The following is a 57,671-nucleotide window of genomic DNA, read 5'->3' as shown; positions in this document are numbered from 1 at the left end:
GCAAAATATCGGCCACATGCTGCAGCAGCAAATCTCCGACATGATGGCCTTGCGAATCATTCACTTTCTTGAATCCGTCCAAACCGATAAGAATGACGGCAATTGATCCTTGATGATGCTTGACGGCGGATAATGACTCTTGGAGCCGCTGCTGGAACATAAACCGGTTCGGCAGGTCCGTCAATGTATCGTGGTACGCCAAATGCCGATTTTTCGCTTCTGCCAGCTTCGTTTCCGTAATATCCAATAAAGCGACGCATTGAAACCGCTCCCCGGCGGTATAGATGAATTCGCTGTCGGCGCGAACGAACCTGATGTCGCCTTGCCTGTTGTGAACCGCATATTCTCCTCTATACAGTGCTTCGCGCCGCGAATCCTCTGCCGGCTTCGCAGCGTCCTCCTCGCACGGGGTCAACCATTCATCCAGCCGGCGCATTGCCGGCTCCTGGTGCAAGGGTCCCAGCATCGCCTCCGTCTGGGCATTGGTTTCCCGGATGATACCGTTCCGGTCCACGATCAGAATCGACACCGGCGACATTTCGCACAATATCTTACGTTCGATAGAAAGCAGGAAATCATACTTCATCATCGCATACCGCATGAAAAACGCATAAATCAAAACGCCGAACATGCTAAGATCGGGCATCCACAGATCGTCCGGCACGATAGAAAATCGCTTATGAGAGGCAAGCAGCACCGCCCATGCTCCTCCGAGACCAACCCCCCACATCACCATCTGCAGTTGCTTGCGCTTGAGCTTCAATTGAAGAGCAGCCGCTTCGCGCAGACCGGCGCCGACCAAATAGAGCGACAGCCCCATCGTGTACACGGCCGTCACGACCGTCACCCCCATTAACAGCGGACTGACCTCATGATAACGCCATCCCCCGATCTCAGCGATCTCGATGTAGGACCACTGCGGAAAGAGCAAGGTCGATAGGCCCGAGAGGAGCGGCGCATAGCAAAGAATGAGCAACAAGGGGCGGCTCATCGCCCGGTCCCGCTCGCTCAGCAGCGCACAAAACCGGATGAGCAAACACATCGCCGCAAACGCGGGGAGATAAATAAACAAGTAGCTTATCTTGCCCGAAAAAGGAACCGTGAATAAGCTGGTCATAAAATTGCCGAACAACATAAGCATGGCGGAGAAGAAAAACAGTGAGGCGCATTGGTTCAACCGGTCACGCTTGTTGCGCTGCAGCGTTTCAACAGCCATATAGAATAGGATGAAAACAGGAGTTAAAAACAAACTGAGGGAAAGAAGAAAATAAAACATGTCTCTTACCTCCGAATCGAGTGCTGTGATGCCTCATTCAGTTACGGAGGGCTGATCGGTTCATTCCCCATAAACGGAAAACGGCAACTGGCTGGCATGCGGCGAATGGCGCGTAGCCCCTGTAGTTTTGCGTCCCATATTTTCATATGGTTTGCCTAAATTTTAGGTGATGTCTAGTTCTTTTATAGCATGCTTTGTCGAAAATTGAAAGCGTTTTTTGCAGGATGTATGATGCCCGGCGTTTCCTCCCGAATTTTGACGAATCGTAAAGCCGCCCCTGTTTGCGATTGCGGCGATCGTGTCCATCTTCTGGCGAACAGCACGAGGAGCCCTGCGAGTGTCCAGCCAGACAGTCGCAGGGCCGATCGTGATCCGGTCACCATTTTTGAGACGTATACCTGCATTCAGATGAATTACCCTTGGAAGGTAACTCGAATGTCCAGCAGCTCGGATCGGCTTCCGATACGCAGCGGCGGTCCCCATGAACCGAAGCCCGAGGAGACGATCGCATGCATGACGCCTTTGCGCAAATAACCCCAATCTAGTTCGAAAAGGCGCCGTGTAATCAAATGGTTCGGCATCATTTGGCCGCGGTGCGTGTGCCCGGACAGCATCAAGTCGACGCCCGCTTCGGCGGCTGCGCCGAGTTGATGCGGCTGATGATCCATCAGTATAATCGGCTTGGACCGATCCACGTTCGAGCTTTCCAGCAGCGCATCGACGGTAAGCCGTCCTTCGTTCGTGAAGCTCTCTACGGCGTGGTCTTTGCGCCCGGCGACATACAGACCGTCCTCGAGCTCCACGACGCGATCGAGCAGTACGTCGATGCCGATCGCCCGCATCCGCTCCACATACTCGGCGATATGGCCGCCGATATATTCGTGGTTGCCGAGCACGGCGTACACGCCGAGGGGAGCGCGCAGCCCGCTCATCACCTCAGCCATATTTTCGCGTACGAAAGGCTCTATGCTGTCGTCGAGCACATCCCCCGGCAGCAGAATGAGATCCGGCGCAAGCGATGCCACCCGCTCCGTCAGCCGGGAGAGATGCCGTTTGCCGACCATCGTGCCGAGGTGCAGATCCGAGGCGGCGGCAATGCGCAGCTCCTTGCGCCCTCCGCCCGGCTTCACGATCTCGATGTCGTAACGGCGGACGATAGGATTCCACGCGTTCCAGGAGCCGACCAGCAGCAGCACCGCCATGACGGCCAGTACGGCGGAGCCGACGACGGTGACGGCAACCGAGGCATCGGTTCCCGTTAAGATGAGCAGCCAGGCCGTCAGATCGGCGAGCGGCACGAGCAGAACCGCGTAGAACAACAGCCCAATTCCATAGGAACCGATAACCTTGAGCGCTTTGTACAACGCGTACGGCATCGCGCGGCGGGCCAGCATCGCGATCAAATACGAGAAAGCCAGCAGCACGTACACGAATATAAACAACGCGTCGGGGGCTGCGGGCATGACAACGTTCCAATACTGCAGGCCGCTCCATCCGATGAAAGCGCTCAGTCCCAAATAAGCGAGCAAGATCAGAACAAAAACGGGGATTCGACTTCTCATTTCATCTGGCTCCCTTGCTGTGAAAATGTTCATTTGCAAGTATTGTCTCATATTTCATGCCCACAGGTAAAATGCAGCCGGCTCGGGGAAAGCGGCAGCCGCTCCTGCTGCGCCTCCCCTTCGTTCAGCTTACAGTCCGATGGCAGCAGCTGCGCTAGAGGCACCGTACCGAAGAATCGAAAGGAACAGCACGTTTTTCCGTCCGAACCGGTCGGATAACGGTCCGCCAAAGAACGCCTTTTATCAGCCGGCCGCGTATTCGTGCATGTGACGGATATACTGGCCGACCATCGCATTCAGCGCTTCGCTCACGTCTTCAAGGTCCGCTTTCCCGGCCAGCTGCGTAAGAATACGCCCGACGGCCTCGTCGCATGCCGGTTTCAGCGACGGCTGCACCCGGCTGAAATCCTCCAGGTACGCCGGAACGAAGAAGCAATCGAGGGAATTCATCGCGTAGACGTACGGCTCGGCCCGCTCGTCGCCGCCATTCCACGCTTTCAGCTTGTCATAAAGCTCGCTTAACGTAATCAGTCCGAGTCTGTAGGTGCGCCGCGCATATTCGTAAGACGTCGGATCTATCAGGCCGTTCTCGTGCCGCTTCTTGTTCGTTTCATCGAGCAAGTACAACGCTCCGCCCCATTCCGAAGCGAATTTCAACCAGAAATCCGCATCCTTCGTCCCGATATCGATCCGGATCCGCTCGTCAAACACGAGATCCGGATTCGCCGCCAGCAGACGTCTTGCTTCCTCGGCACTCCCGTTTCGTTGGTTTCCCTGTTCGCTTCCGCTGTTCATCTGTTATTCCTGCCCCTTTGATCAGAATCTGTTGTTCTCCTATCATACTACACGAAACCTATTTTATATAATGGCTCCTTAGGCAAGAGACGTCTGAAGAAGCCGGCGTTATCCGCGGGAGTTGAACAAAATTTGTGGGTCAACTCATTTCGCGCAATCTAAAATATATCCCTGTTGTTGTTTATACTGCAACAAGTCTATTTCGTTATTTTTCATTTCGTCATAATATGATAATGATTAATAATAAATAGAGGTGATCACATTGTCTACATACGTACTCGTACATGGAGCCTGGCATGGAGCATGGTGCTGGGAGAAGATTGTTCCTTTACTCGAGCAAAAGGGTCATACCGTTCACGCTATTGATTTACCGGGACATGGTTCTGATCAAACACCTGTTTCACAAATTTCACTTAAGAGCTATACGGATAAAATTTGTTCCGTTATTGATGAAGCAGACGAACCTGTTATCCTTGTTGGACACAGCATGGGTGGTATGGCCATCACGCAAAGCGCCGAATATCGTCCGGAGCAAATAAAAGCACTCGTTTATGTAACCGCATTCTTGATTAGAAATGGAGAATCCATGGTAGATGTGATTCAAACGGATGCCGGGGCTCTGGTAGCATCTAATATGATCGTATCCAGTGACGGCAGTTACGCAACCGTTAACGAGGCAAAAATAAAAGAGATTTTTTACGGCTGTTCTGAACATGCTGATGCAGAGCGTGCGAAATCTTTATTGAATGCTCAAGCTTTGGAAGTTTTAGCAACAAAGTTAAGTCTGACGGACGAGCGGTTTGGTCAAGTTCCGCGTTATTACATTGAGTGCCTGCGTGATCAAGCGATAACGAACTGGTGTCAAAAAAATATGTACGCTGCAACTCCCTGTGAAAGCGTCTACACTCTGGATACGGACCATTCGCCGTTTTACTCAACCCCTCAAGAACTGGCGACGATTTTACTTGAGATCGAACAAATTAATCAGGTAGCGGATGATCTGGTTTCATAAATGATCGTTCTTGAAAAGTTCCTTACACCAAGAGGCTGTTGACAAAGTATTACCTAAGAGTTTAAAAAGAACTGCGTAGAATTTATTTCTATGCAGTTTTTCTTTGGGGAAATTGCCATGCTTTCAGGAACAATCCCATGGGTTCGATCGTGCGTTCGGTTTCCCGCTTTTGTGAATCCGTCCAGCAACATTGCTGATGGGTAATGCGTTTGAGATAAGATAGCGTTGTAAAGATTAGGATCGGAGATTAGATCGATGAAAAATTCCTTTCATCCTGGGGGGGTAACTATGCGGGCATTTCTAATGGTTTGTTCTTTCCTTATTTCCATCTCTGTTTTGTCCTCCTGCACGAAATCACAAGAGGTACAACGCGACTTACTCCATGTGAAGCCTGTAAATGTATTTGAAGGTGACGCCAAAAAGTTCCAGCCCTTTATGGGACCCATGTCAGGAGCGGTGAAACTAAACTATAAAGGAGATCAGAAATCGATTAGGGCAACCGCTGAAATATGGGAGAACGGGGTGAAAAAACAGACCATTGGGGAATTCAGCACATTGTTGCGAAGTGAAGAACAAAGAACGTTTGACGGTGAATTCATAGTTTCGATGAAAGAGCTGGATACTGACAAAGAAGGAACCCATTACATGGCCACAGTAGCCATCATTCATGAGGATGGGTCCTCCAGCACTCAGTTTCGGATTGATTCCCCTGTGAAGCACACATCAAAGATGCCGGTCACTTTGGGCAAGCCTATAGATGTTCCCGACAACGAGGAGGCTGCCGTTTGGGGGATGCAGGCAACGAATGAAAACAGCATGAGAACGATCGATTTTACGCCTGAATCTCTGAAAAACGCAAAGTGGGTTATACTCTTTAAAATTAATATGTCAGATGACTCCTAAATCTAGCGATCAAGTTGCGGCAGATCGTTGCCGTTGAAACAACGAAAAAGGATAGAGGCACCGGATCCGTTCCGGTACTTCTATCCTTTTTTTCATGTCCTATGTATATTTTGCTAGCTACTGAACCCACACTATGTAACAAAGGAGGTGAAACCATGGCACAAGATGTATTATGCGAAGTGAACTCCTGTAAGTACTGGGCTGCAGGCAACAAGTGTAACGCTTCCTCGATCTATGTCGTCAGTCATCGCGGAAAGCAAGCCAACAACTCCGAAGAAACCGACTGCAAAACGTTTGAATCTAAGCTGTAACTTCTTTTGGGGCGACCTTGTATAAGGTTGCCTCTTTTTCGTCTACATCCGATAGTATACCCAACATTGATAATGATAATCATTGTTATGTTGAAATATTCGGTTTCCGTGACCGTTTGAATCGTTCGATTCAGGCCAGGACCGCCTTCCCGACTTGTGACGCCGATTTATGAAGTATAACCGTGTCGTAGATCGGGTTTGACTCGATGATTTGAACCGTTAACCAGTCTCTGGTTAACCCGGATTCAAACGGATAATTAAAGATGGACTTCACTCCGTTCCCGAATCTTACCATAATTTCGACATCGTCCCTGGTTGTTTCTTTTAATTGCTTCAGCACCTCGTGCTTGTTCTTGACCAGCGAAGCGATCATGATATGAGTCGCCTCCCGCCGAAAGGCGAGGCCGCTTAATTTCTCGTCTGAGAAACGAACGAGCGTCTCCAGTCCGTAAGCTTTAGCCGCACGATTGGCTAACCCTACGGTTGCGGGGTCAATATCAATTCCCAATGCTGTCGAACCGAACTCCTTGGCAAAGGTAAGAACCGAAATGGGCAGCGCCCCCGCTCCGATAAATAGTAATTTCGAGCGGCCGTCCATACCAAAGCTTTGCCATTCTCCCTTCACCGAGTGGAATAGGTGGTTTAAATACGGGCTTGCTCCCCATTCCTCAAGCGAGATGGATTGGGATACATATTTTTCTACATTGCAAAGGGCTTCTACGGAGGCTTCTCTTAATCGCTCCGCTTGATTTTGAATTTCTTTATCACGTCCCCAAACCTTCCATTGTCGTATGGTTTCGTCCCTAACCATAAACTCGCACAGCTCATCCAATTTAGTTCGGAGAAGGTTGTAACCGCCGCCGCACGCTTGGGAACCATGCGTTAAAGCCATTATTTCATCTTCAAGCAACTGCAAGAGCGACAACAATTCAAGCTTTCCCCTCATTTACGCCCCCCCATCAGCTATCATGAAGTATATTGCTGATGTATATTTATGAACGGGGAACAATTTTGAGAAGCATACGATTCGGGGCCGGTTGGTCCTCGGCTCGCAGCAAGGGGACGCGGCTCCATGTCATCGGATCGAATGACGCAACGTAGTAGAGCAGGTCCTGCAACAAAAGAAAAACCGTCCCGGAGGACGGCTTTCAATCGAAATCCTTATGTACCCACTCGTCCTCCGGCAGCGGCAGCGGCTCCCCGGAGAACCGTTCTTCCTTGAACGGATCGGCTTCGTTATGAAACCCGTTGTTTTCCCAGAAGCCGGTCCGGTCTTCCTTCATAAACTCGAAGCCGCGCACCCACTTGGCGCTCTTCCAGAAATACAGATGCGGCACGAGCAGGCGAAACGGCCAGCCGTGTTTCGGCGTCAGCGGCTTGCCGTCATAGCTGTGCGCCAGCATCGCCTGATCGCCGAGCAGATCCTTCAGCGGCACATTCGTTTCGTAGTCGTGGTCGGCGTACACCATCACGTAACCCGCTTCGGGGTTCACGTCCAGCAGGCCCGGCACGTCCCGGACCAAGACGCCTTCCCATACCGTATCCGCTTTGGACCAGCGGGTGACACAGTGGATGTCGCAGGTGATCCGCGTTTGCGGCAGCGCCATGAGGTCCCGGTGCGTAAGCGTCTTCTCTTCCTTCAACTCGCCGAACATGCGCAAGCTCCATGTCGCCAAGTCGTACGCCGGCACCGCGCCCTCATGTAAAATCGGAAACCGGTCCGTCCACACTTGGCCCGGCGGCAGCCGATGCTCAAAGCCCGGCTTGGACACCTCGCCGGGTAGTTTCATTCGTTTGATGCGTTCCGCTTTCTCGTGCATGGCCGGTTCCTCCGCTCGTTTCATAAACTCGCTCCTGGTAAAAAAAATTCGGCATTTCCACCCGATTCTCGTAATGGCTGTGAAACACATGCGTCGTCGCCGGGGACATCGGCGGGATCAGCCAGGTCCAGTCCCCGGTCGTCTGCCGTCCACGCTTCGCCTCCAGCTCTTCAAAGCGCCGGAACTGCGAAGCCGCCGTGTGATGGTCGACAATCGTGACGCCCTGCCGCTTGTACGAATCCAGCACCGCCACGTTGAGCTCGACGAGCGCCTTATCCCGCCACAGCGACGATTCTCGGGTCGTGTCGAGCCCCATGACGGCCGCGACCCGAGGCAGCATGTCGTAGCGCTGCGGATCGGCCAAATTGCGCGCCCCGATTTCCGTGCCCATATACCAGCCGTTGAACGGCGCTGCCGTGTACGATAGGCCGCCGATGTCGAGCCGCATATCCGATACCATCGGCACTCCGTACCACTTCAGCCCCAGCCCGGCCATCGCCGGATACTCCGGATGCGTAATCGGGACCTCCAGCACAAGCTCCTTCGGAATCGGGAATAAGCGCGGAGGACGCCCGTCCATGCTCAGCACCAGCGGCAGCACGTCGTAAGGGGTGCCTTCCCCCTTCCAGCCCAGCTCCAGGCAGCATCGGGTCAGCGACGCCGAAGCCGGGTCTCCGACCATGCCGCGCTCCGTCTCGTACCCCGCATACCGGATAAGCTGATGATTCCATATTCGCGCCCCCCGCCCCGGCTCGGTTTCCGGCTTGAAGATCGTGATCGCGGGACGAATTTTCCCGCTGTTGGCAGCGAACGCCATATAACGGAATAACGTCTCCGCCATGTCCGCCTCCGTATCGATATGTCTGGCGTCGAAAACTTCGAGCGACTCCCAGAACAGCCGCCCGATGCACCGGTTGCTGTTGCGCCAAGCCATCTTGGCGCCATGCCGCAGCTCCTCGGGCGTATGCTCGTAACCCCCCGTTGCGTCGACCGCTTGTCTGATCTCCTCGATGCGCTCAGCCGTCTCTCCCGGCGTCTTGTTCAGCTCCGCGTAACACGTTCGCACGAATTGTTCGGCTTCTTCCATCAGTTTCCGCGACTCGGCCATCTGTCGTCGTCCCTCCGTTCATTTCATTCATCTACAATAGTATAGCAAATGTCGAAACGACGCGAAAAATGTGCTTGTGAACGTATTGGGAACATTGATCCCCTTATAGACGCATAGCTCCAAGCCAATCGGCCATGGCGTGGGACGGCGAACCCGAGCGTGAAGAACAAGTAGCGTAAAAAACAAGAGCTGTTCGATAAATTCATGAATGGCTTCGGCGGAGCATACCAAAAAGGACTCGGCGGACTTCACTTCCGTCGGGTCCTTGGGATGGAAAGAAAAAAGCCTCCCCGGCTGCGGCTGCCGGAGGAGGCCGTGTCGAACAGCGTCAGGCCCGTTCACTTCCCGTACTGTACCTTCTCCACGTTCACCCGCCCTGAGAAAAAGACGGCCCCTCCCCCCATATCCGCCAGACGGTCAGGGGTCAGCGCGTTGACGAGCGTCTTGCTCCCCGGCGAGTCCGCCCATAGCCCTTGAGTGACGACGACGCCCGGCAGGACGTCCTCGCCCGCGATCGCCATGAGCTCGCATTCCCCCCGGTCATTCCAGAGACGGACGCAATCTCCGGTCGTGATACCGAGAGCCGCAGCATCCGCCTCATTCATATGCAATTTTGGAGCTTTCTCCAGGCGGACATGCTTCTCGTTATGCGCGAACGTGGAATTGAGAAAGTTATGGTTCGGCGCCGGAATGAACAAGAACGGCAGGTCGCCGTCTCCGGCAAGCGGTGTGTACGTAGGCAGAGGCGGAAACCCCCGGCGCTCCATCGTCCTGGAATACAGCTCGATCTTCCCGCTTGGCGTCGGCAGCTTGCCCGGCAATAGCGGCTTCACCCTTCCCTTCACGAACTGCTTCTCCGCCAACGTCTCGTAGGTAACGTCGGCCAGATGCGGATTGCCGGGATGGTCCAACGCCTGCCGGATCATCTCTTCTTCCGTATCCTGAAACGCCGGTTCCTCGAAGCCCATCGCCTGCGCCAACAGACGGAACACATCCACATTCGATTTGCTTTCGGCATAGGGTTTGATCACCGGCCGCTGCAGCTGCACATAGTGATGCCAGTACGAACGGTAGAAGTCCGTATTCTCCAGCGACGACGTGGCCGGCAGCACGATATCCGCATACGCCGCCGTTTCCGTCAGGAACAGATCATGGACCACCGTAAACAGATCTTCCCGCTGCAGCCCTTGTCTCACCTTGTTCGCATGCGGAGCGACCACGGCCGGATTGGAATTATATACATACAGCGAGCGAATCGGAGGCTCCAGCTCCAGCAAGGCGCTGCCGAGCTCATTCATGTTAATCCGCCGCGTCGGCTTCCTTAACAAATCCGGACGCTGCAGCGCCGACGCATGATGCGCCAGATAGCCGCTGTTTCCTTTGATCGCGCCTCCGCCCTTCTTGAGCCATTGTCCGGTCAGCGCCGGCAGACACGAGATCGTCCGGATGCACATCCCGCCGTTATCGTGATGCTGCGGCCCGTTGCCGATCCGGATGAAGGACGGCGAGGTTTGCCCGTACAACCGGGCAAGCCGGTAAAGATCTTCCTTCGGAACTCCCGTAATCGAGGAGACGACGGCCGGTTCATACTGCCGCACATGCTGCCGAAGCTCCTCGTGCCCCACGGTGTACTCACGGAGAAAGGCTTCGTCCACCAGCTGCTCGGCGAACAGAATGTGCATGATGCCCAGGGCCAGCGCCGCATCCGTCCCCGGCAATACCGGGATAAACCAGTCGGCCCACCGGCCGGTTTGGTTCTTGTGCACATCGATGACTACAACGGTCGCCCCGTTCTTGCGGGCCTTCTCCGCCAGCATCACCTGATGCATGTTCGTGCTGACCGCATTGATTCCCCACATGATGATCAGCTTCGAGTGGACGGTATCCTCCGGATCGATGCCGAAGCTGCCTCCCATCGTGTAGCCGTACCCTTCCGTACCCGCGGCTTGGCAGATCGTATACAGCAATCGGCTGGCGCCTAACCGGTGGAAAAACCGGCGGTCCATGCCTTCCGTCCCGAGCATTCCCATGTTGCCGTAAAAGCTGTACGGAAGAATCGCTTCCGCCCCTTCCGCGGCTATGAGGCGTTTCCACCGGGTAGTAATCGTATCGATGGCCTCTTCCCACGAGATGCGCTCGAAACGGCGCTCCCCCTTCTTCCCCGTACGTTTCAACGGATAGCGCAGACGGTTCGGATCGTAAATACGCTCGGCCATATGGCGCACTTTGTTGCAGATCGCCCCTTGCGTGACAGGATGTGCCGGATCGCCCTCGATTTTCACGATTTTACCCGCTTCTTTATGAATCAGCAGACCGCACTGGTCCGGACAATCCAACGAACATACGGACGGGAACACTCCCGTTTCCTGATCAACGTAGCTATTCATAGCAAGCTTCCTTTCCAGGTTACGGATACACCTGATTCCAATTATACATGCAAATTGGTTTTAAACTCGATAACGCCTTTTTCCACCAACCGGGAGTCAGCCGGACTGTAGATGTGGGCGGACTGTTCAAGCCACGTCAGATGCTTGCCTTGAGGAGCTTCCAATCGTTCGTAAAACTGCTGGAGCAGCTTGCCCGATATCGTTCTGTCATGCAGGCTATGGAAAAAGCAAACCGGCATGTCAAGCCTGCGGATGCCGGACAAGGCATCATAACTGCCGAAGTCGGCCAGCATTTGCGGGGAATAAGAAAGCTTCATCCCTTTAGTGAACGTTCGGATCACATCCCCGATCTTGTAATCCGGAGATGCGAGCAGCGTTTTAAATAGATAAGGCATGCCGGGATGGCGAATTTGTCCGTCCTCGTAGATTAAACCGCCCAGCATGAACAACCATTTGCGAAGCTGGTTCCACTTCGCGATGTCTTCGGTGTACGGCGGTAAGCCCATCGCCTTCAATTCGGCTAGCGCCTTGGCGTTATTCGTTTCCTGGGCCCGCCCCAGCAGCCACTCATAGGCGATTTGGTCGCTCTCCGCCCAATTCACAATCTGCGCAATGCCGATATAGGCATGGAATTTATCCGGGTAACGGTGTGCCAATTGAATCCCGATAATCGAACCCCAGGACACCCCGGAAAGAAAAATTTTGTCCGTCTGGAAGCGCGCCCGCAGCCAATCCGTCAGTTCACTCGCGTCAGTCAGAAACTGCTCCATGTTCATGGAGGATGCCGGCGTTTCGGCAGCGTACGTTTTGCCCGTACCCCGCTGATCCCGGAACACGACCGTAAAGTGCTTGATCAATTCCGCCGTCGATAGATTGAACACCCAGTCGACACCGCGGCAGCCTACGCCGGGAACCGGCATACCCGGTCCCCCGTGCAGCACCAGCAAGACAGGCTTGCTTGCATCTTCGGCCTGGATCAGGACGTACTGCTTTAAGCCGCCCAACCGGACCTCCTCGACCGAGCTTATTCCTCCAGCCGCTATCAACCGCTTGCTTTGATTCCTGATCCGCCGCTGCAGGTAAGCCCGATAAAGCAGCAGCCCCTCCACCGCGATGATGACCAGACCTAGCGCGATCCATACGAATACCATTCACTCATCTCCCCCATGGTTTCTAACGATACCCGTATAAGTAAGACGGGACGCTTCATTTATCAGTTCCTCCACCGTGATGCCGAAATACTGTAGATCACCCATTTCATTGGCATTAAAAATACCGTCGCCCAGCGCGTAGAGAACGAGCATGAACCGGATCGGGTCGATATTTTGCAGCTCTCCTTTCCCGATGCCGTCGCGAATGACCTCTTCCATGGAGCGCATGTACGCCAGCTTTTTGGCAAACAAGGCCTCCCGCTGCCGATCGGTGAAATCGATGCCCGACATCGGATTGAACGACATGCGGATGATCTGGCTATACAGCGGTTCACGCGTATAAAAATGTTGAAAAGCAAGGAAAATTTCCCGAAGCCTCAAAGCGTTAGGCAGTGGAGCCGCCGCCGCCCGGGCAACCTCCGCCTGCAATAAATCGAGGCCTTCCGAGCAGATGGCGTAAAAGACTTCCGATTTATTCTGAAAATGGAAGTAAAGCGGCCCCGTTGAGAGGCCGGCTTCCTTCGCCAGCGTCCGCATGGACACGTTGTGATAGCCCGCATGTAAAAATAATCGTTTCGCCGTTTCCAAAATCCTGGCTCTGGTGTCTTGGCCGGTCTTATCGCGCTGATTGGACGTAGGCATCCGGTCCTTCTTCCTTCCCGGCTGTGTCTGACTTCTGGGAATCACGACACGCTATAACATTGTTATAATTACATATAACACTGTTATACTGAGTTTGTAAAGTCATTTTTTGTGATGTTCATCGGTTATTCATGCTTTCGACATGGGATATTCACAACAATCGCTTACGCTGGTTCAAAGCGAGTTTACTTGAGAAAGGGAGAGGAACATCCATTGAACACAAAGACGTTAGCATTACCTGCACTGTCGCTTCTGTTGGCGTTCGGCGCGGCCGGCTGCAGCCCGGATATGGCGGCGAAGCAAACCGGCTCCGGGTTTACCCCGCTGGGCAAGGAGGAAACAGCCAAAATCAAGGTGCTGTTTTACAATGATCAGGCCTTCAACATGCTGTACGGCTCCGCCTTCAGCGTTAAGCATCCGAACATCGAGGTGGAAGTGATCTCCATGATGCCCTTGATGATGTCCGGCAATCCGTCGAAAGAAGCGTTCGATCAGTTGATTAAAGAGCAAAAGCCGGATGTGCTCTTCCTGAATGCGGAGCAATATCAGCGCCTTTCCGGAGACGGGCGGCTGCTGCAGCTCGACCCGATTGTGAAGCAGACTGGATTCGATATTGAAAACCTGCATCCGACGGTCGTAGAGCTGCTGAAATCCAAAGGAAACGGCAGCCTCTACGGTCTGGCGCCCAGCTTTGGCGGACGCGCGCTCTTTTACAACAAAGACCTGTTCGACCGTTACGGCGTTGCGTATCCAACCGATCAAATGACGTGGGACGAAGTGCTTCAGTTAGCGAAACGGTTCCCGACAGACCAGCAGGGCGATCAGCGGATTTACGGCTACGCCTCCAGCGGTTACGGGATGGGACCGGCAAGCGGCTACTTCGAGCTTGTCTACGATATCGGCTTGACGCAAGGGCTGCAAATGATTCATCCGGACGACAAAACCATCGTAAACATGAAATCGGAGGGCTGGAAAAAAACGCTCCAGAGCGCAGTGGACGCTTATAAATCCGGTTCCGTTCGTCCGCCGGCCAAACCGACTTTCGACGAGAATAAACCGGAAACCATCTATACGCAAAATCCGTTCATTGCCGGAAAAGCGGCGATGACCCTTGGGGGTTATTACATGATCACCTCCATGGAACAAGCCGCGCAAAATGTCAAAAGCTTGAAGCCGGTCCAATGGGAGGCCGTTACCGAACCCGTCGATCCGGCCAATCCCGATCAGTCCTCGAGCTTCTACATCAACCAGATCGTGAGCATTAGCGAAGACTCCGACGCCCAATCCGCCGCCTGGGAGCTGGTGGAATACATCAACAGCGACGAACTGGCCAAAACGCTATCCAAATCCGCATTCGAGCTGTTATCGCGACCTGCATATATGAAAGAAAAGAACGGCCGCAGTCTGGAATCCTTCTATAAACTCAAGCCCAGCGACAAAAATACCGGCGACTTTACGGGTGTGCCGATAAGTTTTTATGCAGCCTTCGACAAAGCGGCCAATCAGGAGATCGAAGCGCTTATGCAAAATAAAATTTCGGTGGATCAAGCGCTGCAAAACATCGAGCAGCTGGCCCAGCAGGAGCTGATCAAGGCAAAGGCGGCGCAGCCGGAGGACAACTCGGCTCAGCAGCCGTCCACATCGCCGTAATCGAAACAAATCCCCTGACAAACAGATAAGTGTTTGTCAGGGGATTTTCACTACCGCTATCCATCCGTATCTACTTCCGCGTTGACTTGTTGTTCTTAACCGCTGTGAAGATCGCCCCGAAAATAAAGATCAGGGCAAGAGCCCAGCCAACGAGGGGAGACCATGTCCACAGGTTCCTGGCGGCCATACCTGACAATAAACAAACGATGCCAAGTAAACAAAGCACGGCCGGTCTCATCATCTTTTTTCCTCCTCACACTAGGGCTTCACCGGTACGGTTACGATAAACACCGCGCCGGTTTCGTTATTTTGGGCATGAATCTCGCCCTTGTGAAGGTCGACGATACGCTTGGAGATGGCCAGGCCCAGCCCGTTCCCCTCCCGTTTGCGGTTCCGCGACTTGTCCGCTTTATAAAACCGGTCGAATATTTTATCGATTTCATCCGCCGGAATACCCGGCCCGCTATCCATGAAGCTGACACGGACTTGTTTCCCGGCCCTGGTCAAGGACACGACGACCGTTCCTCCTTGCGGAGTAAACTTGATGCTGTTATCGAGCAGGTTTTTCCATACCTGAAACAGTTGGTCCTGGTCGGCTGTGATGACCGCAGGCTCCAATTGTATCCGGATGTCGATCTCTTTACGCGCCCATAGCGGCTCACTGGCTATAATCACTTTGCGAAGCTGCTCGTCCAGGGGGTAGGTGAGGAGCACGAAGGGATGATGGTCCGATTCCAGCGAAGCCAGCTTTAACAAATTATCGCACAGCCGGGATAGCCGCTCGCTTTCGTCATGGATAATGGTATAGTAGCGCACCCGGTCCTCCTCCTGCACGAGACCGTTCTTCAGCGCATTGGAGAAGCCGCGAATCGAAGTAAGCGGCGATTGGATTTCATGAGATACGTTCGATACAAAATCCCTGCGCATCTGCTCGATCTGCTTCAGTTCCCCCGCCATGCGGTTAAAATGAAAAGCCAGCATCCCCACTTCATCCTTGCGTGTAGCGGCTACTTTAACCTCAAAGTCTCCCTTGGACACTTTCCGGGTCGCCCTCACCATTTCCCTAAGCGGTTTCATCAGATGTTTGGTCGATACAAAAAAGAGCAGAACGCTGCCGATAAGCAAGAAAATAAGCAGAACGATCGTCAAGTTAATTTGGAATTTCACGGAATTGGTGAAGTCCTGCTGGAGCAAAATCGCATAAGGCTGTCCGTTATGATCAAAGGGAACGCCTAGCACCGTAAGGGACATATCCTTCGGATCGTAATGCGGATACGCGGGTCCGTGGTATTCCTGCTTGTTCAGAAACATCGCCCTGACGATCGAAGGGTCTACATCGATTGTCGCGTTACTGCCCATCGGGACGAGAACAGGCTGCCCGCCGTCGAAGCGGTATATATTCAAAAAATAGCTTTTCGGCAGAAAAAAGCCCTTCAGCACCAGCGTGAACGACTCATCCGTCATTTCGTTATACAAATGGATGGAGGAAACCGCCACCCGGTGCATTTCCTCCTGTACGCGATCGCGCAAATAGTTGCCCAAGTAGGTGCTGATCACGTAATATCCAAGCCCTAATATGGATACGACGATGGCAAGGAAAAGTAAAATGACCTTGGCGTAAAGCGACTTAAACATGAGCGACCTCGATCCGGTAGCCGAGTCCGCGTACGGTCACGATTTTCACGGATGGCGCAAGATCGTCGAATTTGTCCCTCAACCGTTTGATATGAACATCAACCGTTCGTTCATCCCCGTCGAAATCGCTGCCCCAGATTTGTTCGATCAGGTCGCCTCTCGTAAAAATTTTGTTCGGATAGTTAGCCAATTTGAATAAAATATCGAACTCCTTGGGCGGCAGGTGCAGCTTTTCTTTATTAACCCGGACCTCGTGCAGCGGCCCGTCGATTTCCAATTCGCCGAAACGGATCACGCTGGCCGTAGAAACCTTGTATCTCTTCAACAAGGCTTTCACGCGCATGATCATCTCCACCGGGTCGAACGGCTTGGCCAAATAATCGTCTGTGCCGACCTGAAAGCCTTTGATTTTGTCTACCGTTTCCGATTTGGCCGAAATCATCAGAACGGGCAAATCGTAATGGCTGCGAATGGTCCGGCATAGCTCCCAGCCGTCCATCTTCGGCATCATAATATCGAGAATGACAAGGCCTACGGAAGCTTCGGAGAGCAGGCGCAGCGCCTCCTCCCCGTCCTCCGCTTCCATAATGCCGTAATCTTCATTCTTCAAGTAAAGCCGGATGAGCTCCCGGATATAAGGATCGTCATCGACTACCATGATTTTAATCATCGGATAAGCCTCCTAATTATTCCATCGGCTTATATCGTAGCATATCGCGCCTTGTTCGTGTTCGCCTATTTGGGAAAGCTACGCGGCCACGTCTCTCTTTGCAAATACCGTCCAGGACACCGCGTTAAAGAGCACAAAGTATGCGGCAAGCACGGCTAAGGAGAAGTTCATGCTCATCCCTTCCATCGGAACCCCGCCGTCCAAATACTTCGTTAAGTCGGTGTTGGCGAACAGCACATATTTCACCCATTCGAATTTGCTGAGTACGAACACGATTAGATTTCCCGTAAAGAGCAGCAGAATCGAGATCGCGACCGCCATGTTCACGCTGCGGAATACGGCGGAAATCATAAAGGCGAGCGTCACGAGCATCAACAAATTGACCGATTTCAGCCCATAGGTGCTCATCGAATGAAGAACCATGGAGCCTTCATGGACGGCGCCGTCTTTCACATACAAGTACGGGTCCGATACGCCTTCGAATCCGTGCGCGATCGAGCCGATGATGAAAGAGGCCGCAAACAACAGGCATAGCAGGATCAGGCCGAAACAAAAGGAGGCCAAATATTTGGAAAGCAGCACCTTGGATCGGCTGACCGGTCTCGTTAACAGCATCTTGATCGTTCCCGCGGAGAACTCGCCGGCCACGGCATCCGACGTGACGATAACGGTAAAAAACGTGACGACCGCGATGTATACCGACAATTCGTTGACCGTTCCCCATACCGAGTTGTAAGGCTTGATGCTATGGGCTATCCGGTATTCGTTCACCATGATCTTGTTTCGAAGCGATTGCACCTCCGACTGAGGCATTTCCGGGTCGCCGACCGTCTTCTGAAGCTGGATATTCTCCTGTTCCAGCTGCGTCTGCCAGTTGCCCTCCTGCGGCGCCTTGTTCTGAAGAAACAGCGGCAGCAGCGTCAACAGCACGAGCAGCACCATGAAGCTCCACGTGCGAAAACGGCTAAAGATTTTCATATGTTCATTACGAACGAGCGACAGCAGATGCATCACGGGCTCCCCTCCTTGTGATTTCCAAAAATTTGTCTTCGAGCGATTTTCCGCGCTTCGAAATGGCATATACCTTCACACCCGTGCCAACTAACCGGTCGGTAATGAGAGGGATGCTCTCCTTCAAGGCTTTCACCGAGAAGCCGTTCGGATGAACCTCCCTGACGAATTCGGACGACATTCCCATCACTTGCTCAGCTCCATACTTCGGCTTATCAACCTCGAAGAAGACGTCCAGCACTTCGTCCGCTTCCTTGACCTCCGCAAGCGATTGAATTTCCACCAACGCTCCGTTTTGAATGATGGCTGCGCGGTCACACATGAGCTCCATCTCGGACAACAGATGACTCGAAACGATAATAGCCGTCCCTTCCACATGAGCCAGCACTTTCAAATAATCGCGAAGCTCGCGGATTCCGGCAGGGTCCAGCCCGTTCGTCGGTTCGTCCAGAACGAGAAGGGACGGCTTGTGAAGCAGCGCTTGCGCTACGCCAAGCCGTTGGCGCATCCCGAGCGAATACGTTTTTACTTTGTCATGGATCCGGTCTTCCAATCCGACCAATTCGACCATTTCTTGGATCCTGTGCTTCGTAATGCCCGGAATCATGCGCGCGAAATGCAGCAGGTTTTTGTACCCGGACATATATTTGTACATTTCCGGGTTCTCCACGATCGAACCGACGAATTTCAACGCTTGCTTTTTCTGATGCCGGATACTGAACCCGTTTATTTTGATCTCTCCGGCCGATAAGGCAATTAATCCGACCAGCATTCGAATGGTCGTCGTCTTCCCGGCGCCGTTCGGACCCAAGAAACCGAATACCTCACCCGGGTAGACGTCCAGTGAAAGTCCGCGTACGACTTCCCGGCTTCCATAGGTTTTGGTTACATTCACAAGCTCCAAAATCGGTTTATCCGATTTTGTTGTTGCCGCAGCATATGGCCCTCCGCTCATCTCCATCTTCAACCTCTCGTTTTGGATTCTTCTGCCAGTATATAGACCGTGTATGAACAATTAATGAACGAATGATGGCGGTTAGATGAAGCCTTCACCTTGCAGCAACGCCAAACAACGGCGTCCCTCGGTAAAGAGGGACGCCGTTGTCTGTGAAGTTTGTATTAACCTGCTTCCTGCATGCCTGTATTGGCCTTCACCAAGATCTCATCGTACTTCGCATCGTTGCGCTTGGACGAGAGCATGGTGCCTGCATAGGCTCCAAGGAAACCGAGCGGTATCGAGATAATGCCGGGATTCGTGAGCGAAATGAGCGGATTGCCGACGAGAACCGCCTTGCCGGCCACCGGGTCCCATACGTTGGGGCTGATCGCCACCAACGCCAGCGCGCTGATCAAGCCTACGAGCATCCCCGTCACAGCGCCGGCCGTATTGAATCTCCGCCAGAACACGGTAAACACGAGCACGGGCAGATTGGCGCTTGCGGCGACGGCGAAAGCGAGTGCCACCAGGAACGCTACGTTGAGCTTTTGGGCGAATAACGCCAGCACGATGGAAATCAGCGCCACGCCGATGGAAGCCAGCTTCGCGGCCTTCACCTGCTCCTTCTCCGTCGCCTTCCCCTTACGTACGATATGCCCGTAGAAGTCATGAGCGAACGCGGATGCCGCCGAGAGGACGAGGCCGGCGACTACGGCCAGTATGGTCGCGAAGGCCACAGCCGATACGAAGGCGAACAGGAAGTCTCCACCAAGCGCCTTGGCCAGCAGCGGAGCCGCCATGTTGCCGGCGGCGTTCGCCTGCACAATCACATCGTTTCCTACAAAAGCAGCTGCGCCGAACCCGAGGAAAATCGTCATCACATAAAACACGCCGATAATCCAGGTGGCGACGACCACGGACTTCCTTGCGGTCGGGGCGTCTTTCACGGTAAAGAAGCGGATGAGAATATGCGGCAGTCCCGCCGTGCCGAGAACGAGCGCCAGATTGAGCGAGATCGTGTCCAGTCCGTTCGTAAACTTGTTGCCCGGATTTAAGAACGCCTCCTTCAGCGGCGTGACCGTAGCCATCTGCTCGAACATATACAGGACATTGAAATTGAATTTGGCGAACACGATCAGCGAAATAATGAGCGTGCCTGCCATGAGCAGCACACACTTAATGATCTGCACCCAGCTGGTGGCCGTCATGCCGCCGAATACGACATATACCGTCATCAGCGCACCGACGATCAAGACGGAGGTCGTATAGTCCAACCCAAGGAGGAGCTTGATCAAGGCGCCGGCTCCAACCAATTGGGCGATCATATAAAAGATGGAAATCGTAATCGAATTGAGCGCCGCGACGCCCCGAACTTTCTTATCGTCGAATCGGGCCGCGATCATATCCGCCATCGTATACTTGCCTAAATTGCGCAGCGGCTCGGCGATCAAATAAAGCACGACGAGATAGGCGACCAGAAAGCCGATGCTGTAGAAAAAACCGTCGAACCCGAAAAGCGCGACCATCCCGGCAATGCCCAGGAATGAAGCGGCGGACATGTAATCGCCCGCTATGGCAAGACCGTTCTGCCAACCCGTTAATCCGCCCCCCGCGGTATAAAACTCGCTGGCGGTCTTCGTCTTTTTGGCCGCGTAATACGTAATGACCAACGTTCCCGCTACGATGACCAAAAAGAGGAGAAATGCCGTATTCATGGATCATCCCGCCTTTCGTAGGCTTGTTTTCGAATCTTCTTTGATTTTCTCCGCCAATTCATCAAACTCGACGGCTTTGCGGGTATACAGAGAGCACAAGACCCAAGTCATAATAAATTGCGCGGAAGCAAATACCCAAGCCCAAGTGATCGAACCGAACGCCTTCTCATTCAGCACTTTCGAATACGAGGTCATGATCGGAAGAACGAAATAGAACACCAGGAAGAAGACCGACATCGGTAAAATAAATCGTTTTTTCTTGGCCATCAGCCTTTGAAAAGAATCGGATCTTACAATTTCACTGTAAGGATTGTGGGATTGTTCTTTCATGGTTGTATTCCCCTCCTATAGATTAGTCCTCGATTGTCGACAAATCGCCCGTAGGAAGCCCAAGCTCTTTCGCTTTCAGAACCCGGCGCATAATTTTTCCGGAACGGGTTTTGGGCAGCTTCTCCAGCACTTCGAACTCCCGCGGAGCCGCATGAGCGGAAAGCCCGGTTTTCACAAACAACCGAATGTGATCCAGCAGCTCGTCAGATGGCGCATAGCCCTCGCGCAGCGCAATGAACGCCTTGATGATTTCCCCCCGCAGCGGGTCCGGCTTGCCGATCACTCCCGCTTCCGCCACCGCCGGATGCTCGACGAGCTTGCTCTCCACCTCGAAAGGACCGACACGCTCGCCCGATGTATTGATCACATCGTCCACCCGCCCTTGAAACCAGAAGTAACCGTCCTCATCCATGTAAGCGGAATCCCCCGATATATACCAGCCGGGGACGGAGAAATATTCGTCATACTTGGCGGGGTTGTTCCAAATTTGCCGCATCATGGACGGCCAGCCGGTTTTGACGGCCAAATTCCCCAGCGAATTAGGAGGAAGCACATTCCCCTGATTGTCTACAATCGCGGCCTCGATCCCCGGGAACGGCTTGCCCATCGAGCCCGGCCTGATGTCCATACATGGCAGATTGACGATCATGTGAGCTCCGGTTTCCGTCATCCACCAAGTATCATGAATGCGCTTGCCGTAAACTTTAAGCCCCCATCGGATGACCTCCGGATTCAGCGGCTCTCCGACCGAGAGCACGTGCCGCAGTTTGCCGAAGCTGTACTTGGCCGTCAGTTCGTCCCCGGCGGACATCAGCATGCGAAACGCCGTCGGAGCGCTGTACCAAACCGTGACCCCATAGTCTTGGAGCGTCCGGTACCAGCCGTCAGCGGAGAATCTTCCTCCGCGAACCAAATTCGTCGCCCCGTTCAGCCAGGGCGCAAAAATTCCATAGGAGGTTCCCGTCACCCATCCCGGGTCCGCCGTACACCAATAAATGTCGTCTTCCTGCAAATCAAGCACCCATTTGCCTGTAATATAATGCTGGATCATGGCGCCTTGAACGTGCAGCACGCCTTTCGGCTTCCCGGTAGAGCCGGACGTATAGTGAAGGATCATCGGGTCTTCGAGCGAGCCCCAGGCCAGCTCCAGCTCCTCCTCCGATTCGGCCATCGCCTGCTTGAAATTCACTTCGCCCGCGGCATATTCCGGCTGCTCGTCCACGATGATCAAATGGCGCAGATTCGGCAGCTTCCCGCGCGGCACACGCTCCTTCAAAGCTGCGGTCGTCACCAGCACCGCAGCCTCGGCATCCGCAAGCCGGTCGGTTACGGCGCCTTCCATGAAGGCCTCGAACAGCGGGCCGACGACCGCGCCGATTTTGAACGCGCCGAGCATCCCGATGTAGACTTCAGGCGATCGCGGCATGAAGAAGAAGACGCGGTCTCCTTTGCTTACGCCCAGTCTTTGAAGCAAATGCCCGAATCGATTGGATAGCTTCCGAAGGTCTTCGAACGTATACGATTCGCGGCGGTGATCGTCTGCATACAAGAGCGCCGTTTTATTTTTCCGGGGTCCCGTCGTATGGCGGTCGATCAATTCATAGGCCATGTTGACTTTACCGGTTGTGTGCCAGCTGAAATCCGCATGTACATCCTCAAACCGGAATGTTCCGTATACGGATTCATAATTTTTCAGATGATGCTGCCCCCCATCGGGAGGTATAATTTCTTTCATTTCCAATGTCCCCATCGGTTAGGATCGCCTCCGCTGCCCTATTTACGCCATTTGTAAGCGCTTTATTATTTTAGCATGGAAAGCACGCCCCGGAGAGCTTTTCGGCGCGAAATGTCAGAATGCCATCCTCAAATTCATAAAAAACGGCCCTAAACGAACGATGGCCGCAGGCCTGCTACTCCCCCTGCAGCCGTTTGATCAACTCTTTGGCCGCCACCCGCGATAAAGGAATTCGGCTGCGCTTCGCGTCCTTCAGAATGACGTTATAAGCGCCGTTAAACCACGGTTCGATCTCATCGATAAATTCTACATTGACCAAATAACTGCGATGCGGCCGAAAAAAAGAGTACCCCGTCAGCTTTTCTTCCAATTCCTGAAGCGTTTGTCGCGTCGCATGCACCTGCCCGTCGGCCATGTGAATCTGCGTCAGCTTCTCTTCTTTGACGGCAAAGCCTACCTTCATAGGCTCGACCACGATCATACGACTCCCGTCATCGATCAACAATTTCGGTTTGATCGATGACGCGAGCGTCTTGACGCCTTCCGCGGCGGCAGGCGCTGCGCCGGCAGCGGAAGGGCCCGCGACCTCTCCGGAGGCCGCCAGCCTGCTGCGTATGCGCTGCAAGGCTTGCCGAAGGCGCTCCTCATCATAAGGCTTCAGCAAATAATCGACGGCCTCCAGCCGGAACGCTTCTAAGGCATATTGCTCATAAGCCGTCGCAAAGACGATGAAAGGCCGCGGCTCGACCTGCATGAGGCTTTGCGCCGTTTGCACCCCATCCAGCCCCGGCATGTGGATATCCAGAAATACGACATCCGGCTTGTGCATGCCCGCCAGCTCCAGCAGCTCGGCGCCATTCGTTGCGAACGGAAGAAGCTCGACATCGTGTTCCCGGGACAATAAGTAGGTCAGTTCTTCCCGCGCCAACCGTTCATCTTCAGCTATCATGACTTTCATTCGTCGATTCACGCCTTTCATCAGCTTGATAGGGAATCGTAAACTCAATGCGGGCTCCGCCCTCCGGCCGGTTGCTGAATCTCAGTCTGGATCCCGGCCCGAACAGGTTGATCAGCCGCCTGTTCACGTTATATAAGCCGAGGCCCGTGCTCTCCGTGCCGTGCGCCGGGACCTGGCCTAATTTGTCCAACAGCCCGGCAGGAAACCCGCTTCCGTTATCCTCTACGGTTACCTGAACCCCGTCCCCGCCGCGGCGCAGCGCAGCGAGAATCTCACCCTGACCGGTCCTGCCCTTCAAGCCGTGGTGAATGCTGTTCTCCACCAGAGGCTGAAGCGTAGACGGCGGAATGGCGACGGCCTCCAGCCCCGGCTCGCAGACGCACTTCACGGAAAGGCGGTCCTCAAACCGGATATGAACGATCCCGAGATACGTCTGCAGATGCTCCAGCTCCTTGTAGAGCGGAACGAGCGGGGATTGGGTCATGGTTAAATTCATTCGCATGTAGCTGCCGAGCTGAACCGTAACCCGTCTGGCCGCGTCGGGGTTTACCCGGATCAACGTAACGATGGCATTCAAGGTATTGAACAAAAAGTGAGGATTGATTTGCGCTTGCAGCGCTTTAAGCTCCGCATCCTTCATCAACCCCCGGAGCTCCTCCGCCATCGCGATGTCGAGCTGAATCGAGATCAGCTTGCTGAGGCCCTTGGCAAAGGCCTCCTCCACCGGACGGATCTGCCTCACGCTATGGTAATACAGCTTGATCAACCCGGCAACCTGTCCCCCGTTCCGGAACGGAACGATAATGGCCGCGCCCAGAGCAGGGTGCTGCGGCTGAATGTGCTCCTTGGCTTTGGCGATTTGAATTTCTCCGGTCTGGATCGCCTTGCGGGACAATTCGGTCTTGATACGCTCCCCTTGAAAGAGACTTGTCGTCCCAATACCGACATGAGCGAGTATTTCTTCCGTATCCGTGACCGCTACCGCGTTGGCGCGAAGCTCGCGGCGGAGTATGTTCGCCGTCGCTTCCGCCGTTTCGAAAGTTAACCCCTGCTTGAGATAAGGAAGCGCCATCTCGGCGATATGAAGCGCGCGTTGGGTTTCCGAGGCCGACGCCCGCTCTTCCTCCCTCAAGACAGCCAATATCATGGCGACGAAGATGCCGACCCCGATACTATTGGCGACGACCATCGGAACCCCGATCAGGTTCACCATGCGGATCGCGGATGCCGAAGATTCCGTGGCGATGAGAATGACGCCCATTTGCAGAACCGGCGCGAACACGCTGATAAACAAAGCCTTCACCGGAGCTATCACTCGTTCTTCGGCAAAAAAACGGGCCACTAAACCGGCAAGGAGACCTATAACCGGCGTTGACCACGCCTCGGCGGCGCCTGTCAGCCCCCCCATCCAATAGGCGTGAACGCCGGATAGAATCCCGGCTCCCGTACCTACGGCGACGCCGCCAAGAAGGCCGGCCATCACAATGCCGATCAAGGCCGAATCCGCCATAGCTTCATCGGGACCGAGAGATGCCGCGAAAAAATAGGAGCCGATTCCCTCCTCCCCGATCGTGACTCCGGCATACGTCCCCCCTATGCTGACCAACCCAAAAAACAGAGAAAACGTCACCCCTGTCTTCCAGTCCATTCTCCGATCGAGCAAGTAACGGAATTGCGGAATACGGGTAAGGATAAACGTAATCAACAATAAAAGGCCCATCCGCTCAAAGAGCAGCAGCGTTAACTGCTCCACCTGTATGCCTCCCCTGGCTTTCACTGATTGTCTGTCTATATTATAACAGAAAATGGAAGATTGCGACCCATGATCATGCTTCCGTACACGGGCAGCCCCTAAGCCTGTCCTTCTTTGGGTTTCTTTCGCCGTTCTTGTATAATAAGCCTACGTCGGAACGTCGCCAAAGGAGCTGAGCTGAAGCGTGTCAAATCGGAAATGGAACCTCGGAATCGCTATCCTTTTTATCGTATTTGCCTGCTTGCTGCTGCAGTTCTTGTTCTCCGCGCTGCGCATTCGCGAGCTGGTCCAGCCCTTGAAAGAAGGCGGAGCGGGCGGCGATGCGAAGCGCCATGTCGTGCTGATCTCCCAGGAGCTGGATAATCCGTTCTGGCGGTCCGTCGAGCAAGGAGCGCGGGAGGCGTCCGCCGAGTACGGAATGCTACTGGAATATACCGGACCGTTCCGGATCAATCCGGCCGAGCAGATCAAGCTGCTGGAGAAAACGATAGCCGCAAAAGCCGATGCGGTGTTGGTGCAAGGCATCAATGACCCGCTGTATCGGCAATTGATCGATAAAGCCGCCGGGCAAGGAATTCCCGTCATTACGGTAGACACGGACGAGCCCGGGAGCCGCCGGCTCTCCTACGTCGGCTCGGACAATCTGGAAGCGGGGAAAAAAATGGGCCAGCTGGTCGTCCAAGCTGCGGGAAGCGAAGGCCGAATCGGGGTGCTGGTCGGCAATGAGCAGGCCGATAATCAAAAGCTTCGACTCGCGGGCTTCGATTCGGTAATCAGCCGTTATCCGGAGCTTACCGTCGTCGCTGTCCGTTCGTCGAACATTTCTCGTCTCCAGGCCGCCGGGCAAGCGGAAGACATCCTGACCCATCACCCGCAGGTCGGGTATATGGTCGGGTTCAGCGCCCTGGATGGTGTCGGGATACTGGAAGCCGCCGGGCGCGTTGGCCCAACAGGGCTGCGCATCTTCGCATTTGACGACTTGGCGGAAACGGTCGAAGGCATCAAGCAATGCAAGATTGCGTCGACCCTTGTGCAGCAGCCCCGCGAGATGGGGTATGAGGCCATATCGCTGCTGCACGATTATTTTCACGGAAAGACGCCGCAGCCGCAGCATTTTACCGCTACCGCTGTGCTTGACCGCAGTACGGTCGGCGCCGGGGAAGGCTGCCGATGACGATTCGAACGAAGCTGCTGGTATTTATTCCGTTGCTGGTTCTGCTCGTCAACTCGGTGACCTTCTTCTTGTTTGAGAGCGGGAAAATCGTGCAGATGAGCTACGGCGTCATGATGGACCGCATCCTGCTGTACAATCAATCCGCCCAAACGGCGGAAGATAATCTCCGGCTGCTTCACGCCTATTTGCTCAATCCGGGCGGAAGCGGCGGCGCCGAGCTGGAGCAAGCGCAAGCCAAGCTGCAGGAGCTGCGCGCGGGGCTTGCCCGGAGCACGAGCTCCTCGCTGCAAGCGTCCTCGCTGACGAGCTACGTCCATATGCTGGACACCCTCATGGAGCAGGAACAGGCCGCGCGCGCCGCGGCGGAAGCTCAAGGCGCACGCGCCGCGCTGGCCCATTACGAGGAAGCGGAGAAAACAACCGCTTATATCCGCGAGGAAGGGCAGCGTCTTGTCGATATGGAGCTTGGCTCCTACCGGCCGGTCTACAAGCAAATTCAACTTGAAACGGAACGCATGAACCGCCTGGGCGCAGCCGTACTCGTCATCAATACGCTGATGAGCGTCGTGCTGGCCGTCTGGATTTCCCGCAGCATTACCGGCCCTGTCAGCCGGCTGGTCGATATGGCCGGACGCATGTCCCGGGGGAACCTCGACCTGGAGCCGCTCCCCCCTCCGCGGCGGTCGGATGATGAGCTTGGCCTATTGTCCGCGGCCTTCGGGCAAATGTCCACCAATCTGAAGGACTTGATCGAGAAGGATAAGGAAAGTCTGGAGAAGGACCGGCTCGTCAAGGAATTGGAGCTTCAAGCGCTGCAAAGCCAGATCAATCCCCACTTTCTATTTAATACGTTGAATGTCCTCTCCAAGCTGGCGCTGCTGGAAGGCGCGGAGAGGACCAGCGATCTGATCGTATCGATGTCGAACCTGCTGCGGTACAATTTGCGCAAGCTGGACCAGCCGGTTACGCTGCGGGATGAGCTTGCGCACGTTCAGGAATACTTTACGATTCAACAGGCCCGCTTCCGCGACCGCGTCCGGTTCGAGCTGGATATCGAACCGGACGCCTTGCAAGTGCCTGTACCGGCGCTAACGCTTCAGCCGCTGGTGGAAAATGCGTTCGTGCATGGCATTGAGGGCATGGAGCAAGGAGCTGTCATCCGTTTGGAGATTGGGCATGTTCCGGAGGGCGTGCGCATCGCGCTGTCCGACAACGGCGGCGGAATGCGCGAGGAAGTTCGCCAAGCCTTGCTGCGGCTGGAGGCCGGAACGGACAACAAGCATTCCACGGGGCTCGGCACAAGAAATGTGTTCAAGCGGCTGCAGCTGTTTTACGGACGCAGCGACCTTGTGGACATTGACAGCGAGCCCGGAAAAGGAACAACGATTACGATTGTAATTCCCTCTGGAAAGGAGGTCGAACCCCTGCATGTACCGGCTGATGATCGCGGATGACGAGGCGCTGGAGCGCGAAGGACTGGAATGGATCGTTCAGCGCATGATGCCGGGAACGTTCCAGGTGATCCATGCGGAGAACGGGCGGACGGCGATTGAACGCGCGGAGGAGCATCGTCCGCATATCGTCATGATGGATGTCAATATGCCGGGCATCCAAGGCTTGGCGGCTATACGGGAAATCAAAGAACGTCTTCCGGATACGAAATTCGTGCTGGTGACGGCCTATGATTATTTTGCTTATGCCAAGGAGGCGCTTTCGCTAGGCGTGAAAGAGTACATCGTCAAACCGGCTAAGCGGGAGCAGCTGGTCGGCACGCTGGAGCAGCTGGTCCGCGAACTGGACCAGGAGAAACGCAAGCGCGCCGATGAACTGGAGCTCAGGCATCAAGTCTCCCAACTGCTGCCTCTGGTGGAAAATGAGCTTGCCTTGATGTTCATGGTCGATCACATGGTGGACGCCGGTCCCGAGCAGCTGTCCGAATGGCTCGGCTTCCCTCTCGATCAAGGCTGCGCGATCGTGGTCGCCTTCCCGGAACACTTCTACACCCCGGACAAGAAAAAAATGTACGATAACATCCGCAGCTTTGCCAAGACGCACGGATCGGCCTGCATCGTCAGCTCGGTGATCGACCGGCACATGGCGATTTTCTTGCGGAAACCGCCCGGAGCCCGGGAGGACGATTGGAAAGAAGACGTTAAACGGTACGGGGAGAAGCTGTGCGCTTTGGCGGAACGGCAAGCAGGCTTTGCAGTCTCGGTCGGCATCGGGTCGACCCGGAACGGTGCGGACGGCTTGCGCAAGTCTTACTTTGAAGCGGTGTTTGCGTCCACCTATTTCGAGATCGGCGGCAAGGTGTGCCACTTCGACGAGCTGAAGCAAGGAGCGGACGGAATCGTCCCGGAACCGGAGAAGCCGTCCTTAACCGGGGGAGGCGATCAACGATCCTACGTCATCTCCGCCCTGCAGCGCATTCGCGAAGAACGCGAGGAGCAAACCTTAACCGTCCTTGACCGGGCCAAGAGCTATATTCGGGAAAGATTCACCGAGGAGGTATCGCTCGAGGAGGTGGCGGACTTCGTCCACCTGAATCCGCACTACTTCAGCAAAATTTTCAAGCAGCAGGTGGGAGAGACGTTCATCGACTTTGTCACCGGCTTGCGGATCGATAAGGCCAAAGCGCTGATCGCCTCCGAGCAGCTGAGCCTCAAGGAAGTATGCTACGAGGTCGGTTACAAGGATCCGAACTATTTTAGCCGGGTGTTCAAAAAAGTCACCGGCGTTACCCCTACCGAGTATCGCAGCCAAATCAAATAGGGCGGCGCGCGAGTCCATGCCTTCACGGCATGGACTTTTTTGTGATGGGCAGACAAGAATGTGCTAGTTATTTGATCATCGGGAAGCAAATTGCGGATAGTGCGAATTAAATGCGGGAAGAACACTGATAAGTGAAGAAGATTGCCGTCTGGGTCCCCAGATTCACATGATATAATGAACCTCGTTCTGATCGAAAGAAGCCTTCTTACCGGACGATGCACGGAACAACCGGTAAGCTGGCGCGAGAACGGAAGGGAGAAATGAAGTTGGAACTAACGATCAACAGGCACCAAGAACAAGTGAGCATGAAGTTTGTTACGCTTGTTTCGATTGTAGCCGCTTTGGGCGGTTTATTATTCGGATTTGACACAGCTGTGGTGTCGGGAGCCATCGGCTTTATGGAACACCGCTTTCAATTAAATCAGGTGGAAGTCGGCTGGGCCGTCTCCAGTCTCATTATCGGCTGTATTGTAGGCGCCGCCATGTCCGGTATGTTAAGCGACAGATTCGGCCGGAAAAAAGTATTGATCACTGCGGCGATCCTGTTTATCATAGGCTCCGTCGGCTCGGCCATTCCGGATACGTTCTCCGCCTATATTATGGCCCGTATCCTCGGCGGAATCGGCATAGGCATTACCTCCACCCTATGCCCGCTCTATAACGCGGAAATCGCTCCCGCCAAATACCGGGGGCGTCTGGTCGCTCTAAACCAGCTGGCCATCGTTACCGGTATCTTCCTTACTTATTTCGTCAATTTGTGGATTGCCGGTTCCGGAGACGACGCTTGGGACATTGCCACCGGCTGGCGCTGGATGTTCGCCGTAGGCGCCGTTCCCGGCCTCTTGTTCCTGGCGCTGCTCTTCTTCGTGCCGGAAAGCCCCAGATGGCTGATCAAGCAAGGAAGGCCGGCAGAAGCGCTGCCGATTCTATTGAAGATTCACGGCGATGAACTGGCCAGACAAGAAGTATTGGATATCAAGGAATCGTTCAAGCAGGAAAACGGCTCGATCCGGCAATTGCTCAATCCCGGGCTGCGGATCGCGTTGATCGTAGGCGTGGGGCTGGCGATCCTTCAGCAAGTTACAGGAATTAATGCGATCATGTATTACGCTCCGGAAATATTCAAGGAAACGGGCGCCGGCACGAACGCCTCGTTGATCCAGACCATTCTGGTCGGGTTGATCAATTTCCTGTTCACCATCTTGGCCCTGTGGCTCATCGATAAGGTAGGCCGCAAAGCGCTGCTGCTCGTCGGCTCGTCCTTGATGACGCTATGCCTCGTTGTCATAGGCTTCGCTTTCCAAACGGGTCATACTTCCGGCCCGCTGGTGCTTATCTTTATTTTGCTGTACGTGGCCTCCTTCGCCATATCGCTCGGACCGGTCGTCTGGGTCGTTTTGTCCGAAATCTTCCCGAACCGCATCCGCGGGAGAGCTACGGCTATCGCGGCCATGGCGCTCTGGGCGGCGGATTACGTCGTTTCTCAATCGTTCCCGCCCATGCTGAATTCCGCAGGCCCGGCGATTACTTTCTGGATTTTCGGCTTCATGTCCTTGTTCACGTTCTTGTTCACCTGGCGCGTCGTACCCGAGACGAAGGGGAAATCGCTGGAGGAAATCGAAGCTTTATGGACGTCCGCCCAAGGGGCCCGAAACTCATAATCGAATAGGCGGGAGTGACAAACCCCCGCCCTTCCCGCCCTCCCGCTTCCCACAAGGAAATCGGGAGGGCGTTCTTTGTATTCCGGGATATTCCCCAAGGACCGTGACGCGAGTCGGCCATCCTGAGCCGCCCACTCGGTCCGGCTATCCTATGATGGAACATATTGGCGGAACAGCCGCTCGATATACGCCTCCCGCTCCTCCTGCCGCGCATAATCGATACCGTATAAATCCGGAAGCTGCTTGTGCAGCAGTACGGGATAAATGACGGCAGCCATGAGCTGGAGCCCGAGCTGCTGAAGCTCGGGCTCCCCTTGGATGCCCGTAACCTGCTTCAAACTATCGGTAAAAGCCGTAATCCCTCTCTTCTGCGATTCCGCTAATGCGGGATTCGCTTCCTCGGCAAACATCATCTGGCTGACCAGGCTTTTCGTAACCCCGGGATACAGAACGGAAATTTCCGCAAATTTTTTCAAAAAAGCAAGCAGTCTTTCGGAAGGACTCCGGTTTGCCTGCTCCAGCAGGACGTAGGCGCCGCCAAGCGTCCGGATGAAAAATTCCATGGCCTGCCGGATCAGATTCTCCTTCGTACCGAAATGATAATTGAGCGCGGCATTATTCATATTTGTCCGTCTCGCCACTTCCCGGGTGGTGATCTTCTGAATCCCTTCCTGCCCGATGATTTCGAGAGCGGTTTGAATAATCAGCTCTTTCGGTCCCACGGTACAATTCCTCCTTGTCACTCTTTCATTTCGTAGAGGCCGGCTATGTGCTGATCGGGGCGCACCAGCGCAAACACGATTCTTTGAGCGTCCTGGACCCGGTATTCCGAGGTTTGGCCGATCAGGCTCACCTCTTCCACGATCGGCACCGGAGCTTTATGGACGAACAAGCCGGCCTTGCGGCGCTCCATCGCCTCATCCTTCAAACCGATGGACAGCAGCGTATGTTCAAGCCTGTCGGGGAGAAGAAGCTTAGCTGCTTTCCCCCGAAAAGGAATCCGTTTACCGGCTACCCAGCACCCGAACGAATCGAGCGGCTTCCACGGACCTTCAACCTTGTGATCCGCCGAGCGGTTGACCGGAAGAATTTGCTTCAGCAGCGCTTCCTTTTCCGTCATCCCTTTGGCGGCGGAAGGAACCAGCGATGCGGCTCGCAGCCCTATAGAACGCAAATTGGCCAAGACCGGATTCGACAGCGCCATATTCTTGAAAATTATGGCGTTCGCCCCCTGAACCTCGTCCGAACCGGCGCGCTGTTCCACTTCGTAATCGCGTAGCAGCGCATCCGTCATCAGACTTCCATTATACACCTGCGCCAGTCTCCAGCCCAGTCTCCACGCTCCGAGCAAGCCGATCATCATGCCCGCTCCCGCGGAGGGACCCATAGCGTGCGCAGCGTCCCCGACAAGCAGCCATCTCCCCTTCCGGTACGCATCGCTTTGACCTTGCCCCAACCTGAAGGCGCTGGCCCATAGGAAACGTTTGATCGAAACGTCCGGTTTCACCCGTCGAAGCAAAGATGTAACGGCTGCTTCCTCGGTCATCTCCTTGCGGTCTTCCCCCGGATTAAGCCGGTAAATGAACCGCCAGGTGCCTTCTCCGAAATAGAAGAAACCATAGGGTCTAGCCGGATCAAGCACAATGCTCGATATCTCCTTGGGCAGATCCGTTTCCATCTCAAAATCCGCCACAGCGGAGTCTGTTCCATAATCCCGCCACTTCGTTCCGATGCCAAGCGATTTCCGGACCATGCTTCTCGCACCGTCCGCGCCCACTGCCCACGGCGCATGGAGAACGTATGGACCGTCCGGACCCTCAACTGTAATAGCTGCCCGCCCTTCCGTTTCCCCCACTTCAACGACCCGATGATTACGGCGAATTTCCACCATGCCCGTGTGTTTGGCGGCTCTCTCCAGCAGAGCCTCCGTATCGTGCTGCGGAAGCTGTGCCGTATAGCCGTAGGGGCTGGCCAAATCTTGAAACGAAAGGCTCAGCAGCTTGCCCCGCGGACCCCGGAAGTCATGCGCCGTTCTGAAAACAGCCGCTTGGTCGAAAGCTTCCTTCAACCCCAGCCATTCAAGCAGCTCCAATCCTCGGGGCATCCATACAATAGCGCGCGACTCATGCCGCGGTGTCGGCCCGCTGCGGGATTCCAGTATAATCGTAGGCACCTGGTACCGCGCCAGAATAAGGGAAAGCGCAAGTCCGACAGGGCCTCCCCCTACAATGGCAATTCGTTGATCTTGCTCCTTAAGCAATGTATCCGTCATTCGCGTATGCCCCTTTTGCTCAAATCGTTAGATTCAATCAATTGATTTAATCGTTTGATTAACAGAATATCACCAAACAAATCCGTCGTCAACCGCTGCTCGATTGTGAAAGATCAAACCGGACAACATTTATCAATGCTCATGACCGGGAGCCCTTGCGAGCATATAAAGAAAGTGTTCAGCTCCGCTGAACACTTATCGTTTCGTATCGTTATCCATGAATGCGGCAAACTTTACGTTCGCGGCTTGTTGCTGCACCGTAAAGCTCCGCTTCTCCGGAAGAAGTTTCCGTTCTCTCCTTGCTGTCGCCCTCAGCAATAGGCCACTTCACAGGCTGAGCCCAAGGGAATCACTTCATAAAGATACTGCCGAATCCGTTCCTTCTCTATATCGTTAACGGGGGGGTTGGCGTGGAAAGCAAAATGAATGGTGCCGCTAATGGAATCGTACCTGTCAAAGGTCAGACTGCCATAAGGAAACATGCGGTTCATGACCGCGGTGATTCCATGTTGATCCAGGCTTCTGTTCATAGCAGCTTGAACAATGGGTGCCGGCAGTTCATGTACTTGCGGAACTTTATCGTTTTGGACCATGTTGTAGGATTTAACTTTAAAGCAAACGTTCGGAAGCAAGTGACCGGAAGCAAACTGCTTCAAGCTGCCTATCTCCTTATCAGGCAAATCCAGGTCGTTGTTCCACGCATAGATCGTAGCCGTATTTTTACCCTGCGAATGGATCCTTACATATCTGATGTGAGGAAAACGATTTTTAATTAAATGCTCCGATAATAAACGGGTCCCCATTGTCATCACCTCGTATGATGAAGAATTTTAAACCGCCTTACTGTTAGCGCTTTCATTTCTGCGATCAACATGTTCGCCGCTGTCGTTCACCCCCCTGTAAAGATGCGTAACCCACTTCAATATTTTAACAAATTCGCCATAAAAATAATACCCCTGTTTCTTGGACACACGCAGTCGAAATAAAAGAACCCTTGATCCATCAAGGGTTCTTCGTCATTGCGTATTCGCCTACCTTCGGCCTGCCTCGAATTTGCTGATGCTTGATTGCGCGATTCGTAAGATACACGCCTGTAACGATCAACACGGTGCCCAGCAGATGATACAAATGAATGGATTCTCCTGTAAAAGCCGTCGCAAATATGGCGCTGAACAAAGGAATCAGATTAAGAAACCCGGCGCAGCGCTGCGGACCGGCTAATTCAATGGCGCGATTCCACGATAGAAAAGCGACGATGGAAGCGAACAAGCCGATATACAGCAGCCCGACGATCGAAGACGGACTCCAGTCGATTTCAGGCGAGAGCGTGACCAGTTCAACGGCGGAGAGCGGGATCAACAGCAGCAAAGCTGCCGCGACCTGCACCAGCAAGAAGGGAGTCGCCGGAAAAAGCCCGGCCGCTCTTTTCATACCGACCGAGTACAAGGACCACATGAAAATGGCCAGCAGCATATACAGATCGCCTTTATTAAAGGATAGCGCCGTCAGGGCTTCCAAGCTGCCCCGACCGATAATCCAACATACGCCCGCCATCGAAATAAGGACCCCTGGAAAAGCAGACCAGGCGATTTTCTCTTTGATCATCAACCAAGTCAACATCACGACCATAATCGGGGTTGCCGAATTCATTAAGGAGGCGTTAATCGAACTGGTAAATTGTACGGCCACATACGTTAACGTATTAAAACCCGCTACGCCGGTCGCGGAAAGAAAAACAATCATTTTCCAGTGACGACGAAATTCGGCTCGCAGCGACCATGCCTCCTTGCCCAGGAAAGGGAGCAGACACAGGAAGGCGATGCACCAGCGTACAGTGGCAAGCGTCAGCGGCGGAATGTGCGTGACAAGCGCTTTGCCGGCAACAAAGTTGCCTCCCCAAATACAAGCGGCCATAACAAGCAGCACATAAGGCGAATTTCGAATCATGAGATACCGGACTCCTTTTAGGCAAACTCTTCCTTAGCATTAAGGTTAGTATATGCCACTCCGGGCTGTAAAGAAACGATTATTTTAATCAATTAGCCGCTCTCTCCGGCAGGTTGAGCCGTTACCCTATTCTCGTTGCTCGCTGCGATCAGGCACCAGGCCACGATTACAAATACCAGAATATATCCCAGCAAAGCTCCGGTATTATGCCAATATTGACTCCAATCTCCAGTCGAAATTACGCTGCGGAAGCCTTGCACGGCATAAGTCATCGGCAATAGCTTGCTTACATACTGAATAAAAGAAGGCGCCAATTGCAGCGGAAAGGTTCCTCCCGAGGATGCATTATGGGATGAAACGGCGGTAAAGGTATATAATCCTTGTCTTGGGTTACACGTTCAATCCATAGGCTTCCGCCAAGTACTCTACCAGGTGGACCGCACGCATGCTGCCTCCCAAATTTTCACGCTCGATGCCTACTTTCATCTGAAGCAGGCAGCCTGGATTGGTAGTGACAATCGTCGTAGCCTTTGTATCTTTGACATGTTCCATTTTGAGATCCAATATGTCCATCGAGGCCTCGTAATGAACCATATTATAAATTCCGGCTGATCCGCAGCACATATCCGCCTCTTTCATCTCGACCAATTCGACGTTGGGTAATTGTCGAATCAATTGAACCGGCTCCCGGGTTACACGCTGAACGTTGGTCATGTGGCAAGACCGCTGATACGTAACCCTTTCAGCGGGCCGTTCTTTTCCTTTAATTCCTCCACATAAGGCAAGAATCTGGGATATATCTCTCGTTTTCCGAGCAAACCTTTGCGCCCGTTCCGCCCATTGCGGTTGATCGGCCAGCAAATGATCGTATTCCACCATCATCCCGCCGCAGCCGCCCGCATTGTTGACTATAAAATCGGCGGCCTCCGCTTGTTCAAACGCATCGATATTTCTTTTCGCCAGCCTTTTACTTTCTTCCATTTCTCCCGTATGGGCATGCAGCGCGCCGCAGCAGGTTTGGTTCTCAACCACGATGACATCGCAGCCAACCTCGGCAAGGAGCTGGATGGACAGCTGATTAATTTTTCTGAACATGGCGTCCATAACGCAGCCGACAAAGAACGCTACGGTATATTTTTTGCTTCCTTTAGCGGGTGTATAGGCAGGGAGACTGGACCGTTCCCAAGGGGATACCGCCGGCGATGTGATCGCCTCGAATTCGCCTAAGTGAGCGGGCGCCATTTTCGTCAATCCGCTTTTTCTGGCCAGCTTTTGGGCGCCGCTCTTCTCATAGATCCACATCGCGTTGCCAATCAGATTCATCGCCTTACGGCTGGGAAAAACTTTCTTCAACAACGTGTTGCGCAAAATTTTGACGGGTAAAGAATGCTTTTTTCGACGGGTAACGGCCGCGCGCGCGGATTCGAGAATGGCGCCGTATTCTACGCCTGTGGGACATACGGTTTCACAAGCCCGGCAGCCCAGACATAAATCGAGCGGCTCCTCTAAAACAGAGAGGTCCGTTATCCTGCCCTCCCCGGCCATTTTCACCAAATTAATCCGTCCGCGCGGGGAATGCGTTTCCTTACCCATGGTCAGATAAGTCGGGCAGACAGGCAAACAATATCCGCATTGAACGCATTGGTTCGTTTTCTCATAGTTTAATTCTTTACGTAATGCCGCAAGGTTGTCACTCATTCGCTCAACACCAACTTTTGCCCGGGCTCGGGAAATATTTTGCCGGGATTCATAATGTTGTTCGGATCCCACGCTTCCTTAATTCGCTTCATCATGTCCAGGCCGGCCGCACCCAGCTCCATCTCCATAAAAGGCGCTTTCATGGTGCCGATGCCATGTTCTCCCGATAACGTTCCGCCCAGCTCAACGGCCGCTTCGAATATTTCGGCAACCGCCTGCTCTACGCGCAGCATTTCTTCTTTATCCGATTTGTCGGCAATGATATTGGGATGCAGGTTTCCGTCCCCGGCATGACCGAAAACAACAAGGTGCAGCCGGTACTTTTCCTTAATCTGCTGCAGCCTGCGGCACATTTCCGGTATTTTGCTGCGGGGGACGGTCGCATCCTCTGAAATTTTGGTCGGCTTGATCCTCGCAATAGCCGGAGAAACGAGCTTTCTCGCCTTCCATACGTCTTCCTGTTCTTCCTTCGTTTGCGGAACGCGCACTTCCCTCGCTCCTGCCGCCTTGCATACCTTTGAGACTTGTTCAGCCTCATCGCGCACCGCCATAGGATGACCGTCAAGTTCAATGAGGATCATCGCATCCGCATCCAGGGGTAAGCCGGACGGCTGGTAGTTCTCTACGGCCACCATAGAAGCCTGATCCATCAGCTCCATTTTGGAAGGCAGTATGCCGGAGGATAAAATCTGCGAGATCGCTTTACCTGCGTCAACCAGGCTGTCAAAGACAGCCATAACGGTTTCGGATGCGGGAGTTTTCGGAATGAGGCGCAAAATCGCCTTTGTAATAATACCAAGGGTGCCTTCCGAGCCAACGATAAGCTTGGTTAAATCATACCCCGTTACATTTTTAACCGTTCTTCCTCCCGTGCGAATGATTTCGCCTTGCGGCGTAATCATTTCAAGCCCGATCACGTAGTCCTTGGTCACGCCGTACTTCAATCCGCGCGGCCCTCCGGAATTCTCAGCCAAGTTGCCTCCTATTGTAGATACATGGGAGCTGCTCGGGTCAGGCGGGTACATCAGGCCTTTGGCTTCAGCCGCTTTATGAATATGGGCTGTCAACACGCCCGGAGATACGACAGCGACTAAATCTTCCTCATCAATCTCGAGCAGATCGTCCATGACGGATAAATCGATGACCATACCGCCCTTCACCGGAAGAGGCCCGCCGCTTAAGCTGGTCGCTTGACCGCGCGGGTAGACGGGAATTTTCTCGCGATTGGCGTATTTCACCAGCTCCGCTAATTCTTCCACACTTTTCGTTTGTATGACGATATCCGGAAGATAGGTCCCAAACGAGCCGTCAAAAGAATAACTGAAACGATCGCTCTCATCCGTCAGCACTCTGCCGGTTTGAACGATGCTTGCAATCTCTTGGATATGAATAGCGGTCATGGACTTCATGATTTCCTCCTTTTGCCGTTTGTTTAGAAGAACAGGCTTAACTTTTTCTCTGCATTCTTGAGATGAATGGCGCACTGAATTTTGGCCAATTCCGGTTCTTCCATTTCGATGGCTAATAAAATGTCCTGATGTTCTTTATAGACGGCTTTCCGTTTCTTTTTTAAACCCAAATTGGACTGGAGCGTTATTTTTAACGATCTCTCGTAAAGGGAGGATAAGTTCTCCATCGCCTGGATCATGACCGGATTGTGCGTGGCTAAGAAGATCGACCGGTGGAACTCCATATCGGGCTCCATTCCAATTTTGCTGTCATCGGCAAGCTCAACCTCCAGCCATTGAAGCGCCTGCCTCATTCGTTCCAATTGTTCGGGGGTTCGTCTCAACGCAGCATAATAAGCAGCCTCAGGCTCTAAAATTTTTCTCATTTCAAATAAATATTTGATCCACTCCGCATCATCGTTCTCAATCCGGAGATTATTTAATATAGGCGAACCGATTCTTTCTTCTACAAAGCTTCCTCCACCCTGCCGCGAGTTAATCACACCGGCTGCGCGAAGCACACTCAACGCTTCCCGTATAGGAATTCGGCTTACGCCAAAATGTGCCGCCAGTTCCATCTCCGTCGGTAATTTCGAACCCGGCGGGAACTTTCCCGACTCAATCATATTTAACAAGTCACGAGAGATGATTTGCGAAAGTTTTTCTTTGGACATCTGGTTCTCCAATTCCTTTTTGTTAGATTAATTTGTATTACAAATATTAAGGTTTTTGTTGCATAAAGTCAAATAAATTGCGAGATTATGCCATTGATTCGCTTCGAATCGTTCAGATCGTCCCGAAAAACTCTGAATATTGTAATACAAATTAGCTTATGCGCCCCTCAAACGGAACGACCATAACTTCGACATCTCAGGCCGGAATCCTTTGTACGGGTTACGTGTAGCTCAACAAGCGTCGCCGCACTCCTGATGAAAGGTTCTCCTGAAAATAAAAGTTCATTATGGGTTGATCCCCCATAATGAACTTTAGGATTCATGACCTATACGGATATGGGGGCGCGAAGGTTTTGCGCCTTAGTTCAACACCTTGCCCTTGGTTTCAGGCAAGAAGGCTATGACGAGCAGCGCAGCCAGCGCAAAGGCGATGGCAAGGAAGCCGAACGCGGCGCCTAACCCTATGCTTGTCGCCATAAAACCTACTACCGTAGGAGCCGTCGCAGCAATGCCGCGTCCGAAATTATAACAGAAGCCTTGTCCGGTTGCGCGAATTTCTGTCGGGAACAATTCGGCCAGAACCGATCCGAAACCGCTGAAATACCCGGAGCCAAAGAAAGCGACGAAAGGTCCCAACAATAAGAGAGAGGTGGCATCATGCGTCATCCCGTAGACGGGCACCAGAAGGGCCGCCATGACGAAAAACAGGATAAATGTCTTCCTCCGTCCGATCTTATCGGCCAAAAAGCCGAATGTTACGTAACCGAACCAGGCTCCCGTTTGCATGATCACAATCCAGGTCGTTGATTTGAGAATATCAAGTCCGGCTCCGCCTTTATCGATCGGTGTCCCCAAGTAGGACGGAATCCAGGTAAATAAGCCCCAGTAACCGAATTGCGCGCAAACGCTTAAAGCAGCGCCCAACATGGTCCAACGAATAATTTTACTCGAAAATAGCTCCAGCAATTTAGGCTTGGCTTGTTTTACTTTGGAAGATTCTTGTTTCATTTTTTCCCATATTTCCGGTTCTTTCGTTCCTTTTCGAATCCAGATGGCGACTATAGCCGGGATAATACCGAAGAAAAAGACACCTCTCCAGCCCCACAAGGGAGAGATAAGGCCCGCTACGATTGCGGCAAACGCATAGCCGATGGCCCAAGCGCTTTGCACAAACCCCATAGCTTTACCGCGATGCTTCGCATCCCAGGTTTCTGTAATTAACGCCGCTCCGGCAACCCATTCTCCACCCATACCAATGCCAAGCAGCAAACGGAATACAGCCAGTTGCGTAACCGTTTCAGAAAATCCGCACAGGAAAGTAAAGATCGAATAAACGAAAATACTTAGCATTAATGATTTGGTACGCCCGTATCGGTCTGCTACCATGCCGAATAATATGCCGCCTACGGCAGAGCTCAACAAAGTAAGCGTTGCCAAAAAACCGCCGGTCGTTTTGTCCATCTGTAAATCCGCCATCACATGAACAAGAACCATGGAGTACAGCATGACGTCCATCGCATCCAGAGCCCAGCCGGAGCTTGCCGCAATCAAGGCTCTCCATTGGTTTTTCGTGACCTCTTTATACCATGGCTTATTCGATACTTGTACTTGAGCCATTTGTTTGATCCTCCCTTTACTTGTATTTAAGTTAGCCCGATTAATTCAGCCGGGTTGGAACAGGCCATTTGTTCAACCTCTTTTTCCGTCAAACCGTGCTCCAACAAGATTTGTATGAAATGGTTATACCCTTCCGTAGGCGTCGGATGATTCGCTTGGCCAAAATCGGTTTGCAGGATGCATTTATCAAGCCCGATCTGACGAATGCCTTGAACAAGCTCATCCGGCTCGATCGATTTCCACAGCGGCATCAACGTTAACATGGACTTCTCTACATAAGCGCCCATTTTCACTAATTCAATTTGGAGAGACAGGTCCATCTTATTAATTTTCAAATCGGGATGGGCGACAAGCACCTTCTCAACCCCTCGTGAAACGGCTGCTTCCACGACAATCCGGGTTTCCAGAGGGGATAAATGACCCGTAGCCAATACGGCCCCGCTGCCCTTAATTAAATCGATAATGTCATAGACAACGGGAAGCAAGCGGCCGTCTTCCGCAAGAACCGTAATCCCTTTCTGGGGCAATAAACGAATCGTCGATTTCATTTCCTTGTAGTCGCTCTTTCCCCCGTAATGCTCAAGATGATGTTTGGCCGATCCTGTGGGCATCCAGATCAATTTGGCGCCTTGTTGAATCGCCATATCAACGGCATAAGGGTTAAGACCTCCCACATACTCATTCAGAACGAGGGAACCGTAAACCTCGATTCCGTCAATCACTTTACTGACCAGTTTCGCTCTGGAAACCGTCGATTCTTCGTGCGCCTTTAATACAATCGCGCGCATCCCCGCCTTTTTCGCTTGTTCCGCCAGCTCCAAATCATTGACCGATCTGGGAAAGATGCTCGGACTGGAATGAACGTGAATGTCGATAGCACCCTTCAAATGGTTCATGAATCTCACCTTCTCTTGTCTTAAATCTTTATAGAGAATTTCTCGTCCTTCCACGGAACGATAATATCTATAACGCTTTCATTTAAGGGCACGACTTCGACCTGCTGTCCGGTTCTTCGGATCTCCAGCAACCGGTCATGGCCCGGAACGACAATGTCCGCCCATTGTTTGACGGCGTTAATACTCTCCCTGCTTCTTGCATCGTCCCATGTCATGGCAACTTCACCGGTGATCAATTCGGATATGTTCTTGACGGTGTCGGATACGAGCGCCCATTTTTTCCCTTGATAGTCCAGAAGGATCGAGTACAGTCCCGGCGTATGGCCCGGGGTATGGATCCAATTCAGTCCTTCGACGACACCCGATTTGCCGGACAATAGCGATAATCTCCCGGAATCTCTCAGCGCCGGATACATCTCGGCAGGAACGGCAAGATCGGCTTCCCCATTGTTCTCGATATGCGTTACTTCTTCTTCATGCAAATAAAAGGTCGCATTAGGAAAAAGAGGGTAATTGACAGCGTGATCAAAATGAAAGTGACTTAATAAAACCGTCCCTATATCCTCTCTGTTCACGCCTAGCTCTTGTAATCTGGTTAAAAGCGCGCCGCGCTCGTTGAATCCCACCGTATCAAACAGAATGGGCGACTTCCCCTCCTGTCGAATCAATACGCAGCTGCTCCATCCAAGAAACCCGCGACTCGAACGGCCTGGAAAGCCCTGAAACAAGAGATCAACCCGCATACTTTAAAACCACCGCTTTTCTGTTTGAGAATTGTAAATTCGGCTAACTTGTATCATATTTGTACTACAAATTGTTATTACAAATTTCCGTGATCTTGAAGACCATATTCTTTTTTTACCCCTATTTTCCCAAGCAATAAAAGAATACAATAAGATTCACAAAATGTCCATATGCAATCCATGAATAATTTTTATTTAATTTGTATGACATGCACGCTATAATTGTATTACAAGTTTATACTTATTGCTCAAGAGAAAGGTGATAAAAAAATGTACGATTATCTCATTATCGGCGGCGGTATCGTCGGTCTCTCCACCTGCTATTCCCTCATTCAAAAATATCCGCAAGCCAAAATCGCCGTCATTGAAAAGGAAAGCACCCTTGCCTTTCATCAAACAGGCCATAATAGCGGAGTCATTCATTCCGGCATTTATTACAAACCCGGAAGTTTGAAAGCCAATCTGTCCAAAGAAGGAGGCGAGCTGCTGCGCGCTTTCTGCGACCGGCATCATATTCCTTACGAGATGTGCGGCAAAGTCATTGTGGCGACCGAGCAAGAGGAGCTGCCGCTGCTGAACCGTCTATATACGCGCGCTCTTGAGAATAAACTGGATGTGTCCATGATCGATTCCGGTCAGCTCAAAGAAATTGAACCCCACGCCTACGGAATAAGAGCGATTCACGTGAAAGCAGCCGGCATCGTCAAATACAAGTCTGTTGCGGAAGCGCTTGCCAAAGTCATTCGGGAGCAAGGAGGAGACATTCATTTAAGCACCAAAGTGGAAAATATCGTAGAGGGTCCGGACCGCATTCAAGTCGAATGCTCAGCCCAAACGTTCCATACCCGCTATCTGATCAATTGCGCGGGACTGCACTGCGATCGCATCGCCGCCAACCAAGGACTCAAGCCCGGTATGAAAATCGTGCCTTTTCGCGGCGAATATTATGAGTTAACGCCTGAAAAACATCATTTGGTTAAGCATTTGATCTACCCGGTGCCCAATCCGAATTTCCCTTTCCTGGGCGTTCACTTTACCCGTATGATCGACGGCCATGTCCATGCGGGTCCAAACGCCGTGTTAAGCTTTAAACGGGAAGGTTATCGCAAATCCGATTTTAACTTTAAAGATTTTACTGAAGTCATGATGTATCCTGCCTTTTGGAAAATTGCCCGGCAGAACATCGGCGAAGGCTGGAAAGAAATGGCCCGTTCTTGGAGCAAAAAAGTGTTCGTCCGCAGTCTTCAACGGTTAATACCCGAAATCCGGGAAGACGATTTGGTTAAATCGGAGAACGGGGTCAGGGCGCAGGCGCTTACGAAGGATGGAAAACTGGTGGATGACTTCATGATCGTGAGCAATCCGCGTTCCATTCATATCCTGAACGCTCCCTCGCCGGCGGCGACCGCTTCTTTGGCGATCGGCCGGACCATTTGCGAGCGCATACCGGAACCGGTACATTAAGCTCCGCTCCTTCCTCAAGAGCAAAGCCCCGAAGAATCCTCTTCGGGGCTTTTTATCGATCCTATTTAACCGCGGCTCAGCAGCGCGCGATCAATCGCGCAAGCAAGGCGGTTCGCTGCGGAATCTCGCCGATCCGCACATATTCCAAGGGTGAATGCGCGTGATCACCGCGGGCGCCCAGACCATCGAGAGTCGGTGTGCCGACGGCCGCTATGAAGTTGCCGTCGCTGACGCCGCCGGTCGATGTCTCCTCCAGGGAGACGGCCAGCTCGCTCTGCGCAATTTCGCGGGCCAGCGCATACAACGCCCCCGCCGCCTCCGACCGCTCCATCGGAGGACGCGTCATGCCGCCCGAGACGGACAGCTCCGCGCCCGGCAGACTGGGAGCCAACGAGGCGAATACCGCTTCGATCCGTCTCGCCTCGTCCAGCGTAGCCACCCGCACATCGATTTCGGCCTCGGCATAATCGGCCACCACGTTGGCGCCGATCCCACCTTGAATGACACCGACATTCAAGGTGGTTCCGAGGGAATAATCGGTCATGCCGTGCAGCCGCTGAATGTGGCGGGCCAGCTCTTCAATAGCCGACACCCCTGCTTGCGGATTAACGCCGGCATGGGCGGATCTGCCTTTCACCTGCAGCTTATACCGGCCGCTGCCCTTCCGGGCGGTTTTCAATGCGCCGGCAGGCTCCATAGGCGGCTCCAATACGAAAGCGGCCGCCGATTGGCGCGCCGCGTTCTCGATAAACTCACGGGAATTCGGGCTGCCGATTTCCTCGTCGCTGTTCAGCAGCAGCACGACCCGTTTGTCTTCAGGGAAGCTTCCGGTATCCTGCAGCGCCTTCAAGGCGAATATGGCCTGCAGCAGACCCGTTTTCATATCGTACACACCGGGACCGTAGGCATTCCCGTTCTCGATGCGAAACGGCCGGCGTTCCGCCTCGCCGAGCGGCCATACCGTATCATAATGACCTACCAGAAGAATTTGCTTAGGTCCATGTCCTACCTCGCACAGCAGGCGATCTCCGGCAATCGGATGAGGAACGCGCTGGACGCGCCCCCCGGTCAAGCGTGTAAACTGTGCCGCATACCAATCGGCCATACGATCGTTTTGCACTTTGCTTCGGGAGGGAGAATCGATATTGACGCTCTCCTCCAATAGTTGCAGCAGCTCAGGCATATAGGATTCGATCTGCTCTGTAAGTGAAGTTAACATGATAGTAATGCAGCTCCGTTAATGGGATTGCGAATTGGAACCGAACAACCGGTCCAGACCATATACGCGCTCCAAGAGAATAATAAACACAAGACTCAACAAAATGACGACCGACGATATCGACGCGACAAGCGGATCAAGCGTCTCCTGCATGTAGCTGAAGATGGCAAGCGGCAGCGTCGTATTGGACGGCGAGATCAGGAACAGCGACACGGTCACGTTATCGAACGAAGTCAGGAAGGCAAATATCATTCCCGACATGATGGCCGGCTTCAGCAATGGCAGGGTGATGTCCCTGAACACGTGAAACGGTTTGGCCCCCAAAATATAAGCCGCACGCTCCAGCGTATAGTCGAACGAGCTGAGCCCCGTTAAGACAAGACGCACGACATACGGAATCGAAATCAGCACGTGCGCCAGCAGCAAGCCCAAGAATGTACCGGCCAGTCCCATCCGCGTAAAAAACAACAGTACCGCGATCCCGATGATAAGCGCGGGAACGGTCAGCGGCGACAGCAGCAGACCGTTGATGACGCTGCTGCCGCGGAATTTGTACTTGTGCAAAGCAAGCCCTGCCAGCGTTCCGATGATGGTGGAAATGACAGCTGTTAAAGCCGCAAGCTGCAGGCTGAACAGGAACGAATCGATAAACTCCGGCCGATCGAATATTTTTTCGTACCACATGAAGGAGAACCCGACAGGCGGAAACGATAAATATTTAACGGACGTGAGAGAGGTAGGAATAATGACCAGCAGCGGCGAAACGATAAAAAATACGACGAAAAACGTGATCACGCCTAACGGCGTTATTTTTCTGCTCATGAAGAGAACACCTCTTTATAACGCTTCGTCTCCACCAGCCGGGTAAACAGCGTCACTAATGCGATCGTGGAGCCAAGCAGCAGAAAGGCCAGCGCCGCTCCGAGCGGCCAATTGAGCTGGGCCATGACCTTCTCATACGTAATGACCGGAAGCACCTTCACGGACGTACCGCCCATCAGGGCCGGCGTTACGAATGCGCTCATGGACAGACTGAAGACAAGCGTCGTGCCGGCGACCATGCCCGGCAGCGAGAGCGGTAAAGTAACGGTAAAGAACGTGCGCAGCCTGCTGGCGCCCAGAATGCTTGCTGCCTTATACAAGGAACCGTCAATTTGATAAAGGCTCGTCGAAATCGCCAAGATCATGTACACAATGAACGAGTCGGTCAAGCCGATAACGACGCCCAGCTCGTTATACAGCAGCTTCAAGGGCTCCTGGATCAGTCCAAGCTGCAGGAGCGTCGTATTGATCCAGCCCTTCTCCCCGAGAATGACGACCCATCCGAAATTTCGGATGACGACGCTGACCAGATGCGGGGAAATAATCAGGAAGGTGATGATCCCCCTCATCTTCCCCGTCGTCTGCGCCATAAACATGGCTACCGGGTAGCCCAGCAGGAAACAGGCCAGCACCGTTAACAGACTCATTTTAATCGTCCGCCATAAAATTTGAACATAATACGGATCCTGCACAAACAGCAGGTAATTTTCCAATGAAAAGGCCTCATGCTTATCCTGGAAACTGAGAATCAGGATATAGAGCATCGGAAGCAGGAAAACGCCCAGCACTACCGCCATCCCGGGGGCAAGCAGCAAAGCCGCGGCTCGCGTCGAACGGTTGCGTCCCTCGCTCATTGTTCCTTCACCTGCCCGGAGAATACAAATACATCTTCCGACTTCCAGTTCAGGGTGACGGTTTGGCCGGCCGCCAAGGATGCTTCCTGCTCCGCGGTTTCGATGCGGAAGGTAAGGACGTCATGGCCCACCTCAACCTCGCATTCGGTATAGGCCCCGAGGAACGAGGTCAGCTTCACGCGGCCCTGCATTTCATTATTGCTCTCCGCCCGAGCATCTGCGGTTTGCAAGTGAATTTTCTCGGGTCTGACGTAAATCGAGACCGGCTCTCCGATGGAAAAACGGCGCTCGCGCGATGGCGCTTGCAGCGTAAAGCCCGATGCCGTCTTCAACACGAGCGTATCGCCTTGAACCTGCTCGACGACGCCTTGCATCCGATTGGACTTGCCGATAAAGGTATGCACAAATTCAGACGCCGGCCGGTTGTAAATTTCCCAAGGCGTACCGATCTGCTCCACCTTGCCGTGGTCAAGCACGACAATCCGGCTCGACAAATACAAGGCTTCTTCCTGATCATGGGTAACGAAAATCGTCGTGACGCCGATTTCTTGCTGCAGCCTCTTCAGCTCATCGCGCAGCTCCTCCCGGAGCTTGGCGTCCAGGTTGCTAAGCGGCTCATCGAGCAGCAGCAGCGACGGCTCGGTAACAAGCGCCCTCGCAATGGCGATCCGCTGACGCTGACCGCCGGACAGCTGCTTCGGATAACGGTCCGCTACATGAGGCAGCTTAACCAGCTCCAGCACCTTGCCGACGCGCTCGGCAATTTCCGCCTTAGCTACCTTGCGGAGCTTCAAACCATAGCCGACATTCTCGGCTACCGTCATGTGAGGGAAAAGAGAATACGTCTGGAAGACCATCCCCAGGTCACGCTTGTTGGACGGTACGCCGTTCATCCGTTTGCCTTTAATCAGCAGGTCGCCTTGATCGGGCTCCAGGAAGCCGGCGATCATGTTCAGCGTCGTCGTCTTTCCGCACCCGGACGGGCCGAGAAAGGAGACGCATTCGCCCTTCTCGACCTGCAGATTAAAGTTGTCTACAACCACGTTGGAACCAAATTTTTTCTGTACATTGAGCAATTCTACATCGATGCTTTTGGCCACGGGGATCACCTATTTTCCGACTTTAGGAGCTACTTCTTTGTTAAAGCGGTCAAGCCATTCCGGCGTCTTGCTGCCTACGACCTCCAAATCGAACTTCACGACCTTGTTGCGGTCAAAGCTCAGCTTCTTCGCGATATCGTCAGGCAGCTTCACGGCAGTCGCCGGGTTATAGTACAGCTTCTCGCCGTACATGGTTTGCACTTCATCCGTCAACAAGAAATCAATGAACAGCTTCGACGCATTCGGGTTTTTAGCCCCTTTGACAATGGTCGCCACGTTAGGAACGAGGTTGGAACCTTCTTTGGGAATGACAAACTGGAGATCCAGACCGGCGTCTTTCTGCACCAAGCTTCTGGCCATCGTCCAGGCGGTGTAAGCCGCCGTCTTGTTCTGCAGATTTTGCTGCAATTGCGCGGCACTCTTAGCGAACGTCGGCATGTAACCCGCGATCGTTTGCAGCTTCTCGAAGCCCGCGTCCATATTTTTCTCCGAACCGCCGTTAGCGTAGGCAAGCATAATCAGCGCCGAGCGGCCAAAGTTACTGGAAACCTCAGCTAACGTCACATTGCCCTTCATCTCCGGCTTCGCGAGGTCATTCCACGATTCCGGCACCGGCAAGCCCTTCGCTTTGACAAGCTCCGCGTTGTACGAGATGCCCATCGGCGTGAAGTTAACGGCTACCCCGCTGTTATCCTTCACCTTGAGATCTTCGCCGACCTTCTTCATATTCGGGATATCTTTATCCGAGAGCGCTTCCCATAAACCTTCAACACGACCGGCCTCCTGCTCCCCGCCTTCGACGATCGTCACGTCAATTTGCGGAGAAGCCTTCTGTGCTTTGACCTTCGCTACAATTTCGGTGGAGACGCCGGAAACGTAAGTCAGCTTGACATCCGGATATTTCTGGTTAAATTTTTTAAAGATCTCGTCCTTCATTAATTGCTCTACGGTAGCACCGTTACCTGCGACAACAAGCTGCTTCTCAGGTTGAAGCGCTGCCGGTTCATTCGTTGTCGACGCTCCGGCATCACCTTTCGGTTGTTCCGCCGTAGAACCGCATCCCGCAAGCATAGTGCCGCACAATGCTGCAATCGACAAAATTCTTCCCCACTTTTTCATAAGAATCCTCCTTGAGAGTCGGTTTTTCGTTCACTATACATGAACGATGTTTACTATATGTGAAAAGTATATTAAAATATTATCACGCCAATACAAAAGAATGCAATAAAAAATTTAGTCGATGTCATCTTTTCTGCCACGTCGTCATTTATCTAGGAAAGCGTTACCTTTTGTGATACACTAACTTTTAAAACCCGCAAGAGGCTTCGCTTTCCCCAAATAAGGAGTTTAGATCAAGCATGGACAACCACCTTTCTTCTGTTAAAAACAGTTGCAGGCTATTGAAGCTATTTCTCGATTCCGAGAAAGAAATGGGCGTCAGCGAACTGAGCCGGCAGCTCCAGCTTTCTAAAGGGGCCGTACATAAACTGCTCATGACGCTGGAAAGCGAAGGCTTCATTAAGCAAAATCCGGCCAACAAACAGTATGCCCTCGGCTATACCTTGTTAGAGCTCGGGAATAAAGTGATTAAAAATCATAATTTGGCCGACTTCACCAAACCGTTCCTGCAGCGGCTTGCCGAAACGACCCAGGAGCTGGTTTGTCTTTGTATAAGGGACCAGCTGGACGCCATCTATGTTGAAAAAATCGATTCCCTCCATCCGATCCGCTTCAATGTAGAGGCCTACCGGCGTTTCCCCCTCTACGCAACCTCCGCCGCACGGGCTATACTCGCTTTCCAGGATGAGGCGTTTATCGGGAACGTCCTGCAAGAGAAAATCCGCACCTTCACTCCCTATTCCCTGAAGGAACCGGAGGAGGTCATGGAGCGGCTTAAACGGATACGCGAGCAAGGCTATGAAATAAGCTCCAATATGCGAAACGTAGGCGTAACGGGTATCGCGGCCCCCATCTACGATGCGGACGGCACCGTGAATGCTTCCATCAGCCTGATCGGACCTACGGATCGCGTAAACCCGTCCCTGGACACCTTCATTCAGCTCGTCGTGGAGACCACGCGTGATATTTCGTTTCAACTCGGATATCGGAACAAATGAGAAAAATGGCTGTCCTGTTCGCGGTTTTGTTCAAACCGCGCGCAGGGCAGCCGTTTTCGTTTCGGACAGAATCAACCCAAACCGTCTCCACAACCGAAACTATGGTCCTATAATTTACGTTGCGTTGCCTTACGGTACCATGCTAAAATCCTATATGTTCACATATAGGAAACGTCATTTACATATAGAGAACGATATTACGCAATAATTAACGCTATCCGCCATAAATGTAAGCCATGTCCTCTAATCGACATTATGCCGTTTGAACGATTGTTCGCCGCTCATGTTTATTAACCCATACAAAGGAGCCCTGCATTTATGAAAACCTGGTTTAACTCCATCCAATTGACCGTCGGAAAGAAATTGTACGCCAGCTTTATCGCCATTCTCATTTTGATGTGTGTGCTTGCCTGGTTTACCACTGCGGGAATAAGAAACGTCAGCCAGAAAACAACGGAGATTACCAAGCACTGGATGGTTGGCGTTGAAATCATCAATCATATCAATTATTTAATGGAGCACGTGTTGGCCTTGGAAACGCAAAGCCTGATCGAACCCGACCCATCCGCCAAACAATCGATCAACGATCAAGTCAGTCAAACGATTAAAGAGATCGACCAGCAATTTCAGACTTACGAAAAGAAAAATACGACCGCCGAGGAACTTGATTTATTGGTCAAAATGAAAACGTCCTGGAGCGATTACATTTCCCTCCATACGCAGTTCGTACAGTATTCCGCGAAAGTGAACCTGGTCAACGGGGCCCAGAAAGATGGAGATTCAATTATCCGGTTAATTCAGGAATCGCAGCAGGTTTATAAAAGCATGAAGCTGGATATGGACAAGTTGGTCCAATTGAATCATGACGGGGCGTTACATGCCAGCAAGTCGGCCGACGAGCTTTATGCCAAAAGCATTGTCACCTCCGTCATTCTTGTTGCGGCAGCCGGATTGATCGCTATGCTGCTCGCTTACCTCATGTCCCTGCACATATCCAAACCGGTTCGGCGAGTGTCCAAAGCGATGGAGCAGCTGGCCTCAGGCGACTTGAATATCCAGGCGTTTCATATTAAAAATCGCGATGAAATCGGAGATTTAGTCCGCTCCCTTCACGGCATGATACATAACTTCAGAGAGATGGTTCGTCAAATCCAGGATGCATCCGGGCTAGTCGCCGCATCCGCCCAGCAGCTGTCTGCGGGAGCGGAGGAAACCTCGCACTCCGCCAATCAGGTGTCTGTTGCCATGCAGGAAACCTCCGCCCGCGCCGAGCATCAGATGAGAGGTTCCGAAGAGGCCAGCAGAGCCATGGAAGAGATGTCGGGCGGCATTCAGCGCGTCGCGGAAACGTCGGGCTTCGTATCCGAGCTGGCGATGGAAACGTCGGATCAGGCCGCGCAAGGAAATGAGAACATACAGGGAGCGATCCGGAAGATGAGCTCCCTAAACCGCACGGTCGAACAAAGCGCAGCTCAATTATACCGGTTGAATGAACGTTCCGCCGAAATCGGAGAAATCGTCACCATCATACGAGACATCGCCTCGCAAACCGGCTTGTTGTCGCTCAACGCTTCCATCGAAGCGGCCCGCGCCGGCGAACAAGGGAGAGGCTTTGCCGTAGTGGCCAACGAAGTTAAGAAATTAGCCGAGCAGTCCAATCAATCCGCCGCCCGAATCGCCGAGCTGGTTCAAGCCATCCAATCGGATTCCGGGCAAGCCGTTACTGCCATGAATGCAGGGCTTAGCGAAATCCATGAAGGCACCCGATCGATCCAGGAAGCCGGCGTCAACTTCAAGCAGATCGTGTCGGCGGCCGAACATTTATCCAAGCAAATTCAAGAACTGGCCGCGTCTTCGCAGCAGATGCAGGCCAGCGGCGAAGAAGTAGCCGCTTCCGTAACGGAGATGGCCCACATTGCCAAGCAATCGTATGAAAGCACGCATCATGTCGCGCTCATCGCCCAAGAGCAGCTGACGGCTATGGAGGAAATCGCAACGACGACCTCCTCCCTGTCCCGGATCGCGGATCAATTGCACCAAGTATCCGCTAAGTTTAAATTTTAGCTTCTGCCGAGCCTGACCCGCATGTCCCTGCGGGTCAGGCTCGTTTGTTTCACGCCTGCGGCTATTTCACCCGAAAATATTCGTTTCTGCATATACCTTAGCGGTATATTTAGCAGCCGGCTCCTTTAGTTGTCTTCATGCGTCGGAACGAACCATTCGGGCTGCTGCCGGTCCTTCCGGCAATCGGCACATAGGTGAAGATGAGCCTGCGGCGTAGCGCCTTCCGCCTCTTCTTCAACTCCGCAAACCTCACAAACCATCGGCATACGGACTTCCTCCCTTCTCTCTTCTTAACGCGTCCTTCATGTCGGGCGTTGATGTCAAGGCGACTTCTTGCTCAATCCCTTCCCCATTCCCTGCAAAAAGCCCATCATCATGGACAAGGAGACCCGCACTTCGGGTTTGCGCAAGGATTGAACGATCCCCCATAACCCTTGTTTGGGGTCCGGTTCCGGTCGTACCGCTTGATTTACCCCTTCGCTTAAGCCTTGCAGGATCGCCCCGAGCTTGGCCGGATCCAATTGGGTTAACAATTGCACGGCTCCCATTCCATTCTTGATCATCCGATGAGCGCCGGGTTTATTCATCTGCTCCATGCCGATAGCGGCAATTTGCTTGCTGTTTTTTAACAAACCCTCGACCGCGTCCAGAATGCCCAGCCGGTTTAACTCATCCAGGATACTCATTACTTTCACAAGCGGTTCGGTACGGTTCGCCGCTTCCTTCATCATGTGCCGGATCGCTTGCGCCGTTTCTTCCTCCTGATCCGGTACCGGCTTATCAATGTCCGTAATCGCTCTGGCCATGCGTCTCCCCCCCATCGATAAGTTCGGGAATCGGAATATAGTCAGCCCGCTTCCATTTCTCCTCAACCTTCACCCCGATTTGCGGCATGCGGTTTCCAAAGCGATGGTTCACGCGCGGCAGCGGCCGCTCCCCCTTAGGCTTCAAGACCTCCATCTTCACGCTCATTTCTTTAAAGCTCGGCGTATGGGTGACCCGATCATGGTAACTGCTTGTCAGACGGTTTACAGCCGAATCATCGGCGAATGAATTCATCGTCAAATATAATTCGTTGCCTTTCACCCGGTCCGTTACTTCTACCTTGACCTTAACTTCGCCATACGGGGAGGTGAGACGCACTAACGCTCCGCTCTCAATTCCGCGCTCCTCCGCAAGTTCCGGGGATACCTCCAGCCACTCGCTCGGCACCTTATGCGAAATTCCTTTCGATTTGTAGGTCATATTGCCTTCATGAAAATGCTCGAGTATGCGTCCGTTGTTCAAATGCAAATCGAATTCTTCCCCAGGTTCAAACGGCGGCGTCCACGCCACCGGAAACAGCCTCGCCTTTCCTTCCGGCATATTAAACCGTTCGGTAAAGAGCAGCGGCGTATCGACCCCGCTTGCCGCAACCGGCCACAGCAAGCTGCTCCAGCCTTCCAGCCGCTCATAGCTGACTCCGGCAAATACAGGCGCCAGCGCAGCCGCCTCCGCCATGATTTCACCCGGATGCGTGTAGCTCCATTGCGCACCAAGCCGGGCCGCAACCTCCTGGATAATTTCCCAATCGGGCTTCGATTCCCCAAGCGGCTCGAACACCTTGTAAAAGCGCTGAATCCGCCGTTCCGTGTTCGTGAACGTTCCGTCCTTCTCCAGACTCGGCGCAGCCGGCAGGATGACATCGGCGAACTGGGCCGTCTTCGAGAAGAAGATGTCCTGCACGACGAAGAAATCAAGCTTCTCGAAAGCGGCATGTACATGGTTCGAGTTGGAATCGACAAGGGCCATATCTTCCCCGAATAAATACATCGCTTTTAGCTTACCGTCATGGATGCTTTCAATCATCTGGTGGTTGTTCAATCCGGGATGTTCGGGAAGCTTCACGCCCCAAGCCTTTTCATACCGGGCTCGGACATTCTCGTCCTGCACCGCTTCATAACCCGGAAACCAGGCAGGCATCGTGCCGAAATCGCAAGCCCCCTGCACATTGTTATGTCCCCGCAGCGGATAAGCCCCTGTACCGGGTCGGCCGTAATTTCCGGTAATCAACAGTAAATTGCTGATCGCCGTGCTTGTATCCGTCGCCCCCATATGCTGGGTGACCCCCATAGCCCATAATGCGCAAACCGATTCGGCCTCATGGATCATCACGGCCAGCTGCACCAGCTCTTCCCGGGTTAGGCCCGTTCGTTCCTCCGCATATTCCAGCGTATACGGCTCAAGCGATCGAACGTATTCTTCAAGACCGTTCACCCGTTTCTCCAAGAATGCCCGGTCCGCCCAGCCTTGATCGATGATATATTTGGTAACCGCGGACAGCCAAACCAAATCCGACCCCGGCTTAGGCCTTAGGAAGACATCCGCCCTTTCCGCCAATTCGTGTTTCCTAAGATCGATCACCGCCAGCTTTTGGCCATGCAGCTTGTGGGCACGCTTAACGCGCGTTGCCAATACGGGATGAGATTCCGCCGGATTGGCACCGATCACCATCACTAACGAGGCACTCGCAATATCACGGATCGTGCCCGAATCGCCTCCGATTCCAACCGTGCGCATCAGTCCCGCCGTTGCCGGAGACTGACAATATCGCGAACAGTTGTCGACATTGTTGCTTCCCATGACAGCCCGGGCAAACTTCTGGAAAATATAGTTCTCTTCGTTGCTGCATTTGGATGACGCAATATAACCGATCGAGTCGGCACCGTGCGTATCCTTTATAGCCGTTAATTTCTGTGCGATCAACGTGAGCGCCTCATCCCACGTGGCTTCGACGAACCGGTCCCCCTGCCGGATTAAGGGCTTGGTCAGCCGTTCTTCGCTATTCACAAAATCCCATCCGAATTTACCCTTGATACAGGTTGAAATACCGTTCACCGGCGCTTCCTCCTGCGGCTCGATTTTGAGAATTTTACGGTCTTTGGTCCACACCTCAAAGCTGCACCCGACGCCGCAATAGGTGCACACCGTTTTCGTCCGCTTGATGCGGGATTTTCTCATCGCCGCTTCCACTTCCGATATCGCGAAGATTTCCTGATATCCGGGCTCAACCTCTTTGGTAAGGTCAATCATCGGCATTAGAATGTCATCCGGAATTCCCGTCAAATATCCAGCCTCTCCCAGCATTGTTTTCTCCATAAGCGCGTTGCACGGACATACGGTAACACAGTGTCCGCAGGAAACGCAGGAGGACTTATCGATGGGGACTCCGTTATCCCATAAAACTCTTGGTCTTTCGAGACTCCAGTCGATCGTCAACGTTTCATTCACTTGAAGATCCTGACAAGCCTCGACACACCGTCCGCACAGAATGCATTGATCCGGCTCATAGCGGTAAAACGGATGAGAGTTGTCCGGAGGATACGGCTTAGGAGTAAATTCATACTTCTGATGCTCGACTTGAAGATATTCCGCCGTATTATGAACCGTACAATTGCCGTTGTTATTATCGCAAACCGTGCAATACAGCTCATGATTATGCAGAATCCGCTGCATAGCCTCGAGCTGGGCTTCTTTTGCCCGGTCGGACACGCTGTTAACCTTCATTCCCGGCTTGGCTGCCGTCGCACAAGCCCGCTGCAAGACACCGTCCACTTCCACCATACAGGTATCGCACGATTGTATGGCCCCCAAATTCGTATGATAACAGACATGAGGAATGTAGTATTCGTGGGCTTTGGCTACTTCCAAAATACTTTGATTCGGGGAGCAGCTATAGTTCTTGTCGTTAATCTGTATGGAGAACGTTTGCTCCTTCATCCTTTATCGCCGCCTTGTCATGATGGATTTCCAATCCCATAAAGCTCTAGCGATAGGATTTCCTATGACAGGAAACTTATACCGTTAACCAAAGGCCAGTGAGCTGAAAAAAAGGGCTGCCCCTCCGTCATCCAGGATGACTTGAGGAACAGCCCTTGTTTTACATCATTATACCGATTGGTTCATTTGCGGAATGACACGTTTGTCGGATTGAGCTTTCAATTGTTCCGGATAGCCGTAAGTGCCATGCTCGCTCAAGTCAAGGCCGATCGTCTCTTCTTCTTCCGTGACACGCAATCCGATAACAGCCTTCATCACGGAAAGAATGACGTACGATGCAACAAAAGCAAAGGCTCCGCAAACCAGCACCCCAAGAGCCTGAACCCCCAATTGCTCGAACCCGCCGCCGTAGAACAGGCCGGCTTTACCAACTCCGACTTTCTCCGCCAATTCCGGCGTGGCGAATAAACCGTTGGAGAGCGTTCCCCAAACACCGGCCGTCCCGTGAGCGGAAAGCGCGTAAATCGGATCGTCGATACGAAGCTTTTCAAACATCCGCATACTTGCAAAGACGACGATACCGGCAACCAGACCGATGACGATAGCCGCCCAAGACTCAACGAATGCGCAGGAAGCCGTAATCGCGACTAAACCGGCCAAGGCGCCATTCAACATCACGGAGATATCCGCCTTGCCATTAACAGCCCAAGCAATCAATAGTGCGGCAATAGCGCCGGCAGCCGCGGCGAGCTGCGTATTGATCGCGACAAAACCGAAGAAGCTTCCGTCGCCGACCGCAATCGTACTGCTTGCATTAAAACCGAACCAGCCCACCCACAGCAGCATCACGCCGAGTGTGGTAAATACCTGATTGTGCCCCGGCATATCGTTCGGAGTACCGTTCTTGTTATATTTGCCGAGCCGCGGTTTCAACAAGAGGGTGGCTGCCAAAGCAGCCATCGCGCCGGTCAGATGGACAACCGTCGATCCGGCGAAATCTTGCTTGCCGTGCTCAGCCAGCCAACCGCCGCCCCAAATCCAGTGGGCAATAACGGGATAGACGACAATGGAGAACAAGACGGCGAATATCAGATACACGGAAAGCTTCGCTCTTTCTGCAAACCCTCCCCATGCTACGGACATCGATATCGCAGCAAACGCCAACTGGAAAATAAACATGACCGTCGGGGCTACCGTGCTGCCTTCCGGAACCTCCTTAACATCGAAGCCGAAGTAATCGCCCCAACCGATCCACGCATTACCTTGCGATCCGAATATCAATGCGTAACCTACCGCCCAAAAAACCAACGAGACGATGCCGAGCGTAAAGATCGTTTTTCCGGCGATGTGGCCGGCGTTCTTCATCCGGGTCGACCCGGCTTCCAGCATGACAAACCCGCTTTGCATGAAAATAACTAAAATAGCACCCAGCATGACCCAAATCGCATTCATTCCCAATTCCATACGCGTCAACCTCACTTTAACTAAAATAAATGAATCCGAAATCCTTGATTAACTTTCATAATTAACGGTAAGCCATGTATGTATTTTATGACATGAAAGTATGTTATGTCAATATTATTAACATAAAACATTAACATTCATGCCAACATTGCCTCGAATTGTTCGGATTTTATCTATTTTAGTGGTATATTATTGCGAATACATGACACATATATGACATGAATATACAATCTTCAAACCTTCTATAGTATTTTGCTATGCTTTCAAGCTTTGTAGAAACGGGAAGTTCTGCGTGTTGTCCGCTTTTCTCTTCAGCTTTCTTGGAGATGGAAACAATTGTGGGGTGAACCTGATAGAGAAGCTATGATAGAATGGAACGGCCTCGGAAGAGACGCTGGCAGCAGCCGATCTTACTGAGCAATCGAATCAAGGCCGAAGCTTTCCTTAAGGAAGCGCGGGGGAACCTCTTTACTTGGGGTGAAGCCATATTCATGGCAGGGTGATTACTCTTTGACCCGAATCCGTCAGCTAACCTCGTAGGCCAT

Annotated in this window: 50 protein-coding genes, 1 pseudogene and 2 riboswitches (1 of these 53 running past the window's edge); of the genes and pseudogenes, 11 read left to right on the top strand and 40 right to left on the bottom strand. The window is 53.0% G+C overall.

Features of this window, described 5'->3' with window-relative positions; all coding sequences use genetic code 11:
• From JMF85_RS08075 to JMF85_RS08060, 4 genes are all read right to left on the bottom strand, one after another.
• On the bottom strand, positions 1 to 1,276 hold the 5' portion of the coding sequence (locus tag JMF85_RS08075; protein WP_201318029.1) for an EAL domain-containing protein. It extends 1,130 nt beyond the left edge of the window; only the first 1,276 of its 2,406 coding nucleotides appear in the window; it begins with the start codon at positions 1,274 to 1,276; its stop codon lies beyond the left edge, outside the window.
• A gap of 79 nt (positions 1,277 to 1,355) precedes the next feature.
• Positions 1,356 to 1,442: riboswitch (cyclic di-GMP riboswitch) on the bottom strand.
• 247 nt (positions 1,443 to 1,689) lie between these two features.
• Positions 1,690 to 2,838 (bottom strand): metallophosphoesterase, encoded by a 1,149-nt coding sequence (locus tag JMF85_RS08070; RefSeq protein WP_201318028.1) that lies wholly within the window; start codon positions 2,836 to 2,838, stop codon positions 1,690 to 1,692.
• A 47-nt stretch (positions 2,839 to 2,885) separates the two neighbouring features.
• Positions 2,886 to 3,068 (bottom strand): hypothetical protein, encoded by a 183-nt coding sequence (locus JMF85_RS08065; RefSeq protein WP_201318027.1) that lies wholly within the window; start codon positions 3,066 to 3,068, stop codon positions 2,886 to 2,888.
• Between the two features lie 13 nt (positions 3,069 to 3,081).
• On the bottom strand, positions 3,082 to 3,633 hold the full coding sequence (locus JMF85_RS08060; protein WP_054797485.1) for a hypothetical protein: 552 nt from the start codon (positions 3,631 to 3,633) through the stop codon (positions 3,082 to 3,084).
• 262 nt (positions 3,634 to 3,895) lie between these two features.
• On the opposite strand from JMF85_RS08060, the gene JMF85_RS08055 reads away from it, so the two are divergent.
• From JMF85_RS08055 to JMF85_RS08045, 3 genes are all read left to right on the top strand, one after another.
• The gene (locus JMF85_RS08055; RefSeq protein WP_201318026.1) at positions 3,896 to 4,645 is read left to right on the top strand and encodes an alpha/beta fold hydrolase; all 750 of its coding nucleotides are present in this window, start codon (positions 3,896 to 3,898) and stop codon (positions 4,643 to 4,645) included.
• 255 nt (positions 4,646 to 4,900) lie between these two features.
• Complete coding sequence (locus JMF85_RS08050) at positions 4,901 to 5,548, top strand: hypothetical protein (protein ID WP_127608085.1); 648 nt, start codon at positions 4,901 to 4,903, stop codon at positions 5,546 to 5,548.
• Positions 5,549 to 5,703: 155 nt separating this feature from the next.
• Positions 5,704 to 5,859: a DUF1540 domain-containing protein gene (locus JMF85_RS08045; RefSeq protein ID WP_127608086.1), complete on the top strand. Its 156-nt coding sequence runs from the start codon at positions 5,704 to 5,706 to the stop codon at positions 5,857 to 5,859.
• Between the two features lie 130 nt (positions 5,860 to 5,989).
• Here the strand turns inward: JMF85_RS08045 and JMF85_RS08040 are convergent, their stop codons facing one another.
• The 6 genes from JMF85_RS08040 to JMF85_RS08015 all read right to left on the bottom strand — a co-directional run bounded on the left by JMF85_RS08040 (position 5,990) and on the right by JMF85_RS08015 (position 12,967).
• Positions 5,990 to 6,805: a nicotianamine synthase family protein gene (locus JMF85_RS08040; RefSeq protein ID WP_201318025.1), complete on the bottom strand. Its 816-nt coding sequence runs from the start codon at positions 6,803 to 6,805 to the stop codon at positions 5,990 to 5,992.
• Positions 6,806 to 7,007: 202 nt separating this feature from the next.
• Complete coding sequence (locus JMF85_RS08035; protein ID WP_201318024.1) at positions 7,008 to 7,679, bottom strand: sulfite oxidase-like oxidoreductase; 672 nt, start codon at positions 7,677 to 7,679, stop codon at positions 7,008 to 7,010.
• Positions 7,612 to 8,787, bottom strand: coding sequence for a nitric oxide synthase oxygenase (locus JMF85_RS08030; RefSeq protein ID WP_155615081.1), 1,176 nt, complete (start codon positions 8,785 to 8,787; stop codon positions 7,612 to 7,614). Before JMF85_RS08030 ends, JMF85_RS08035 begins: the two co-directional genes overlap by 68 nt.
• A 338-nt stretch (positions 8,788 to 9,125) precedes the next feature.
• Entirely contained in the window at positions 9,126 to 11,174 is a 2,049-nt protein-coding gene (locus JMF85_RS08025; protein ID WP_054800134.1) for a molybdopterin oxidoreductase family protein, read from the bottom strand.
• Positions 11,175 to 11,215: 41 nt separating this feature from the next.
• Positions 11,216 to 12,325: an alpha/beta hydrolase gene (locus tag JMF85_RS08020; RefSeq protein WP_201318023.1), complete on the bottom strand. Its 1,110-nt coding sequence runs from the start codon at positions 12,323 to 12,325 to the stop codon at positions 11,216 to 11,218.
• Positions 12,326 to 12,967 (bottom strand): TetR/AcrR family transcriptional regulator, encoded by a 642-nt coding sequence (locus tag JMF85_RS08015; RefSeq protein WP_054797477.1) that lies wholly within the window; start codon positions 12,965 to 12,967, stop codon positions 12,326 to 12,328.
• Between the two features lie 213 nt (positions 12,968 to 13,180).
• On the opposite strand from JMF85_RS08015, the gene JMF85_RS08010 reads away from it, so the two are divergent.
• Positions 13,181 to 14,617: an ABC transporter substrate-binding protein gene (locus tag JMF85_RS08010; RefSeq protein WP_201318022.1), complete on the top strand. Its 1,437-nt coding sequence runs from the start codon at positions 13,181 to 13,183 to the stop codon at positions 14,615 to 14,617.
• Positions 14,618 to 14,687: 70 nt separating this feature from the next.
• Here JMF85_RS08010 and JMF85_RS08005 read toward each other — a convergent pair whose 3' ends face one another.
• From JMF85_RS08005 to JMF85_RS07960, 10 genes are all read right to left on the bottom strand, one after another.
• Complete coding sequence (locus JMF85_RS08005) at positions 14,688 to 14,858, bottom strand: hypothetical protein (protein ID WP_155615083.1); 171 nt, start codon at positions 14,856 to 14,858, stop codon at positions 14,688 to 14,690.
• 17 nt (positions 14,859 to 14,875) lie between these two features.
• Positions 14,876 to 16,252, bottom strand: a complete 1,377-nt coding sequence (locus tag JMF85_RS08000; RefSeq protein WP_155615084.1) for a sensor histidine kinase — start codon at positions 16,250 to 16,252, stop codon at positions 14,876 to 14,878.
• The gene (locus tag JMF85_RS07995) at positions 16,245 to 16,922 is read right to left on the bottom strand and encodes a response regulator transcription factor (RefSeq protein WP_127608093.1); all 678 of its coding nucleotides are present in this window, start codon (positions 16,920 to 16,922) and stop codon (positions 16,245 to 16,247) included. Before JMF85_RS07995 ends, JMF85_RS08000 begins: the two co-directional genes overlap by 8 nt.
• A gap of 78 nt (positions 16,923 to 17,000) precedes the next feature.
• Positions 17,001 to 17,933 carry an ABC transporter permease gene (locus tag JMF85_RS07990; RefSeq protein WP_236595779.1) on the bottom strand — a complete coding sequence of 311 codons (933 nt, stop codon included), beginning with the start codon at positions 17,931 to 17,933 and terminating at the stop codon, positions 17,001 to 17,003.
• Entirely contained in the window at positions 17,908 to 18,894 is a 987-nt protein-coding gene (locus tag JMF85_RS07985; RefSeq protein WP_230876206.1) for an ABC transporter ATP-binding protein, read from the bottom strand. Before JMF85_RS07985 ends, JMF85_RS07990 begins: the two co-directional genes overlap by 26 nt.
• Positions 18,895 to 19,052: 158 nt before the next feature.
• Positions 19,053 to 20,585: a solute symporter family protein gene (locus tag JMF85_RS07980; RefSeq protein ID WP_127608095.1), complete on the bottom strand. Its 1,533-nt coding sequence runs from the start codon at positions 20,583 to 20,585 to the stop codon at positions 19,053 to 19,055.
• 3 nt (positions 20,586 to 20,588) lie between these two features.
• Positions 20,589 to 20,915 carry a DUF485 domain-containing protein gene (locus tag JMF85_RS07975; RefSeq protein WP_127608096.1) on the bottom strand — a complete coding sequence of 109 codons (327 nt, stop codon included), beginning with the start codon at positions 20,913 to 20,915 and terminating at the stop codon, positions 20,589 to 20,591.
• A gap of 22 nt (positions 20,916 to 20,937) precedes the next feature.
• Positions 20,938 to 22,665: an acetate--CoA ligase gene (gene acsA / locus JMF85_RS07970; protein ID WP_236595776.1), complete on the bottom strand. Its 1,728-nt coding sequence runs from the start codon at positions 22,663 to 22,665 to the stop codon at positions 20,938 to 20,940.
• A gap of 160 nt (positions 22,666 to 22,825) precedes the next feature.
• Complete coding sequence (locus JMF85_RS07965) at positions 22,826 to 23,608, bottom strand: LytR/AlgR family response regulator transcription factor (RefSeq protein ID WP_127608143.1); 783 nt, start codon at positions 23,606 to 23,608, stop codon at positions 22,826 to 22,828.
• Positions 23,589 to 25,361: a LytS/YhcK type 5TM receptor domain-containing protein gene (locus JMF85_RS07960; RefSeq protein ID WP_201318021.1), complete on the bottom strand. Its 1,773-nt coding sequence runs from the start codon at positions 25,359 to 25,361 to the stop codon at positions 23,589 to 23,591. The genes JMF85_RS07965 and JMF85_RS07960 overlap by 20 nt, the downstream gene beginning before the upstream one ends.
• Before the next feature lie 184 nt (positions 25,362 to 25,545).
• Between JMF85_RS07960 and JMF85_RS07955 the strand changes: the two genes are divergently transcribed.
• From JMF85_RS07955 to JMF85_RS07940, 4 genes are all read left to right on the top strand, one after another.
• Positions 25,546 to 26,535 (top strand): sugar-binding protein, encoded by a 990-nt coding sequence (locus tag JMF85_RS07955; RefSeq protein ID WP_201318020.1) that lies wholly within the window; start codon positions 25,546 to 25,548, stop codon positions 26,533 to 26,535.
• On the top strand, positions 26,532 to 27,989 hold the full coding sequence (locus JMF85_RS07950) for a sensor histidine kinase (protein WP_201318019.1): 1,458 nt from the start codon (positions 26,532 to 26,534) through the stop codon (positions 27,987 to 27,989). Before JMF85_RS07955 ends, JMF85_RS07950 begins: the two co-directional genes overlap by 4 nt.
• On the top strand, positions 27,964 to 29,307 hold the full coding sequence (locus JMF85_RS07945) for an AraC family transcriptional regulator (RefSeq protein ID WP_155615088.1): 1,344 nt from the start codon (positions 27,964 to 27,966) through the stop codon (positions 29,305 to 29,307). Before JMF85_RS07950 ends, JMF85_RS07945 begins: the two co-directional genes overlap by 26 nt.
• Positions 29,308 to 29,522: 215 nt before the next feature.
• Entirely contained in the window at positions 29,523 to 30,968 is a 1,446-nt protein-coding gene (locus tag JMF85_RS07940; protein WP_127608099.1) for a sugar porter family MFS transporter, read from the top strand.
• 149 nt (positions 30,969 to 31,117) lie between these two features.
• On the opposite strand, the gene JMF85_RS07935 is transcribed toward JMF85_RS07940, so the two are convergent.
• The 11 genes and pseudogenes from JMF85_RS07935 to JMF85_RS07885 all read right to left on the bottom strand — a co-directional run bounded on the left by JMF85_RS07935 (position 31,118) and on the right by JMF85_RS07885 (position 42,188).
• The gene (locus tag JMF85_RS07935; RefSeq protein ID WP_201318018.1) at positions 31,118 to 31,690 is read right to left on the bottom strand and encodes a TetR/AcrR family transcriptional regulator; all 573 of its coding nucleotides are present in this window, start codon (positions 31,688 to 31,690) and stop codon (positions 31,118 to 31,120) included.
• Positions 31,691 to 31,707: 17 nt separating this feature from the next.
• Complete coding sequence (locus tag JMF85_RS07930) at positions 31,708 to 33,240, bottom strand: FAD-dependent oxidoreductase (protein ID WP_201318017.1); 1,533 nt, start codon at positions 33,238 to 33,240, stop codon at positions 31,708 to 31,710.
• 311 nt (positions 33,241 to 33,551) lie between these two features.
• A complete protein-coding gene (locus JMF85_RS07925; protein ID WP_230876209.1) occupies positions 33,552 to 33,896 on the bottom strand; it encodes a hypothetical protein in 345 nt (114 codons plus the stop codon).
• Between the two features lie 346 nt (positions 33,897 to 34,242).
• Positions 34,243 to 35,187, bottom strand: a complete 945-nt coding sequence (locus tag JMF85_RS07920) for a DMT family transporter (protein WP_127608100.1) — start codon at positions 35,185 to 35,187, stop codon at positions 34,243 to 34,245.
• Between the two features lie 92 nt (positions 35,188 to 35,279).
• Positions 35,280 to 35,516, bottom strand: a pseudogene (locus JMF85_RS07915) (ABC transporter permease); the annotation flags it as partial.
• Positions 35,517 to 35,577: 61 nt separating this feature from the next.
• A complete protein-coding gene (locus JMF85_RS07910) occupies positions 35,578 to 36,885 on the bottom strand; it encodes a (Fe-S)-binding protein (protein ID WP_127608103.1) in 1,308 nt (435 codons plus the stop codon).
• Entirely contained in the window at positions 36,882 to 38,285 is a 1,404-nt protein-coding gene (locus tag JMF85_RS07905; protein WP_127608144.1) for an FAD-binding oxidoreductase, read from the bottom strand. The genes JMF85_RS07910 and JMF85_RS07905 overlap by 4 nt, the downstream gene beginning before the upstream one ends.
• A 32-nt stretch (positions 38,286 to 38,317) precedes the next feature.
• Positions 38,318 to 39,007, bottom strand: a complete 690-nt coding sequence (locus tag JMF85_RS07900; RefSeq protein ID WP_127608104.1) for a FadR/GntR family transcriptional regulator — start codon at positions 39,005 to 39,007, stop codon at positions 38,318 to 38,320.
• 360 nt (positions 39,008 to 39,367) lie between these two features.
• Entirely contained in the window at positions 39,368 to 40,624 is a 1,257-nt protein-coding gene (locus JMF85_RS07895) for an MFS transporter (protein ID WP_127608105.1), read from the bottom strand.
• A 26-nt stretch (positions 40,625 to 40,650) separates the two neighbouring features.
• Positions 40,651 to 41,520: a DUF6282 family protein gene (locus JMF85_RS07890; RefSeq protein WP_127608106.1), complete on the bottom strand. Its 870-nt coding sequence runs from the start codon at positions 41,518 to 41,520 to the stop codon at positions 40,651 to 40,653.
• A 20-nt stretch (positions 41,521 to 41,540) separates the two neighbouring features.
• A complete protein-coding gene (locus JMF85_RS07885; RefSeq protein WP_164751833.1) occupies positions 41,541 to 42,188 on the bottom strand; it encodes an MBL fold metallo-hydrolase in 648 nt (215 codons plus the stop codon).
• A gap of 345 nt (positions 42,189 to 42,533) precedes the next feature.
• Here JMF85_RS07885 and lhgO point away from each other — a divergent pair, with 345 nt between their 5' ends.
• Positions 42,534 to 43,727, top strand: a complete 1,194-nt coding sequence (gene lhgO / locus JMF85_RS07880; RefSeq protein ID WP_127608108.1) for an L-2-hydroxyglutarate oxidase — start codon at positions 42,534 to 42,536, stop codon at positions 43,725 to 43,727.
• Positions 43,728 to 43,803: 76 nt separating this feature from the next.
• Here the strand turns inward: lhgO and JMF85_RS07875 are convergent, their stop codons facing one another.
• Genes JMF85_RS07875 through JMF85_RS07855 form a run of 5 tightly spaced genes read right to left on the bottom strand, consistent with a single transcriptional unit; the run spans position 43,804 to position 48,841 of the window.
• Complete coding sequence (locus tag JMF85_RS07875) at positions 43,804 to 44,946, bottom strand: M20 family metallopeptidase (RefSeq protein ID WP_236595773.1); 1,143 nt, start codon at positions 44,944 to 44,946, stop codon at positions 43,804 to 43,806.
• An 18-nt stretch (positions 44,947 to 44,964) separates the two neighbouring features.
• A complete protein-coding gene (locus tag JMF85_RS07870) occupies positions 44,965 to 45,768 on the bottom strand; it encodes an ABC transporter permease (protein WP_127608109.1) in 804 nt (267 codons plus the stop codon).
• Positions 45,765 to 46,622: an ABC transporter permease gene (locus JMF85_RS07865; protein WP_127608110.1), complete on the bottom strand. Its 858-nt coding sequence runs from the start codon at positions 46,620 to 46,622 to the stop codon at positions 45,765 to 45,767. Before JMF85_RS07865 ends, JMF85_RS07870 begins: the two co-directional genes overlap by 4 nt.
• Positions 46,619 to 47,722 carry an ABC transporter ATP-binding protein gene (locus tag JMF85_RS07860; protein WP_201318016.1) on the bottom strand — a complete coding sequence of 368 codons (1,104 nt, stop codon included), beginning with the start codon at positions 47,720 to 47,722 and terminating at the stop codon, positions 46,619 to 46,621. The genes JMF85_RS07865 and JMF85_RS07860 overlap by 4 nt, the downstream gene beginning before the upstream one ends.
• 9 nt (positions 47,723 to 47,731) lie before the next feature.
• Positions 47,732 to 48,841: an ABC transporter substrate-binding protein gene (locus JMF85_RS07855; RefSeq protein ID WP_127608112.1), complete on the bottom strand. Its 1,110-nt coding sequence runs from the start codon at positions 48,839 to 48,841 to the stop codon at positions 47,732 to 47,734.
• Between the two features lie 239 nt (positions 48,842 to 49,080).
• Here JMF85_RS07855 and JMF85_RS07850 point away from each other — a divergent pair, with 239 nt between their 5' ends.
• Both JMF85_RS07850 and JMF85_RS07845 read left to right on the top strand, forming a co-directional pair.
• Positions 49,081 to 49,839: an IclR family transcriptional regulator gene (locus JMF85_RS07850; protein ID WP_127608113.1), complete on the top strand. Its 759-nt coding sequence runs from the start codon at positions 49,081 to 49,083 to the stop codon at positions 49,837 to 49,839.
• Positions 49,840 to 50,157: 318 nt separating this feature from the next.
• Entirely contained in the window at positions 50,158 to 51,903 is a 1,746-nt protein-coding gene (locus JMF85_RS07845; RefSeq protein ID WP_201318015.1) for a methyl-accepting chemotaxis protein, read from the top strand.
• 125 nt (positions 51,904 to 52,028) lie between these two features.
• Here JMF85_RS07845 and JMF85_RS07840 read toward each other — a convergent pair whose 3' ends face one another.
• The 4 genes from JMF85_RS07840 to JMF85_RS07825 form a co-directional block, all read right to left on the bottom strand.
• A complete protein-coding gene (locus JMF85_RS07840) occupies positions 52,029 to 52,169 on the bottom strand; it encodes a hypothetical protein (RefSeq protein ID WP_201318014.1) in 141 nt (46 codons plus the stop codon).
• A 54-nt stretch (positions 52,170 to 52,223) separates the two neighbouring features.
• On the bottom strand, positions 52,224 to 52,709 hold the full coding sequence (locus JMF85_RS07835; protein ID WP_164751834.1) for a helical membrane plugin domain-containing protein: 486 nt from the start codon (positions 52,707 to 52,709) through the stop codon (positions 52,224 to 52,226).
• Complete coding sequence (gene fdhF, locus JMF85_RS07830) at positions 52,684 to 55,662, bottom strand: formate dehydrogenase subunit alpha (RefSeq protein WP_201318013.1); 2,979 nt, start codon at positions 55,660 to 55,662, stop codon at positions 52,684 to 52,686. The genes JMF85_RS07835 and fdhF overlap by 26 nt, the downstream gene beginning before the upstream one ends.
• A 168-nt stretch (positions 55,663 to 55,830) precedes the next feature.
• Positions 55,831 to 57,126 (bottom strand): ammonium transporter, encoded by a 1,296-nt coding sequence (locus JMF85_RS07825; protein ID WP_201318012.1) that lies wholly within the window; start codon positions 57,124 to 57,126, stop codon positions 55,831 to 55,833.
• A gap of 420 nt (positions 57,127 to 57,546) precedes the next feature.
• Positions 57,547 to 57,671, top strand: a riboswitch (cyclic di-AMP (ydaO/yuaA leader). This riboswitch is flagged as partial in the annotation.

The organism is Paenibacillus sp. EPM92 (genome assembly GCF_016586185.1).
Taxonomy (GTDB): Bacteria; Bacillota; Bacilli; order Paenibacillales; family NBRC-103111; genus Paenibacillus_G; species Paenibacillus_G validus.
The sequence above is the reverse complement of the archived record's forward strand: the minus strand, read 5'-3'. Positions and strand labels throughout refer to the sequence as shown.

Bases quoted from the DNA above. Each gene is read 5' to 3' on its own strand.
- JMF85_RS08070 (WP_201318028.1), bottom strand. From the start codon at position 2,838: ATGAGAAGTCGAATCCCCGTTTTTGTTCTGATCTTGCTCGCTTATTTG.
- JMF85_RS08060 (WP_054797485.1), bottom strand. From the start codon at position 3,633: ATGAACAGCGGAAGCGAACAGGGAAACCAACGAAACGGGAGTGCCGAG.
- JMF85_RS08050 (WP_127608085.1), top strand. From the start codon at position 4,901: ATGAAAAATTCCTTTCATCCTGGGGGGGTAACTATGCGGGCATTTCTA.
- JMF85_RS08045 (WP_127608086.1), top strand. From the start codon at position 5,704: ATGGCACAAGATGTATTATGCGAAGTGAACTCCTGTAAGTACTGGGCT.
- JMF85_RS08040 (WP_201318025.1), bottom strand. From the start codon at position 6,805: ATGAGGGGAAAGCTTGAATTGTTGTCGCTCTTGCAGTTGCTTGAAGAT.
- JMF85_RS08035 (WP_201318024.1), bottom strand. From the start codon at position 7,679: ATGCACGAGAAAGCGGAACGCATCAAACGAATGAAACTACCCGGCGAG.
- JMF85_RS08030 (WP_155615081.1), bottom strand. From the start codon at position 8,787: ATGGCCGAGTCGCGGAAACTGATGGAAGAAGCCGAACAATTCGTGCGA.
- JMF85_RS08025 (WP_054800134.1), bottom strand. From the start codon at position 11,174: ATGAATAGCTACGTTGATCAGGAAACGGGAGTGTTCCCGTCCGTATGT.
- JMF85_RS08020 (WP_201318023.1), bottom strand. From the start codon at position 12,325: ATGGTATTCGTATGGATCGCGCTAGGTCTGGTCATCATCGCGGTGGAG.
- JMF85_RS08015 (WP_054797477.1), bottom strand. From the start codon at position 12,967: ATGCCTACGTCCAATCAGCGCGATAAGACCGGCCAAGACACCAGAGCC.
- JMF85_RS08005 (WP_155615083.1), bottom strand. From the start codon at position 14,858: ATGATGAGACCGGCCGTGCTTTGTTTACTTGGCATCGTTTGTTTATTG.
- JMF85_RS08000 (WP_155615084.1), bottom strand. From the start codon at position 16,252: ATGTTTAAGTCGCTTTACGCCAAGGTCATTTTACTTTTCCTTGCCATC.
- JMF85_RS07995 (WP_127608093.1), bottom strand. From the start codon at position 16,922: ATGATTAAAATCATGGTAGTCGATGACGATCCTTATATCCGGGAGCTC.
- JMF85_RS07990 (WP_236595779.1), bottom strand. From the start codon at position 17,933: ATGCATCTGCTGTCGCTCGTTCGTAATGAACATATGAAAATCTTTAGC.
- JMF85_RS07985 (WP_230876206.1), bottom strand. From the start codon at position 18,894: ATGGAGATGAGCGGAGGGCCATATGCTGCGGCAACAACAAAATCGGAT.
- JMF85_RS07980 (WP_127608095.1), bottom strand. From the start codon at position 20,585: ATGAATACGGCATTTCTCCTCTTTTTGGTCATCGTAGCGGGAACGTTG.
- JMF85_RS07975 (WP_127608096.1), bottom strand. From the start codon at position 20,915: ATGAAAGAACAATCCCACAATCCTTACAGTGAAATTGTAAGATCCGAT.
- acsA (WP_236595776.1), bottom strand. From the start codon at position 22,665: ATGGGGACATTGGAAATGAAAGAAATTATACCTCCCGATGGGGGGCAG.
- JMF85_RS07965 (WP_127608143.1), bottom strand. From the start codon at position 23,608: ATGAAAGTCATGATAGCTGAAGATGAACGGTTGGCGCGGGAAGAACTG.
- JMF85_RS07950 (WP_201318019.1), top strand. From the start codon at position 26,532: ATGACGATTCGAACGAAGCTGCTGGTATTTATTCCGTTGCTGGTTCTG.
- JMF85_RS07945 (WP_155615088.1), top strand. From the start codon at position 27,964: ATGTACCGGCTGATGATCGCGGATGACGAGGCGCTGGAGCGCGAAGGA.
- JMF85_RS07940 (WP_127608099.1), top strand. From the start codon at position 29,523: ATGCACGGAACAACCGGTAAGCTGGCGCGAGAACGGAAGGGAGAAATG.
- JMF85_RS07930 (WP_201318017.1), bottom strand. From the start codon at position 33,240: ATGACGGATACATTGCTTAAGGAGCAAGATCAACGAATTGCCATTGTA.
- JMF85_RS07920 (WP_127608100.1), bottom strand. From the start codon at position 35,187: ATGATTCGAAATTCGCCTTATGTGCTGCTTGTTATGGCCGCTTGTATT.
- JMF85_RS07910 (WP_127608103.1), bottom strand. From the start codon at position 36,885: ATGAGTGACAACCTTGCGGCATTACGTAAAGAATTAAACTATGAGAAA.
- JMF85_RS07905 (WP_127608144.1), bottom strand. From the start codon at position 38,285: ATGACCGCTATTCATATCCAAGAGATTGCAAGCATCGTTCAAACCGGC.
- JMF85_RS07900 (WP_127608104.1), bottom strand. From the start codon at position 39,007: ATGTCCAAAGAAAAACTTTCGCAAATCATCTCTCGTGACTTGTTAAAT.
- JMF85_RS07895 (WP_127608105.1), bottom strand. From the start codon at position 40,624: ATGGCTCAAGTACAAGTATCGAATAAGCCATGGTATAAAGAGGTCACG.
- JMF85_RS07890 (WP_127608106.1), bottom strand. From the start codon at position 41,520: ATGAACCATTTGAAGGGTGCTATCGACATTCACGTTCATTCCAGTCCG.
- lhgO (WP_127608108.1), top strand. From the start codon at position 42,534: ATGTACGATTATCTCATTATCGGCGGCGGTATCGTCGGTCTCTCCACC.
- JMF85_RS07875 (WP_236595773.1), bottom strand. From the start codon at position 44,946: ATGTTAACTTCACTTACAGAGCAGATCGAATCCTATATGCCTGAGCTG.
- JMF85_RS07870 (WP_127608109.1), bottom strand. From the start codon at position 45,768: ATGAGCAGAAAAATAACGCCGTTAGGCGTGATCACGTTTTTCGTCGTA.
- JMF85_RS07865 (WP_127608110.1), bottom strand. From the start codon at position 46,622: ATGAGCGAGGGACGCAACCGTTCGACGCGAGCCGCGGCTTTGCTGCTT.
- JMF85_RS07855 (WP_127608112.1), bottom strand. From the start codon at position 48,841: ATGAAAAAGTGGGGAAGAATTTTGTCGATTGCAGCATTGTGCGGCACT.
- JMF85_RS07850 (WP_127608113.1), top strand. From the start codon at position 49,081: ATGGACAACCACCTTTCTTCTGTTAAAAACAGTTGCAGGCTATTGAAG.
- JMF85_RS07845 (WP_201318015.1), top strand. From the start codon at position 50,158: ATGAAAACCTGGTTTAACTCCATCCAATTGACCGTCGGAAAGAAATTG.
- JMF85_RS07840 (WP_201318014.1), bottom strand. From the start codon at position 52,169: ATGCCGATGGTTTGTGAGGTTTGCGGAGTTGAAGAAGAGGCGGAAGGC.
- JMF85_RS07835 (WP_164751834.1), bottom strand. From the start codon at position 52,709: ATGGCCAGAGCGATTACGGACATTGATAAGCCGGTACCGGATCAGGAG.
- fdhF (WP_201318013.1), bottom strand. From the start codon at position 55,662: ATGAAGGAGCAAACGTTCTCCATACAGATTAACGACAAGAACTATAGC.
- JMF85_RS07825 (WP_201318012.1), bottom strand. From the start codon at position 57,126: ATGGAATTGGGAATGAATGCGATTTGGGTCATGCTGGGTGCTATTTTA.